The sequence below is a fragment of the Acrocarpospora phusangensis genome, assembly GCF_016862995.1.
Classification (GTDB): Bacteria; Actinomycetota; Actinomycetes; order Streptosporangiales; family Streptosporangiaceae; genus Acrocarpospora; species Acrocarpospora phusangensis.
On the sequence record NZ_BOOA01000068.1, the window covers coordinates 1 to 43,136 of the forward strand.

Here is a 43,136-nt window from a genome sequence, read left to right on the forward strand (position 1 = left end):
CCTCCGGATGTTCCGGTGGCCCGGAGACTGTCTCCTGCCTCCGGACGTCTGCTGGTCAGGTGGCTGTTTTGTCGGAGACGCCTGCGGAGTCGAAGGTGGCCACGTCGTGCATGACGCGGGCGGCGGCTACGACGAGGGGTTGGGCGAGCAGGCCTCCGGTGCCTTCGCCGAGTCGGAGTTCGAGGTCCACGAGGGGGCGCAGGCCGAGGAATTCGAGTGCGGCCGTGTGTCCTGGTTCGGCGGAGCGGTGGCCGGCGATGCAGTAGCCGATGGCTGGGGGCGCGAGGGCTGCGGCTACCAGGGCTGCCGCTCCTGCGATCACGCCGTCGAGGATGACCGGGACGCGGTGTGCGGCGGCTCCGAGCAGGAAGCCGGCGATGGCGGCGTGTTCGAATCCTCCGACGGCGGCCAGTATGCGCAGGGCCTCGTCTTGGCGGTTGCCGAGTCCGTCGTTTTTCTGCGAGGGCGTCGAGCGCCGGATCGTCTCTTCGCGGTCGGCGGGTTGGGTCTGGCGGTCGGCGGGGTTGGTCTGAGTGGGTGCTGTCAGCGGGACGGAGGAACCACTGTCGGCGGGCGACGTGCGTGGGGCTTCGCGGTCGGCGGGATCGGCCCCGGTCAGCGTGGTCGGGAGCGCGGAAGGGCTGACGGAGGGTGGGGTGAGGAGGGAGTGGATTGTTAGGGAATGGCGGATTATGGCGATTTTGTGGGTGAGGGTGGCGTCGTCGATTCCGGTTCCTCGGCCGGTGATCTCGGCGGGGTCGCGGCCGGTGAAGGCGCAGATCAGGGCGGCTGAGGCGGTGGTGTTGGCGATGCCCATGTCGCCGGTGACGAGGCAGCGGGCGCCGGAGGCGATGAGCGTGGTGGCGGTTTCGATGCCGGAGTCGAGGGCGGTGAGGGCCTGGGATTCCGTCATGGCGGGGCCCTGGGAGAGGTCGGCGGTGCCGTAGCCGGTTTTGTGGATGAGGAGGTTGGGGGCGGGGGGTAGGTCGGAGGCGACTCCGACGTCGATGACGGTGACGGTTATGCCGGCCTGGGCGGCGAAGGTGTTCGCTACTGCGCCGCCGGCGAGGAAGTTGGCCACCATCTGGGTGGTGACTTCTTGGGGCCAGGGGCTGACGCCCTGGGCGTGTACGCCGTGGTCGGCGGCGAAGATGGCGAGGAAGGCGGGGGACGGGAGCGGGGGTGGTGAGACGGCCGCGATTCCGGCGAGTTGTACGGCGACGTCTTCGAGGGCGCCGAGGGAGCCGCGTGGTTTCGTGAGACGGTCCTGGTGCGCCCTCGCTTCGGCCATCGCCGGCGCGTCCAGCGGGGTGATCGCGGCGATGGTCTCGTTCAGTCGGGTACGCGGCACGGGGAGCTCCTCAACGTGTCGGGGACGTGTTCATTGTGGCTTCTACGGCTTTGAGGAAGGCGTCTGAGGTTTCTCGGTCGCGTACGGCGATGCGGATCCAGTCGTTGCCCAAGCCGGGGAATGTGTCGCCGCGGCGAACGGCGAAACCCTTCTCGCGGAGAGGGAGACGGATGTCGGGGAGTCGTACGCAGACGAAGGACGCTCGGGGGTTGGGGACTACGTGGGCGCCTAGTGCTTGTAAGCCCCTGATCAGGTGGGTGCGGTCGAGGGTCAGTTGGTGGGCCCAGGTTTCGGTTTCTGTGAGGGCTTGGGGGGTCATGCAGGCTTGGGCGGCGGCTAGGGCGGGGGTGGAGACTGCCCAGAGGGGTTGGGCTTCTGCGAGGCGGGTGATCGTGGGGGCGTCGGCGAGTATGTAGCCGATTCGGAGGCCGGCCAGGCCCCAGGTTTTGGTGAGGCTGCGGATCACGATCAGGCCTGGTAGGGGGGTGGATGCGAGGGACTCGGGCTCGCCGGGGACGCAGTCGGCGAATGCTTCGTCGATGACCAGGGTGCGGCCTGGGCGGGCTAGGGCTTGGAGGGTTGTCGCTGGGTGTAGGACGGATGTTGGGTTTGTTGGGTTTCCGATCACTACTAGGTCGGCGGATTCGGGGATCAGGGTGGGGTCGAGGGTGAAATCGCCTGACAGGATGATTCGCTGTACCTGGTGTCCCGCGGCCAGTAGGGCTGCTTCTGGTTCGGTGAACTGGGGGTGGACGACTACGGCTTGGCGGGGTTTGAGGACTCGGGCCAGAAGGACGAATGCTTCTGCTGCGCCGGCGGTCAGCAGGACCTCGTCGGGGTTGCGGTCATGTCTCTTGGCGACCGCTGTTCTGGCTTGGTGTCCTGAGGGGTACGCGGCAAGATCGTCCACGGCGTTTCGGATCACCTCGGCGAGCCACATGGGTGGCATGCCCTGGCGGACGTTCACCGCGAGATCCACCAGTCCTGGTGCGACTTCCTGGTCTCCGTGATGCCGTAAATCAACCCACTCTGACATGATCGCGACAGTACGCGACGTATGTCTCATCCCAGCCGGGAGGGGTCGTTTGCTTGATTCCGGTGGATGTCCCACCCACCCACCCTTTTCACGCTGACGCGCAGCCGGATGTGTGATCATGCCCGGCCCAGCCGGACATGTGGCCATGCGCCAACACATCGCCATCGCCTCAGACGTGAGCCAAGCGTCCGGCCGCTCACGTGAGGCCACATTTACGCTTGCACGCAACCGGAATATGCGGCCATGTCCGCCAGCCGGGTGACCAGCGTCTTCAGCCGGCCGTCTTGTTGTCGGATACACCGCCCCCGGGTTTTCGGTCCCAGGCGGACGTATCCAATGGGACTACGCCTCCGGCCGTGCCAACTCAGTTGGGCGACAACGAGGCCCAGCTCAATCCGCCAAGCGGCTTCGTCACATGTCGCACGCACGCCGGTCCGCCAAGCGGCTTCATCACCTGCGCACGCCGATCCGGCAAACGGCCAGAAACGCCGACAACAATGACGAACAAAGAGGCAAAAGAGACAGAACCGCAGAGCTCAGCTTCCCAAGCCCCGATTCGGAGTCCCGTTGCCGTGGTTCACGGATCCGTCCGTGCAGGCCAGAGCTGGGAAGGCTCGCACAAGTGCACCTATGGGGCTAGTCTCCCGGCATGAAGCGATCTCCACTGATCACTCACATCTCTTGGGGCCGCATGGTTGTCGAGGGGGTGGGTGAAGGAAAGGACTTCAAGCTGTACCCGGGCGGTGGTCGAGCCTGGGACTGGAACGAGACGGGTACGCGTCACGATCCAGGCATCCAGCCCGCCGACGTTACCGAACTACTCGACCACGGCGCCGAGGTGGTCGTCCTCTCACGAGGGATGGACTTGGTCCTTCAGACGTGCCCGGAAACCCTGGACTTGCTGAAGCAGAAGGGCATCGAGGTCTTCGCGGAGGAGACGAAGGCCGCGGTTGAGCGTTACAACGCGTTAGCTGAGACGACCCCCGTGGGGGGCCTGTTCCACTCGACATGCTGACCCGCGCAAGCTACGTGCACTGATCACGACAGCACGAGTCATGTGGACGTGCCCGCTGCGTGCCCGTCAGGGTGGTGAATCGAGGATAGTCACGGTGACTCCGGAGCAAAGTTTCACCCGCTCTGAGCTGCTGCGGAGCATGTCAGCCAGTCGCGCGCCGAAATCTTCCAAAGCCGAAATCTTCCAAACTGGTTATGCACCGCTGCACCCGTTCGGCCCGACGATCGCCCTGCTGTGGTCGGGCACCGTCCATCGCTGGGGGCGATCGACGGTCCAGGGTTCGTGCCTCACCCTGGTTCACCGAGAAGCGTGGTCGCGGTAATGCTTCGAGGTCAGCGGCTGCGGCCGGGCCATTAGCCGGGGAGGAGACGGGGCAATCACGGTGACTCAAGGGCTGTGATTAAGGCCTCTACGCTGGAGAGAGGCACGTTGAGGGATGGCGAGCGGTGCAGTTCCCAAGCTGCGCCCAAGCACCCCCGTCATCACACCCGCGTCGGCTCCTCCGAAACAGATGACGCCCGACGCGACCGCGGAAGTCTCTGCACCGCCAGCGCCTGCTGCACCCGCTGCCGCGCGTTCCACTCCGCCGCCTCCGACAGAGCCTCCTCATACCGATCGATCACCACGTCAGCGAGGCCTTCACAATCCCCGATGACCTCGGCGCACCGAATATCGATCCCCTCATGATTCGCCCCATAAGCCAGCGCCTGTGCCCAAATCCGCTCCAGCACTCCCCCCGCGAACAGCAGATACGGCAGCACGATGACCCTCTTCGCCCCCAGCCTCCGGCACCGCTCCAACCCCCCAGGAACCCCCGGCCGGGTCCGCGACACATAAGCCGTCTCCACCGTCAGGTACTCAGCCGCATGCGTCTCCCAGAACAGCCGGGAAACCCGATGCACCTCAGCGTTCACCGACACAGACGTCGACCCGTGCCCGACCAGCACGATCGCGGTCTCAGCCGGAGTGATCCGCTCAGGCTCCTCATCCGTGAGCCGAAACGGCTCAGTGCGTACCAAATGGGGCATATCAGCCTGAGCATCAGCGAGACGCTCGGCGAGAAGCTCGAGGATGCGCGGGTCAGGCCCGAGGGGACGAGCCAGGTTGTACCCGAGCGTGGGGTGGCGCTCCTGCTCCAAAGCGAGAGTGCCGGGAATGTCGCCCAAGGCGATCCGGTCGTAAGTCAAGCTCAGGGGCAGCGCGATCAGGTGGTGGTGGCCGCGGGCCACGAGGGAGGTGATGGAGTCGCTCAGGGGTGGGCGGGCCCGGGTGATGAACCCTCCGGTCACGTCGGCGGCTGTGCCGTCCAGGCGGCACCGGAGCCGGTGTACGAAGCGGCCGAATTCGGCAACGCCTGTCTCATCGTGGGTGCCGTGCCCGATGAGTACCAGCGGCGGTTTCATGTCACCGATCTCCCTGCCTTGTCCGGATCGTGACAATAGCGGACGGTACTGGGCCATGGGGGATCCTTGACCTGTGTTTTAAGGTCGGAGTTCGTCCTGGAGCAGGCTGAAGAGGACGGCGTCGGTGCGTCCGCCCGGGATTGGGAGGCCTTGCCGGAGGATGCCTTCTTCGGTGAATCCGGCTCTGCGGGCGACGGCGCGGCTGCCGGTGTTGCCGGTGGCGATCAGTAACTGGACGCGGGTGTAGCCCTGGGCGAGCAGCCAGCTGGCGACGGTTCGGGTGGCTTCGACGGCGTAGCCCTGGCGGCGGGCCCACGGGGAGACCCAGTAGCCGATCTCGACGTCGCCGCGTTCGGGGTCGGCGCGGTGGACGCCGATGGCGCCGGCCAGGCGTCCGCCGTCGCGGGGTTCGAGGGCGAAGGTGAGGCCGTTGACGCGGTCGGAGTGGGAGAGCCTGGTGCACCAGTCGATGGCGCGTTCGAGGGTGTAGCCGGGCGCCCACGGCATCCAGCGGTTCATCTCGGCGTCGTCCTTGACGGCGGCGAGCAGGTCGAAGGCGTCGCGTTTGGCGAAGGGGCGGAGGATGAGGCGGGTGCTGTCGAGGCGTCCGCCGAAGCTGGGGCCGGTCTCGCCGCGGAGCAGGCCGAAGACGACGACGTCGTGCGGGCCGTCGTCTTCGAAGCCGGCGCCGCGGAGCACGCCTTCCCGGGTGAATCCGGCTTTCTCGGCGACACGGATGGACGCGGAGTTCTCGATCGTGGCCCGGAGTTCGATCCGGCGCAGGCGTGCGGGCCCGAGCGCCCAGTCGGCCAGTCCGCGTACGGCCTCCGGCGCGTAGCCGCGTCCCCGATGCCCGGGATGGATGCCGTACCCCACTTCGGTGATGCCTGTGCCCCAGTGGGTCTTGAACAGGCTGATCGCGCCGATGATGGCACCCGCGGCCTCGATGGCCAGGTGCAAACCCTGTCCGGATTTGCGCAGTTCGTGTACGCCGTGGGCGAGCCACTGCGCGATCCCCGCCACATACCCGGGAGCGCCGGGCGGGAGCGCGGTCGAATGGGTGCCCTCCTGGACGATCGCCCGTACTCGCGCGGCGTCGCCGGGCCCGAAATGCCGCAAGATCAGGCGTTCGGTTTGGATCGTGAGATGTTCATCGAACACGCCCATACGGTACGGCATGGCGTCAGATCGAGATGATCACCTCAAGAGTTCTGGGACCGTGCACGCCTTCGACGCGGTTGAGCTCGATGTCGCTGGTCGCGGACGGGCCGCTGATCCAGGTAAGCGGCCGGGCCGGGTCGAGTCTGGCGATCGCGTCGGGCACGCCGGGCACGATCTGGTCCTCCCGTACGACGCAGAGGTGGTAGTCGGGGACGAGGGTGAGGGCCCGGCGGCCCATGCCGCCGCCCGCGTCGAGCACGATCGTCCCGGTTTCGGCGATCGCGACGGCGCAGGTGGTCACCACGGCGTCCACGGTCGTCAGGTCCTCGACGGCCGACTCGGCCAGCCAGCCGGCGGGGAATCCGCCGGGGACGACGACCTTCTCGGCCGTCCGTCTGGTCAGGGCGTCGCGGATGGCGTCCGGTACGGCCGCCGCCTCGACGACGTGCACCACCGCGCGGTAGTCGCGGACCTTCTCGGCGAAATGCTCGACGATGCCTTCTCTGTCCGCCCCCGTGCCCTGATAGCCACGGGGGATCTCCACGTCGGGCGCGTTCGCGACGGCGGAACGGATCCGGGCGAGGATCACGTCGCGGGAGCTCATCGGGTGCCGCCTTCTGTCCGGTTCCACCAGGCGCGGAAGGAATCTTTGGGGATGTCGGGGAGGTCGCGGGTGTCGGTCCAGCCGGAGAGCGGGCCGGGCAGCCGTTTGGGGACGAGCCTGCGCATGCGTCCCCCGAAGCGCTGGGCGCGGGCGAGCCGTGCCGACCGGTTGAAGACCCAGCCGGCGGCGGCCATGCCCGCCCGTTCCGTACGGGGATGCCGGGCTTTGGCCCGCAGGTCGACGAGGACGGACGGGATGTCGATGGCGACCGGGCACACCTCGTAGCAGGCGCCGCAGAGGGACGACGCGAACGGGAGCGACCGGTCCAGTTCGGTGTCCATGCCCCGCAGCTGCGGCGTGAGGATCGCCCCGATCGGCCCGGGATACACGGATCCGTACGCGTGCCCGCCGGCTCGTTCGTACACCGGGCAGACGTTCAGGCAGGCCGAGCAGCGGATGCAGCGCAGCGCCTGCCGTCCGATCTCGTCCGCGAGCACGTCGGTTCGTCCGTTGTCGAGCAGGACGAGATGGAAATCCTGCCCTTCGACCGACCCTGTCCACATCGAGGTGTACGGATTCATCCGCTCACCCGTGGAACTGCGCGGCAGCAGTTGCAGGAAGACTTCGAGGTCTCGCCAGGTGGGCAGCAGTTTCTCGATGCCCACCACGCTGATCAGGGTCTCCGGGAGCGTGAGGCACATGCGCCCGTTGCCCTCGGATTCCAGCACGACCAGCGTGCCCGACTCGGCAATCATGAAATTCGCGCCGGAAATGGCGACTTTGGCGCGCAGGAATCGTTCCCTGAGATGCAACCGGGCCGCTTCGGCGAGCGCTCGGGGCTCGTCGGTGAGGTCGGGCGGCGCGTCGGGCATGTGCGCCAGGAAAATCTCCCTGATCTCCGCTCGATTGCGGTGAATGGCGGGGACCAGGATATGTGACGGCCAATCATCGCCAAGCTGGACGATCAGCTCGGCGAGGTCGGTCTCGTACGCCTTTATGCCTTCCGCCTCAAGCGCCTCGTTGAGCCCGATCTCCTGCGTGGCCATCGACTTGACCTTGACGACTTCACGCTCGCCGGTGGCTTTGACCAGGCCGGCGACGATCCGGTTGGCCTCCGCGGCGTCCTTGGCCCAGTGGACCGTCCCCCCGGCCGCCGACACCGCCGCTTCGAGTTGGAGGAGGTATTCGTCCAGGTGACGAAGGGTATGATCCTTGATCGCCTTACCGGCCTGCCGCAGTTCCGCCCAATCCGGCAGCTCCCCCACCACCGCGGCACGCTTGCCCCGGATGGTGTGCGTGGCCTTCCGGAGATTGAACCGCAACTGCGAATCCTGTACGGCTTTCGCGGCGTTCTTGGGAAACGACGGCATCCCCACGAATGTCTGGCTCATCGCGCGCCGCCTTCCGTGGCCGCGAGGATCTCGGCCAGATGCATGACCCGGACTCCCGACTTCTGCCGGCTGAGCGTTCCCCCGATATGCATCAGGCAGGAATTGTCCGCCGCACAGAGCACTTCAGCCCCCGTCTTCATGACATTTCCGACCTTGTCGGCGCACATGGCCGCGGAGATATCCCGATTCTTGACCGCGAAAGTCCCCCCGAAACCACAGCACTCCTCCGCCCCCGGCAGTGGCACCAATTCCAGCCCGCGTACCTGCTCCAGCAGCCGGCGCGGCCGGTCCCCCAGGTGGAGCCCTCGCAGCGAATGGCAGGTCGGGTGATAAGTCACCCGGTGCGGGAAATACGCCCCCACATCCGTGACCTCCAGCACGTCCACCAGGAACTCGGAAAGGTCGTAGACCTTCGGCACGACCTCGCCGACCGCCTCCCGCAGCCCCGGCTGCTTCGCCGCCGCACCCGCGGTGACCGCCAGCCGCGGATACTGCTCGCGGATCATCGCGGTGCACGATCCCGACGGCGTCACCACCGCGTCGTACTCGGCGAAGATCTCGGTGAAGTGGCTGGCGAGCCGTACGCCCTCGGCGGGGTAGCCCGTGTTGACGTGCATCTGCCCGCAGCACGTCTGGGCCTGCGGGAACTCCACATCCACCCCGAGCCGGCGCAGCAGCGTGACGACCGCCCGGCCGGTCCCCGGGAAGAGGGTGTCGTTGACACAGGTGATGAACAGCGCGACCCGCACAGGTACTCCCGCAGGTATGGTCAGACCAAATATGGTCAGACCATACACCTATCCCCCTGAGAGGCCCAGGGTGCCGAAACCCACCGGATCCCGAACCTTCGAACAGGTCCTCGCCGAGATCGAGCGGCGGATCACCGCGTCCGGTCTCACCGTGGGCGACCGCCTGCCGGGAGAGCGCCAACTGGCCGAGGAACTCCAGGTCAGCCGCTCCTCGGTGCGCGAGGCGTTCCGCGTCCTGGAGACGCTCGGGCTGGTGGAGGTCCAGGTCGGGCGGGGGCCCAACGCGGGCGCGATCCTCAGCTACGACCCCGGCGCCACGCTCACCGACCTGCTCCGGCTCAACCTCAGGCTGTCCAGCCTGACCATGCGCGAGGTCGTCGACACCCGGCTCATGATCGAGCAGTGGTCCGCGGCGCAGGCCGCCCGGATGCCGGCCGGGCACGACCCGGAGTCCAGCAGGGCCATGGCCGCCGCGCTCGCCGCCATGGACGGCGCCGCCACCCCGGAGGAGTTCGTCCGCCACGACATGGCCTTCCACATCGCGCTCACCGACCGGGCCGGCAACACGCTCAACTCCGCGATCATGCGCGCCCTCAGCATCACCCTCCGCCAGTACGCGACCGAGGCCGTGCACCGCCTCGGCCACACCGCCGACCTGCAGACCGACCACCGCCTCATCCACAGCGCGATCACCGCCGGCTCCGCCGCGGACGCCGCCACCGCGGTCGCGGAGCACCTCGCCCGCGCGTACCCGCCGATCGCGGACGGCCGGGAGGTCCTTCCTTCTTCCGCGTGAATATAGAACGTGTTCTACTACGGTCATGGCGAACGATCTGAGGCTGGGACTCAACCTGGGCTACTGGCAGCGGGACGCGACCGACGCGACCGAACTGGTCCAGACGGCGGAGCGGCTGGGGTACGACTCGGTGTGGACCGCGGAGGCGTACGGCAGCGACGCCTTCACCCCCCTGGCCTGGTACGGCGCCCGTACCAGCAGGATCAAGCTCGGGACCAGCGTGGTCCAGCTGTCGGCCCGCACCCCCGCGGCCACCGCGATGACCGCCATGACCCTGGACCACCTCACCGGCGGACGCCTCCTGCTCGGCGTCGGCGCGTCCGGCCCCCAGGTCGTCGAAGGCTGGTACGGCGTGCCCTTCCCCCGCCCGCTGGCCCGCACCCGCGAGTACGTCGAGATCATGCGCAAGATCTGGCGCCGGGCCGAACCGGTGACCAGCGAGGGTCCGCACTACCCGCTCCCCTACCCGGGCGGGACGAACCTCGGCAAACCCCTCAAGCTCATCACCCATCCGCTCCGCCCGGACATCCCCGTCTACCTCGGCGCGGAAGGCCCCAAGAACGTCGCCCTGGCCGCGGAGATCGCCCAGGGCTGGCTCCCCCTCTTCGTCTTCCCCGAGAAGATCGAATCGATGTACGGCCCGTCCCTGGCGAACGCCGGCCCCGGCTTCGACATCGCCGCCATGGTCCTCGTCGTGGTCACCGACGACCTGCGCGCCGCCCTCGACGGCGTGAAGCTGATGCTCACCCTCTACATCGGCGGCATGGGCGCCAAGTCCCGCAACTTCCACGCCGACATCATCGGACGCATGGGCTACGCCGAGGCCGCGGAGCGCGTCCAGTCCCTCTACCTGGCCGGCCGCCGCGACGAGGCCTTCCACGCCATCCCGGACGAACTGGCCGACGGCATCTCCCTGGTCGGCCCGCTGCCCAGGATCCGGGAGCGCCTGGAGCTGTGGCGCAAGAGCCCGGTCACCAACCTCCTCGTCATGGGCCCCCGGGACGAACCCACCCTGACCCACATCCGCGATCTCGTCCTCGGCTGACGAGGGCAACGCCGGACAGACCGTATATTCCTGGCGTGAAGGTGCTCATCGCCGACGATCAGGAGCTCGTCCGCGCCGGTTTCACCATGATCCTCGACGCCCAGCCGGACATCGAGGTGGTCGCCGCGGTGGCCGACGGCGCGGCCGCGGTGCAGGAAGCCCGGCGGCTGCGCCCGGACGTCTGCCTCCTGGACATCCGCATGCCCAAGCTGGACGGCCTGGAGGTCACCCGCCTGCTGGCCGGCCCCGGCGTGCCCGACCCGCTGCGCGTGGTCATCGTGACCACCTTCGACCTGGACGAATACGTCTACGGCGCGCTCCGCGCGGGCGCCTGCGGCTTCCTGCTGAAGGACAGCGGCCCGGCCCTGCTGGTGGAGGCCGTCCGCGCCGCCGCGGCCGGCGACGCGCTGGTCTCCCCGTCCGTGACCGTACGGCTGCTGGCCCACCTGTCCCGGCCGGTCGCCCCCAGGACGCCCGGCGACGCGCTGACCGAGCGCGAGCTGGACGTGGTGCGCCTGGTGGCCCGGGGACGCACCAACCAGGAGGTGGCGGCGGAGCTGTTCGTGTCGCTCTCCACGGTGAAGACGCATCTCAGCAGCATCCAGGTCAAGCTGGGCGCCCGGAACCGGGTGGAGATCGCGGCGTGGGCCTGGGAATCCGGCGTCATGACCTGACAGCCCGAAGGGCGAGTGGCCGAGCGGCCTGGTTAGCGGAGCCGCCCCCTGGATATCTATGAGGAAGGTTGCCTGGTCAAGCGGCTTTCCGTAGTCGGGCTCCGCGTGGAAGACAGGTGGGGCACGGGCTCGGTGACCGGTCATCGGGGGCGGACCCGCCGGGCCGGGGGGAGAATTCATGCGCTCGCTGCGAAGAGCCGCGACCGGGGTCTACGCCGCCCTCACCGCCCAGGTCGCCGCCCTCGGGGCCCTGGTCCTGTTCGAGGAGGTCCGCGGCCGGCGGCTGGCCCGGGAGATCGCCTCCTTCGACGGCGATCCGTACGCGCCGGGCGCCCGTGAGGTGGTGGGCGCGGTGACCGTGTTCGCCGTCCTCATGATGATCGTCGTGGTCACCACCCTGGTGGCCGCCGCCACCTACCTGGTCTGGCTCCGCCGGGCCCGCGCGTCCTCGTCGGCGACCTCCGTGCTGGCCGCCTGGCTGCTCCCCGGCGTGAACCTGATCGCCCCTCCGCTGCTGGCCGACTGGGCCTGGCAGGACGCCGAGCGCCGGGGCCGTACGCGCTGGCTGGCCCTGCTCACCACCTGGTGGATCAGCTGGCTGGTCGTGCTCTGGATCCTCCTGGTCCGCCTGCCCGGGGCCGAGGGACTGACCGGGCTCGGCCTCACCGAACTGGCGGCGATCGCCTTCGCCGCGCTGCTCTGCGCCGTCACCGTCCGCGAGATCACGATCAGCCACGGCAGAGGCCCGTCGTCCCCGGCCGTGACGCACTTCGGGACGCCGCTGCGGCAGCGGGGACGCGTCCGGGAGCAGAATCCCTGAACGCCGTCAGGGCGTGGGCCCCGAGCTGCCCATGCTCGCGTGCCACAGCACCCGCGGCGGCTCCTTGACCCCCGCCGCCGGGCCGATGTCCGCGTACGGCGAGATGCGGTACCCGTTCTCGTACGTGATCTGACGCCCGCCGACCCCGCCGGCCGAATCCGGACGTTCCGCCAGGACGTCGCGGACCGCCTGGATGCCCTGAGAGCGCCACAACCGGTCCAGGTCGCTCAGGTTCCAGCAGTGCACGGCCCGCATCGAGATCGCCCGCGCGCCGGTGCGCCGGACCACTCCCCGAGCGACCAGCAGCCACGACCCGAAGACCGTGGCCGCCGTGTGGCCCTGCACGGACTCGAAGAAGGTCAGGTCGACCGGCCCGGTGGAGTCGTCCAGGGTGGTGAAGATGACCCGCTGCCCGGACCGCACGGCGGGCGTCTGGGTGGCCACCTTCACCCCGGCGACCAGGATCTCCGCGCCGTTGCGCTGGCGCAGCAGATCCTTGGCCCGGACCACGCCGATCGCGTCGAGCAGCTCGTCGTGGAAACCGATCACGTGCCGGCTCACGTCCATGCCGAGCACGGCCAGCTCCGCCTCCACCGCCTCCGCCTCGGTCATCTCCGGCAGCTCCCCGGGCGTGACCTGCTCGGTGAAGCCCATCGGCAGCTGCACGGCCTGCGCGCTCACCCCCGACCTGGACGCCCGCTCCAGCGCCCCGACCTGCGCGATCAGGTCCCGCCTGGTCAGCCGGCCGGGCCGCCAGCGGGGTTCGCCCGGCCGCAGGCCGTGCACCGCGTCGAACCCGCCCACCTCGACGATGCGCTCGGCCACCGGCCGGGACGGCCGCGCCCGCGCCCAGAAGTCGGCCATCGACGTGTACGGCCGGCCCGCCACCATCCGATCCACCTCGGCCTCGCTGACCCCCTTGATCGCGGAGAACGGCACGCGCAGCCCGTACCCCCGGCCGAACTCCTCGACGCGGGCGGCGCTGGCCCGCGCGTCGTCCGGGCGCGAGGGGCCGAGGTCCTCCCGGCGCACGTTGAGGGTGAGCTTCTCGACCCGCCATTCCCGGTCGGAGTGGTTGACGTCCAGCGGCAGGATCTCGACGCCGCACTGGCGGGCCTCGTCGAGGATCACCCGGTTCGGGTACATGCCGGGCTCGTGCGTCAGCACGCCCGCGAAGAACGCGGCCGTGTGGTGGCGTTTGAGCCAGGCCGACTGGTAGGTGGGCACCGCGAACGCCGCCGCGTGCGCCTTGCAGAAGCCGAACGCGCCGAACGCGTCCAGGATCTGCCACACCTGCTCCACCGTCTCGGCGTCGAACTCGGGCCGCACCCGCAGCTCCCACCAGGACCGCACCCGGCGCCTGCCGTCGGGGCTGGCCAGGGTCCTGCGGATCTTCTCCGCCTCGGAGAGGCCGCACCCGGTCATCGCGTCCACGATCCGCAGCACCTGCTCGTGGAAGACGACCACCCCGTGCGTCTCCAGCAGCGCCTCCCGCAGGGCGGGATGCGGGTAGGAGGGGGCGCGGAAGCCGTGCCGGGACTCCAGGAACGGCGTGACCATGTCCGAGTTGACCGGTCCCGGGCGGAACAGCGAGATGTCCACGATCAGGTCGTGCATGGTCCGCGGCTCCAGCTTGGCGACAAGTTCCCGCTGCCCCGGCGACTCGATCTGGAAGCACCCGAGCGTACGGCTGGCGCGGATCATGTCGTAGGTGGCCTCGTCGTCCCGGGGAACCTCCTCCAGCGCGATCTCCTCCCCGTCCACCCGGCGCACCTCGCTCACCGCGTACGCCAGGGCGGACTGCATGCGCACGCCGAGCACGTCCAGCTTGAGCAGGCCCGCCTCCTCCACGTCGTCCTTGTCGAACTGGGACATCGGAAAGTCCTGGAAGCTGCGCTCGACCGGGGTGCGGTCGCCGAGGCCGGAGTTGCCGATCAGCACGCCGCACGGGTGCAGCGCGATGTGCCTGGGCAGCCCGTCCAGCCGTTCGGCCAGCCGGAACACCGTCTCCAGCGCGCGGTCGCCCAGGCCGCTGCCGCGCAGTTCCGGCAGGTCGTCCAGGGCGGCCCGGATCTGCCTGGCCCGGACGTGCGGGAACGCCTTGGCGATGGCGTCGATCTCGTGCGGCGGCAGGCCCATCGCGGCGCCCACGTCCCGGATGGCGCTGCGCGCCCGGTAGGTCTCCATCATGGAGACGCAGGCGACCCGGGCCGAGCCGTACCGCTCCAGGATGAGGCGGTAGCAGTCCAGGCGGCGGGCGGACTCCACGTCCACGTCGATGTCGGGCAGGCCGACGCGGCCCTCGGAGAGGAACCGCTCCATCAGCAGGCCGTGCTCCAGCGGGTTCACCTCGCCGATCCTGATCAGGTAGTTGACCAGGCTGCCCGCGCCCGAACCGCGGATGGCGCAGCGGATGCCGTTCCCGCGGATCATGTCGGTGATCCCCGCAACCGCCACGAAATATCCGGACAGGTTCTTCCCCTCGATGATCCGCAGTTCGTCCTCCAGGCGCTCCCTGGCCTCCCGCGACCGGTGCAGGCCGCGCTCCAGCAGCCCGTCCCGGCAGCGGTGGCGCAGGAACGGCACCGGATCCATGCCCACCTCCGGCAGGTGCAGGATCGGATGCCGCTCGTTCAGCAGCGGGACGACCTCGACCGGGTTGAGCGCGCAGGACTCGGCCACACGCCGCGTCTCGGCGAGCAGCCGCAGCATCCGGCCCTGGTCGCCGCCGCAGATCCGGGCCGCCACCCGGGCCATCTCCGCGCCGTCCTTGAGGTACGCGTGCGACGACGGCTCCACGTGCCGCCCGTGCAGGGGCACCAGCTTGCGGGCCGCGTCCAGGACGTTGCCGATCTGGTAGTCGGCGGGGTCGAGGTGGCGGACCGCGTTGCCCAGCACGGCGGGCACGCCCAGGTTGTCGGCCAGGGCGAGCAGTCGGGTGGCGGTGGTGGCGTCGCGGTACCCGTACCGGTCGACGAGTTCGACGGCCAGGTGCGGGACGAGGGAGCGCCAGGCGCTGAGCAGGGTCCTGGCCTCGCCGTCGCGGCGGGCGGCCATCGCCTTGCCCACGTCGGAGTCGGGGCCGAGCAGCACGGTCAGCCGTTCGGCCCCGGCCAGCAGCTCCGGCGTGACCGACGGCGCGCCGCGCTCCCCCGCGTGGGCGGCGGTGATCAGGCGGCACAGGTCGCCCCAGCCGTCCGAGCGGGCCAGCACCACGATCCTGGAGGTCCTGGTCTCCTCCTCCGCCGGCGCCAGGGCCAGGTCCACGCCGACGAGGGGGGTGATGCCGGCCGTGTGGCAGGCGCGGACGTGCTTGATCGCGCCGTACAGACCGTCTCTGTCGGTGAGGGCCAGCATGTCCATGCCGTGTTCGGCGGCGCGTTTGACCAGGGCGTCGGGGAACGCCGAGCCGTACCGCAGCGAATAGGCGGAGGCGACGTGGAGGTGGCAGAAGCTGGACTGGAACGGTCCCATCAATCCCACGCCCGGATCAGGAGCCAGGCCTCGCTGGCGGTGTCGAACCGCAGCTCGTAGGTGCCGATCTCGCGCCCGGTCGCGGCTTCGACGCGCCAGAACCGGCGCTCGCCCGGATCGGTCTCGGAGGTCTTCCACCATTCGCGGGCGACCACCCAGTGGTCGAGGATCTGGCGGACGGAATAAAGCCGGTCACGCCAGACGAATCGAGCGGGCTGCCCGTCCCTGACCCACACCTCGATCGGATCGCCATAGAGTCGGCTCACGGTCATTCTCCCTGTGGCTGGCAACTGCCACCCGGGGGAAGACGGGCGGTGCTATATCGAACATATGTTCTCCAGAGATCGAACGCAAGTTCGAGCGGGGGGTTGTCATGCGTGCCATCGTGGTTTCCGCTTACGGCGGATCGTCTGTGCTCGAATACACCGAGGCGCCCGATCCGGTGCCGGGGCCGGGTCAGATCCTGATCGACGTGGCGGCCTCCGGGGTCAACTTCCTGGACGTCTACCACCGGCAGGGCCGCTACCCGCTGCCGCTCCCGCTGGTGCCCGGCTCCGAGGGCGCGGGCACGGTGGCCCAGATCGGCCCCGGCGTCACCGAGGTGGTCGTGGGTGACCGGGTGGGCTGGGTGAACGTGCCCGGGTCGTACGCGGAGAAGGCCGTCATCCCGGCCGCCAAGGCGATCCCGCTGCCCCCGGGCGTCAGCCCCGAGCAGGCCGCCACCGTGCTGCTGCAAGGCCTGACCGCCCACTACCTGACAACCTCGACCTATCAGGTACGGCCCGGCGACACCGTCCTCGTGCACGCCGCCGCGGGCGGGATGGGCCTGCTCCTCACCCAGATGGCCAGACTCCACGGCGCCCGGGTGATCGGCACGGTCTCCACGCCCGAGAAGGAGCGCATGGCCAGGGAGGCCGGCGCGGACGAGGTGTTCGGGTACGACGACTTCGCGGCCAAGGTCCGCGGGCTCGTGCCGGAGGGCCTGCCGGTGGTCTACGACGGCGTCGGCGCGGCCACCTTCGACGGCTCGCTGGCCTGCGTACGCCCCCGCGGCCTGCTCGCCGTGTACGGCGCCGCCAGCGGCCCGGTCCCCCCGTTCGACCTGCAACGGCTCAACCAGGCCGGGTCGGTCTTCCTGACCAGGCCGTCGATGGCGCCGTACATCGCCACCCGGGAGGAGCTCCTGGGCCGGGCCACCGACGTGCTCGGCTGGGTCGCCGCCGGGCAGCTCAGCGTGCACGTGCACGCCCGGATGCCGCTGGCGGAGGCCGCCCGCGCCCACGACGACCTGGAAGGGCGCAGGACCGTGGGCAAGCTGCTCCTGATCACCTAGAAGAGCTGGGCCGGCCAGTCCAGGAGCCGCGCGCCGAGCACGGCCGTCTCCAGGGTGAACCGCTGGGTCGGGTCCTCCGGGGAGAACCCGGTCAGCCGGCGCACCCGCTCCAGGCGGTAGGTCACCGCCCGCGTGCTGATGCCCAGCCGTCGGGCGGCGGCCGACTGGTTGCCCTGGGCCGCGAAGACCTGCTCCAGCGTGTCCAGCAGCGGCTCGGGGCCGCCGCGGGCGTCCAGCAGCGGGCTGAGCACGCTGGCGACCAGGTCCTCGATGGCCGCCCTGTCGCGCAGCAGCACCGGGAAGACCAGCAGGTCGGCGGCCTTCAGCACGGGCGCGCGTAAGCCCAGCCGGTCGCCCAGGTCGATCGCGTTGCTGGCCTCCCGGTAAGAGGTGACCACCCCGCCGGGGCCCCGGTGGGCGCGGCCGACGCCGATCCGCCAGCCGGGGTCGAGCCGGGAGCGCACATGGTGGGTGAACTCGCCGGCCGCGGCCACCAGGGTGCCGGGCACCACGCAGACGAGCAGGCCGTCCCGGACCGCGACCAGGATGTTGTGGGAGCCGAACCGGGCGATCAGCTCCCGCTCGATCGTCCCGGCCACCGCGTCGGGCGAGCCGGCCACCGGCCGTGCCACGGCCACCACGTACGACTCGGCCAGCCGCAGCCCGAAATGCTCCGCCCGCTCGGCCAGGCGTTCGGCCCGGCCCTGGAGCAGGTCGTCGACGAACTCTCTGCGGGCGGTCTCCTCCGAGCGCAGGGCCAGGCGCTGGGCGGCCTCGTACCCCTCGATGAGCGCGGAGACGACGCGGCGCAGCGCGGGCAGCACGGCGGGGGCGGCCAGGTCCTCGGCCTCGCGCAGCGCGGCGTCCACCAGCGTCCGCAGCGGCACGCCCTGCTCGGCGGCTTCCGCCCCCGCCGCGCGGCACTCGTCCAGCCTCGCCCGGTCCGGTAACCGGCCGGGCGTCTCGCCGAGCAACCCGGCCATCGGATACCCCGTGTCAGACCCCGACATCGCGCCGGTCGAAAGCGAGCGCCGCCGTCAGCAGCAGCACCGCCGTCGCCCCCACCAGAACAAGGTAGTCCCCGACGGGAACGCCCTGGTAAATCGGCTTGCCGTCGAGATAGTAGTAGAACGGCGAAACCCACTTCAGCCACGATATGGCGGACACGCTCTGGCCGACCGTGACGACCGCGTAGCCCGTGACCACCCAGGTCGCGGTCACGGCCGAGGCGAGCCCTCTCCGCCCGGTGGCCGCGCCGATGGCCAGCGTCAGCGTGCCGAAGAAGAGAGCGAGCAGGAACACGCCGGTGTGCGCGGCCAGGATGCGCGCGGCCGACACCCCCATGCCGACACTCGTGGCGATCGCCAGGGCGACCCCGTAGGTCGCCGCCGCCGCGGCCAGCAGGCCGATCACGGCCGCCGTGAACCGCTGGAGCAGCACCCGGACGCGGTCGATCGGGAGGGTGACGGTCAGTTCCAGCAGGCCGGACTCCTCCGGCTGGGCGATCGCCCGGTTGCCGAGACCCCAGGCGCAGGCGATGAACAGCATCGGGACGAACAGCTGGTAAACCACCGACTGCAGGTAGCCGGCGCCGCTGGTGATGTCGGCGAGGCCGCCCATGAGGTCCCGGAGAGCGCCGGGGAACTTGGCGAGGGCGGCCGGGCCGTACACCTCGGGGCTCTTCTTGATGTTCCCGTAAATCCCCATATAGAGGGACAAGAAGGCGCTGATGCCGACAGTCCAGCCGATCAGCGTCCTGCGGTACTCACGCAGACTCTGCGTCATCAGCGCGGGCATGCCGCTCCTCTTCACCGCTGTAGTAGGTCAGGAAGATCTCTTCCAGGTCGGGTTCCGCGCTGACCAGGTGCACCACCGTGAACCGGGCGGCGGCCTTGATGAGCGCGTCGGGGCGGCCGTCGATCGTGCAGGTCACGCTCGCGCCGGCCACCCGCAGGTCGCGTACGCCGGGCAGCCCCTCGAACGCCTCCGCCGGCACCGGCGCGTCGAAGTGCAGCTCCACCCGGCGGACGGCCTTCTCGCGGAGCGCGGCCACCTCCTCGACCGCCACCAGCCGCCCCGACCTGACGATGCCCACCCGGTCCGAGACGTGCTCCACCTCGGCCAGCACGTGCGAGGACATCAGGACGGTACGGCCGTCGGCGCGCACCTCCCGCACCATCGCCAGGAACTCCTGCTGCACGAGCGGGTCCAGGCCGCTGGTCGGCTCGTCCAGGATCAGGAACTCGGGACGGTGCATGAACGCCTGGATCAGCCCGACCTTCTGCTTGTTGCCCTTGGAGAGCTTGCCCATCGGCACCGAGAGGTCCGCCTCCAGGCGTTCGGCCAGCTCGTCGATCCTGGCCTGGGCGACACCGCCGCGGGCGTCACCCAGGAAGCGCAGGTACTGTCCCGCGCGCTCGCGGCCCGCCAGCGCCAGCTCCCCCGGCAGGTAGCCGACCCTGGCCCGCACGGCCGCGTCCCCGGGGTCCGAACCGAGCACCGTCACCCGTCCCCGGGTGGGCCTGATGACGTCGAGGAGCAGTCGAATCGTCGTAGTCTTACCCGATCCGTTCGGGCCGAGGTAGCCGAACACCTCACCCGGCTGGATCGTGAGGTCCAGGTCTTCCAGACCTCGCCGCCGGCCGTAGAACTTGGTCAGTCCTTCGGCTTCCACCACCGCTGTCATGCCGTTCATCGTGGGCCGCCGGGGCTTCTCCCGGTAGGTCCCGAGTCCGACAGTTGGGTTCCGTTTGCTTTCGCACTTCCGGCAACATGCCTATGTTTGGAGATGGAGGATCAGTTGGATACCACTGCGTTCGTGCTGGGTGGGGGCGGGGTGCTCGGGGCTCACGAGGTGGGCATGCTGCGCGCCCTGGCGGAAGCCGGGATCACGCCGGACCTGGTGGTCGGCACCTCGGTCGGCGCGCTCAACGGCGTGCTGCTGGCCGCCTCCCCGTCCGACGCCGTCGACCGGCTCACCGAGCTGTGGGGATCCGACATCGTCCGTACGGCTTTCGCCGGCTCGTGGGTGACCCGGCTGTCCACGCTCGCCAAGACCGGCACCCACCTGCATTCGATCGAGGCGCTGCGAGGGCTGCTCGGGGCCGCCATCCCGGAGACGTTCGAGGAGCTGCGGGTTCCGTTCCAGTGCGTGGCCGCCTCCATCGAGGGCGCCTGCGCGCGCTGGTTCTCGGCCGGGCCGCTCGCCGACGCGGTGCTCGCGTCCTGCGCGGTGCCGGGGCTGCTGCCGCCCGTACGGATCGGCGACGAGCACTACCTGGACGGCGGGCTCGTGCACAGCATCCCCGTCGGCCGGGCCGTGCAACTCGGGGCGCGGCGTATCTTCGTGCTCCACGTGGGGCGTATCGAGCGGCCGCTGACTCCGCCCAGCAAGCCGTGGGAGGTCGGCCTGGTCGCCTTCGAGATCGCCCGCCGCCACCGTTTCAGCGAGGAGATGGCCTCGTTGCCCGCCGACGTCGAAGTACATGTCATGCCGGCGGGCTTCAACGGCAAACCCGGCCTGTCCGATCTCCGGTACCGGGACTCGTCCAAGATCGGCGACAACATCGCGCGGGCGTACTACGCGTCCTCCGCGTACCTGGCCGCCTCGACCACCCCCACGTCACCATGAACCCGCCGACCGCCACCCCAGCTCCAAGGACGCCGCTCTTGCCCACATCTTTCCCGGCCACGCCGCCCGCGACGGATCATCGTCCGGCCTCTCCGCCGGCGCGGGACCATCGCCTGACCGCGCCGCTCGCCCAGGATCGCCCTCCAGCCTCACCCCCCGCGCGGGACCATCGCCTGACCGCGCCGCTCGCGCAGGATCACCTCCTGGCCTCACCGCTCGCGCGGGAGGGCCAGCCGGTTTCGCCGCTTGTGCGGAACCGTTTCCCGGTGTCGTCGTTCGCCGGGTTCCCCCACGCTCGCCCCTCGGCCGTACCGCCCCCGGTGTGGCCGGAAGTTAGGAGCCGGTCATGGTGCCGCCTCGGATTATCCGGCGCCTGATCTTCGCGCCGCTGGTGATCGCGCTGACGCTGGCCGTCGTCGTGACCCTGCCGATCTGGCTGCTGGTGGCCTTCCTGGCCTCGCTCCGGCTGCCGCCCCCGCAACGGCGGGGCATGCGCCTGATGGCCTTCGCCGTCATCTGGCTGGCCCTGGAGTCGGCCGCCCTGATCGCCTGCCTCGGGCTCTGGATCGCGAGCGGCTTCGGCGGGCGCCTCCACGTCGAAGCCAGCCAGGAACGCCACTACACCCTGATCCGCTGGTTCCTGTCCCGGGTCTACGGCGCCGCCGTCCGCATCTTCCGGCTCTCGGTCGACATCGACGAACCCGAACTGACTCCCGAGGAGGCCTCCCGCCGCCTCACCCGCCCGGTGATCGTCCTGTCCCGCCACGCCGGCCCCGGCGACTCCTTCCTCCTCGTCTACCATCTCCTGGCCCGGTACGGCAGACGCCCCCGCATCGTCATGAAGGCCGCCCTGCAACTCGACCCGTCCCTGGACGTCGTCATCAACCGGCTCCCCAACGCCTTCGTCCCCCGTAAGGTCGCCGAAAGCGGCATCATCACCGAGATCCAGCGCCTGGCCTCCGGCATGAAGGACGTCGACGCCCTGGTCATCTTCCCCGAGGGCGGCAACTTCACCCCGACGCGCCGCCGCCGCGCCATCACGCGCCTGCGCGACAAGGGCCTGCGCGAGGAGGCCGCCCGCGCCGAATCCCTCGACCACCTGCTCCCGCCCCGCCCCAACGGCGCGATCGCCGCCATCGAGTCCTGCCCCACGGCCGACGTCATCTTCGTCGCCCACACCGGCCTCGACGACCTCATCACCATCGGCGACGTCTGGCGCAAACTCCCCTCCCGCGCCCAGATCCGCGCCAAATGGTGGCGCTACCCCGCCGACCAGGTCCCCCGCACCCGCGAATCCCAGATCACCTGGCTCTTCGACCAATGGACCCAGATCGACAACTGGATCACCGAAAACCGCCCCACCCGCCTGACCCCGGCGGAGTGACCGGGCCGGTACGGCCAGCTGCTAATTCGGGCGCGGTTAGCAGCCAATTAGCTGTTAGCCTCGGCGAAATTAGCAGCTGATCATGCAGCTCTTTGCGATGTTTACGCACGTCTTACCCCGCTTCTATTTCAATCGGCTTTGGCTGGATGGAAGGGGTGGACACGTGAGTGGTCCTGAGTTCGGGGCGCCGGAGGAATTAGGCAGGGAGCCGGTCCGGTGGTCCAGGAATCGCGTAGTGGTGGCCGGGATGGCGGCGGCGTTCGTGGTCGTCACCGGGGTGGGGGTGGCGGCGGCTGCCGCGTCGCCCTCGCCGACGGAGAGTGGGACGCCGACGCCGGGTGAGAGTGGGACGCCGTCGGCCGTACCGAGCCCTGAGGGGTCGGAGAAGCCGGACCGGGGGCTGAAGCGGGTCTTCCCGCTGCGAGGGATGTTCGGGGCGCTGCACGGGGAGTTCGTGGTGCCCAAGGAGGGCGGCGGGTACGAGACCGTCGCCACGCAGACCGGGAAGGTGACGGCGGTCGACCAGGGGTCGATCACGGTACGCAGCGAGGACGGGTTCTCACGGGCGTACACGGTCACCGACGAGACCCGGGTCAACGGGGGACGCGAGGGGATCGCGTCGGTGCAGGTCGACGACGAGGTCACCGTCATGGCGACCGTGGAGGCCGAGAAGGCCACGGCGACCATGGTGATCGATCTGACCCGGCCGGCGGGGAAGGGCTGGTTCCGGCATCCCGGCGGAGCGTTCAAGGGCGAACTCCGGGGCGACTTCGAGTGGGGCCCGGGACGCATGCCCGGAGAGGGCGGCTTCCACCGCCGCATCCCCATCAACCCCGACGACCTCAAACGCCTCCCACAGGACTCCGGCTCCCCCACGCCGGAATCCGCCACTCCGACGCCGACGATCTGACCGGTCTGGTCAGCTGTTGGCGAGGGTGGAGAGGCGGCGGAGGTATTCGGCTTCGTCGATCTCGCCGGCGGCGTACCTGCGGCGGAGGATCTCTCTCGGGTCCTCGGTGTGGGCGGGGAAGGCGTGGCGCGGATGGCGGGAGAGGACGACGACCATGACCACGCCGATGACGACGGCGAGCAGGAACAGGAGGGCGGCGGTCAGGAGCAGGGCGGTTGATGTCATCGTGCGCCTCCTGGATGGATCAGGGGAAGGTGCGCGGGCGGGCCGTTCTCGATGAGGGCGCGGAGTGCGCCGGTATCCACATGCTGTTCGATGAGGTCGCCCAGCGCGTCGAGCCGGGCGGTACGGAGAGCGGCGAAGGAGACGCCGGGGTCGGGCGTGAAGGGCCTTTCGGCCGTCGCGGCGACCTCGGCGAGGAACGCCTGCCGGAAGGCGTCGTTCTCCAGGGCGCCGTGCCAGGTGGTGCCCCACACCGACCCGGTACGGCAGCCGTCCAGGAAGGGCTGCGACGCGGCGGTGGCGTCCACGGTCACGACACCATGGTGGATCTCGTAGGCGGCTACACGGTGACCGTACGCCGTGCCGACGGGTCTGGCCAGCGTTTTTTCCGCCGCGAAGCGCACGGTGGCCGGGAGGAGCCCCAGGCCGTCGATCTCGCCCCGCCGGGATTCCACCGAATCGTGGATGGTCCGGGCGAGCATCTGGTAGCCGCCGCAGATGCCGAGCACCGGCCGTCCCGCGGCGGCTCTGGCCTGGACGGCCTGGGCGATACCCGTGGCCCGTACCCACTCGAGGTCGGACACCGTGGCGCGGGAGCCGGGCAGGATGACCAGGTCGGCGTCCTCCAGTTCGGCCGCCGACCGGACGAACCGCACGACCACGCCCGGTTCGCTCGCCAGGGCGTCGATGTCGGTGAAGTTGGAGATCCGGGGCAGGCGGACGACGGCGACGCGCAGGGAGTGCGGCCGGTAGGGCTGGGCGGGGCGGTTGTCGAGGGCCAGGGAGTCCTCGACGTCGAGCCAGAGGCCGTCCAGCCAGGGCAGCACGCCGTACGTCGGGCGGCCGGTCAGGCCGTCGAGCATGTCGAGGCCGGGGGCGAGGAGCTCGGGCGCGCCCCGGAACTTGTTGATCAGGAAGCCGGCGATGAGCGACTGGTCGGCGGCGTCGAGCAGGGCGACCGTGCCGTACAGGGAGGCGAACACGCCGCCGCGGTCGATGTCGCCGACGACCACGACCGGCAGCCGGGCGGCCTGGGCCAGGCCCATGTTGGCGATGTCGCCCGCGCGCAGGTTGATCTCCGCCGGGCTGCCCGCGCCTTCGCAGACGACCACGTCGTACTCGGCCCTGAGCCGGTTCAGCGACTCCACGGCGACGTCGCGCAGCCGGGCCTTGTACGCGCCGTACTCCATCGCGTCCACGTCCGCGATCGGGCGGCCCAGCACGACGACCTGGCTGCGGCGGTCGCTGCCCGGTTTGAGCAGGACCGGGTTCATGTCGGCGGTCGGCTCGATGCCGCAGGCAGCCGCCTGGGTCGCCTGCGCGCGGCCGATCTCCGCGCCGTCGGCGGTGACGAAGGAGTTGAGCGACATGTTCTGCGCCTTGAACGGCGCCACCCGCACACCCTGCCGCGCCAGCCACCGGCAGATGCCCGCGGTCACCACGCTCTTCCCGGCGTCGGAGGTCGTCCCGGCGACCAGCAGCGCCCCCTTCACCGCGCGCTCCTTCGCGTCAGTGCCACCCTGGCCAGTACGGCCAGCCCGGCGGCGGCCCAGGACACCGCCCTGGCGAGCCGTACCGACCGCCGGATGTCGGAGATCGCGGGACCGGGCCCCTCGCCGAGTTCGGGACGGTGCTCCAGACGGCCGCCGTAGTCGTTGACGCCCCCGAGCCGGACGCCGAGCGCACCGGCGAACGCGGCCTCGCAGCGGCCGGAGTTGGGGCTGGGGTGCCGGTGACCGTACCTGGCGGTCATGGCGATCGTCCGGCGCGGGGACCCGCCGACGACGGGGGCCAGCGCGGCCGTGAGCAGCGCGGTCAGGCGGGCGGGCAGATAGTTGGCGATGTCGTCCAGCCGGGCCGACGCCCAGCCGAAACGCTCGTAGCGCGGCGACCGGTGCCCGACCATGGCGTCCAGCGTGTTGATCGCCCGGTACGCGACGAGCCCCGGAACCCCCGCGACCGCCCCCCAGAAGAGCGGCGCCACGACCGCGTCGGAGGTGTTCTCGGCCACGGACTCGACGGTCGCCCGCGCGAGTTCCGGCGCGAGCAGCCGGGAAGGGTCACGCCCGCAGAGATGGGGTAATCGTTTCCTCGCGGCGGTGATGTCGTCTCGTTCGAGCGCGCCGGCCATGTGCGTCCCTTCCCTGGCCAGCGTGGTTCCGCCGAGGACCGCCCAGGTGGCGGCAGCCGTCACCGCCGCGCCAGCCATCGGCCGGTCCCGCCCCAGCCGGGCCGCGAGCACGCCGATCCCGGCCGTGACCCCGACGCAGACTCCGGTGAACAGCGCCCCGCGCAGCCGGGAGTCGCGATAGACGCGCTTCTCCAGGGCCGCCGCCCGGCTTCCGAACACCGCGACCGGATGCCCCTTGCGGGGATCGCCGGCCATGGCGTCCACGCCGACCCCGACTGCCATGCCCACCGCGACCGCCCCAGACCTGATCACCCGGGCATTCTCCCCCATCCCGGCGCAATCAGCCCAACGGGGTAGAGATCAGATCAAGTGGTCGTTCAGGGCGTCCTCGTGGGCGTCCAGCCACGCGCTGGCCCTCCGGATGCGCTGGCCCGCGCCGCCCGCCCAGAGCTGGGCCCAGGTCCCGCCGTGGGACTCGGCCTTCCCGCGCATCGCCTGGTACGAACGGTCGAAACGCAGCCGCGCGGTGGGGAGGAGACCACGGCGGTCGCGGGGCGTCAAGCCGTACGCGTCGGAGAACAGGCGCAGGCGCCTGCCGATGTCCAGGCCGCGCTGGCGAGGGTCCCGATCCAGCGGATCGGCGATGGGCGCCCAGTGGCGCAGCGTCGTGACCACGTCGAACAGCCGGGTCGTCGGACGCGCCAGATCAAAATCGATCAGCGCGTACGGGCGGCCGTCCCGGAAGATGACGTTCTCCGGGGTGACGTCGCAGTGGCCGATCAGTTCGGGCGCTTCGTCCGAGGCGGAACCGTATTCCCAGAGGGCACCCGCGGGCGGGACGAACGTGGCGGCCGCGTCGTGGTAGCGGCGCAGCAGGCGGGCCAGGCCGACCAGGGTCTCGTCGGTGACGGCGTAGCCGGGGAGCGGGCGCACGGCCGCCGTGCCGTCGATGTAGGTGAGGATCTCGCGGCCCGCGGCGTCGACGCCCAGCACGCGCGGAGCGCCGTCGAACCCGGCGGATTCCAGGTGGCGGAGAAGGGCGTGGACCGATGGCGTGGACGGTTTGCGCGGACGGCGTACCGTCCTGCCCACCCGGACGACCCCCTCGGTGACCTCGCCGCCGTGCAGGGGTATTTCAGACTCGGCCCGTCGCTTCGTCGAGACGACCATGCGACCTCAGCGTAGTGCCCTGCCCCTCCGCCTGAACGTGATTCGGGAAACCTCGGCGGACGGCGACGCCGAAACCCGGCACCGCCACCTCACCTCACACCGGACATCGCCGCCACCCTTCGCTCCGGGCTTCGCTCCGGGTGGGTGTGTTCGCGTTCCGGGGCGTGGTGCAAGCGGGCGCGTGGGTGGACGCCTTCCTGGGGACAGGATTCGCGGCGTCCGCGGGGGCGGTCAGCGTGGCGATGTCATAGACCGGGTTGGTGATGATCCTGATCATGGCCATACCGCTTTCACCCCTTCCGCCCCGCAGAGGGCTGCCGTGTTGATCATTACGTGACCTTTCCGGCCACGCGCGTACGATGTCTCGTGATGCGTCGACGGTCGCCGCGGTGGCCTGTTGACTCCTCGCCCCCGGCGTCGTGCTGCAACACCCGCCGGGGGCCTCGAACTACTGCTTCTGGAACTCCCGCCAGAGCTCCATCCCCTCGATCGTCTCCTCCCGGATCTCCCGCACCAGCGCCGAGACGTACTCCAGTTCGGTACGGCGAAGCGCGATCCGGTACTCCCCCTCGATCCAGAGCAACCGGGGCAGCTTGCGCTTGAACGCGTGCTCTCGCAACCCGTCGGCCGCCGCCAGTTCCTCCTCCAGCCGGGACACCCGCTCCTCAAGAAGCCGGACCGCCTCCTCGGGACGCAGGCACGGCAGCAACGACAACGCCGCCTCGAACTGCGTGAACTCCTTCCCGGGCACCGCGACCAGCTCACTCAGCCAGTCGAGCAACTCGACCGCACCGGACTCGGCGATCGCGTACACGGTCCGCTCCGGCCGGGTCCCATCCCGCTGAACCTCCTTGGCCACGATCAGCCCCCGCCGCTCCAGCGACTGCACGACCGAGTAGAGCGACCCGTAGTTCAGCTTGATGCTGTCCTCTTTGCGCCGTTCACGAAGGGTGGTCGCCATCTCGTACGGATGCATCGGCCGCTCGTACAACAGGGCGAGCACCGCCAGCGCGAGCGGATTGCTGCGTTGCCGTGACGACATGGACGACCTCCTTACTCGATTCCGAGTATTTTCGAGATACATCGCGAGTGTCAAGAGGCGGGCGCGGAATCCACCGATTCGTCAGGATGTGTACGTCATCGAGGAGATGTCGGTGTACACCCCCGGAAGACGGCATGATGTCAGTTGTCAGACAGATCGCCGGCAAGCCGACGGGCATCCCCCTGGAGCCACCATGTCGCAGTACCCGCAGGGCCCGCAGCAGTATGGGCCGCCCGGCTACTACTACCCCCCGCAAGGTCCCCCGCCCCGCAAGAGCAGCACTCCGCTGATCCTGCTGAGCATCGGCATCTTCATCGTGGTGGTGGCCGTAAGCGTCGGCGTCCTGGTGGCCATCAACCGCTCCACGGTGGCGACACCGGAGACATCCGCGACACCACGCGACAAGTCAGCTTCGGAAACCCGCGGCACCGACGAGAAGACCGCCGCACCCGAAGAGACCGAAACCCCCGCCGGCGGCACCCGGCGCCTCGGCCGGACCATCGAACTCCACGGCATCGTCGCCGAAACCGTCGTCCAGGTGACCGCCCGCCGCATCATCGTCGGCGCCCGCCCCGCGAACCAGTACATCGTGCCGAAGGCCGGCTCCCAGTACATCGCGGTCGAACTCGTCCTCAAGAACGTCGGCCAGAAACTCTACAACGACGCCCCCACCACAAGCGGCAAGCTCATTGATGTGGATGGTCAGCAGTACAACGCAGCCTTCGCCGAGGTGCTCGACGGTGTGGCACTCACCGGGCTAGTCACCGTCTCCGTCGGCGACACCCGCAAGGGCGTACTGGTCTACGAGGTTCCCAAGGGCACGAAACTGGCCAAGTTCCAGTTCGTCCTGGACAGCGGTTACGGCAAGGACCAGGGCGAATGGATGATCGACACCTGAGCCGTAGGAACGTTTGACCTCCGGTCGCCCACCTGCATCAGGTCGAACTGATCGCCTCCCTCCGGGACCTATTCACTCGCCATCGTGCGCCTGGGCCGGTGTGGAAACCCCGACAGTGCCTGCCTCCGCAGCATCCGCAGGACCCCGGTCGCGGCCAGCCGCGGACGCGCCCGCATCGCCATCACCGCTGACGTCTACGCCGACGTTCGGCTCCGCCTCCAGCGCGACGCCATCGAACCCATGCCAGAGGCTCTCGGTAACGGCACTGAACGTAGTCGCCAGAAAACGATCACAAGAGCTGTGGCCGCCAAGAACCGCTGGCTCCCATGCGAGGCGGTACAAGAGAATGCCGAATTTAGCTATCGAGAGGCGCTGGCCATGGATCGAGACCAGGATCAGAATGCAGGCAGATCAGCGGCCGATGTGCCCGGACTGCAAGCTCCAGCCCTTCCTCAAAGGACTTACCGAGCTCCCATATCCATCCCATTCCAGTTGCTACTATCCTGCCCTCCGATTCAAGAAATACACTGGAATAGCTGAGCCATTCCCCAATGGGAAAGTAGCTACCACCGAGAATGCCCTCGACCTCTTCAGCAAGCCCACGATGACCCGATCCCGCTGCTATCGGATCAAAACTTAAAGGCTCATCATTGCTAAAATTTGGCCCACTAGAATTAATCGGCTCAACCACCATCCCCCCCAAGGAAGACAGTACCTCTTCAGCAAGAGGACTGAGACGATAACCCTCTTCACACAGTTGCGCAATCCAAATATCGATCGCAACTTGCCGCCCTGGCAACCACCCTGATGCGCTAATTGCAGCCAGCACATCAGGGTGCATTGAATCGAATTTTATCATCGACGCCTTTCGTCACTAGTCGATGCCGAGGTTTTTCAACAGCCGGTGGCAGCGACCGCATGGCTTACCCGGCAGTCCATGGTCTCCCGCATTCGGCGACATTGCATTCCGTGATTGGAGCGTGCGCATGGTCCCGCCCCTGATCGCTCCGGGGCCTTCAGATTCTTGCGCCTGGATCAGGCAGTGTACCTCAGCACAGCCGCCATGATGACCTGCATCCTCGATTGCATCCGATAGCGGCCCATCGGACTGTTGCCCGTGGCGATTATGACCGTAGTATTTTCGCCCCGAAGGGGACGTGTATTCGGAAACGAACTTTACCCCTGGTTTATTTCGAGCGCCGTCAGCATAATCCAGTAGTGGATCGCAGCCGGGATTGGTGTTATGAACCAGAATTGCCTGGTTCCCAGCCAGCACATGGTAAGTGTGTGAGCCTTCCACAGTGAGGTTGTGAACCCGTTGCCTCGTCGTCCGCTTGCTGATTGCGGAAACCTGTACTTTGACACCCGCGGACGTCTCAAGCCAGGCGCCGGGCACTAGTTGGCCTGCGGGAAGCCACGTACGAAGGTCTGGGATCCAGAACGGGTGACCGTCGGTGGCCGTGATCACTCTGGTGGCGCCACCGCGGGCTCCGTCAATGTCCACGGTGATGTCAACCAGGTGCTTCACTCCGTCACCGATGATCAGCGTGGTCACGGTCTTGGCCGCAGTCTCGTTCGTGACCGGATCAGAGGCGAGGACCAGATCTCCGACTTCGACGTCCTTGATGGGCTTCCGGGTGCCATCGGCCATGAGGATGGAGGTGCCGGGGACAAAACTGTTCGACGGTTGACAGCTATTCATGCCGGGGGAATCAACTGGTAGTTCCGGAGCGAGGTCGTTCAGGTACTCATCAATGATCCGGTCCGTGTTGTCTTCGATGAAGTCCTCGATTTGATCGCGGACGCAATTGTTGATACTCCGGCAACCTGCCGACGTAGAGCCACTAGCGACAGTTCCGGTACTGGTGCTGCGAGGCTCGATGGTGACTTCGACGACTGGACCCTTGTAGTTCTGCCGAGGGTTGTTCTCCTTAGCCGCCTTGGCCGCCGCTTTCGCGGCCTTGGCGTCCTTTGTAGCCTTATCTGCCGCCTTTTTGGCCTTGTCGGCCGCTTCCTTGGCTTTTTTAGCTTTTATTTTTGCTGCCTTGGCCGCCTTAGCCTGGGCTGCTTTGGCTTTCGCCGCCTTAGCGGCCTTAGCGGCCTGGGCCGCGCGCTTCTGCGCTTCCTGGGCCTTCTTTCGAGCTTTCGCAGCTTCTTGTCGTGCTTTTTTGGCAGCCTTTTCTGCTTCTTTTTGCGCCTTCTTAGCTTGCTTCGCGGTCGCGGCCTTTTGCGCGTCCTTCCGTGCCTTCAGAGCCTTCTTCGCGGCAGCCAATGCCTTTTTCGCAGCCTGAGTGGCCTTGTAGACGGCATTGTGGACCTTGTACGCGAGGGTGCCCTTGGCGTGGCCCCCGGTCTTCGCGAGCCGATCGGCGGCGGCCTTCTGGGACGCCTTGTATTGCTCGTAGGTCTGATAGGGCATCCTCCCCGGCCCATACGGGTTCCAGCCGAAGCGACCCGCTCCGCGGGAGGAATACCCAAGCTGCCCCCCGGCTCCGGGTAGATCGTATCCGCCACCTGTGGGGTCGGGCGGGGGATAGATCGGATAGTTTCCACCGGGGTCGGTGTGATCCAGGGGCGAACCGTTCGCGTATCCGTACCGGTTCAGCTGAATCGATGGTGACGCAGCCAGAGTGACGGTGTCGCGGGAGTTGAAGGATCCCGTGCCCGGGACGTACCACCGGGCGTGCATGTTGACCTTGCCCGTGTCCGGGTCGGTCCACTCGCTCTGGTAGCCGAGGGACCGCTGGGGTCCTGTCTGAGCCGAGACCTCTCCGAAGGGACTGAAGGCGGAGGAGCCGAGCAAGGCGGTTCCGTCGAAAGTGCCGATCACATCCGTGTGCCAGTCGGTCAGCACGCCCAGCCCGGGGCCGCCATTTTCCTGAAGACCCAGGACGTTTCCAGCAGGGTCGCGGCCGTATTTCGCGATGACCGTTCCCGATCCGTTCTGGACGCTGGCGACGTCGTTCTCCAGACCGGAGTAGAAGAACTTGGTCTCCGCGCCTCCCTTGACTCGGGACACCAGGCGGCCGAGCGCGTCGTAGTCGTAGGTGGCATCACCATCGCTGACCATCCGGTCAAACGCGTCGAACACGTGCTGGCGAGTCGATCCCGCCCTTGTCTCGGTCTCCATCGTGCCGCGAGGGCTGAATGTGTAGGTGGCGTCATCGTCCGAGATCAGCCGGTTTCGTTCGTCGTAGGTGAAGGTCTTGGCGCCGGCCTGGATACGATTGCCGGAGGCGTCCCACACGTACGTGGTGGTGTTACCGCCAGGGTCCTGCCAGGACGTCAACCGTCCTGATCGGTCGTAGCCGTAGACGTTCGCACCGGAACCCACGAGACCCTCAGTGGTCTTAGCCGTGAGGTTGTCGTCGGCGTCCCAGCCGTAGGTAATCTTCGCGAGCTGGCTGCCTCCGCTGTTCTTCAGTGTGTGCGTGAGCAGCCGGTCCAAGTCGTCGTACGTGAAGGTCTGGCTGCCTACCGGATTGACGGAGTTGAGCGAGGTCAGGTTGTCGTTCTTGTCATAGCCGTAGGTGAAGGTCCGGCCGGACACCGGTTCCGCGGCCGTCGCCAAGCGGTTGTTGTTATCCCAAGTGAAGTTCGCCGTGCCCGAGGTGTCCACGCGTTGCAGCGGGTTACCGAGGCCGTCGTAGCTGAAGGAGGCCAGAGGGCTGCCAGATTTGGTCGCGGTGAGCAGCATGTCTCGGTCGTTGTACGTGAGCGCGTAGTCGCCGATAGAAGTTAGTCGCCCCGCCGGGTCGTATCCGTAGCTGCGGTCAGCGGTGACGGCCTCCGCCCCGGTGCCGCTCTCCTTGGTCAGACGCTCCAGGTGGTCGTACGTGCTGTCGATCCGAACCCCGCCCGGCTGAAGGTTGGCGATTTCGTTTCCGGCCGCGTCGTAGACATTGGTCCAGGTACGGTCGGCGGCGGCAGGATAGGCCGTGGTGGCGGGTTCGATCTGGGACTCAGCCAGACCGAGGCTGTTGTACGTGGTCAACATGCTATTGCCGCGCCCGTCGGTGCTGCGGGTTTGATTTCCCGCAGCGTCGTAGCCGAACGTCGTGGTGATCGAAGTGCTCGCGTCAACCGGTTCGATCAGCTTGGTGAGCATGCCGGACGCGTCGTACTCCCGCTGGACGAGGTGGCCTTCCGGGCTGGTGACGCTGACGGCATTGTCCGCGAGATCGTAGCCGATGGCGCTTGTCCGTAGCGTCGCCCCGCTGTCATCGAGGTCCTTCGATTCGATTCGGCGTCCGGCCAGGTCGTACATCAAGACGGTGGAGTTGCCGAGCGGGCTGGTGACCTTGACGGTCCGCCCGGCCAGGTCGTGGTCGAAGGTGACCGTGTTGGTCATCGGGTCGGTCTCCGCAGTTGTTTCGCCCGCCGCGTTGACCACGTAGCTGGTGATCCGGTTCCCTGGCTCGACTTGTTTGACGAGATTGTCGGCGTCGTCGTACTCGAAGGTGGTGAGGAAGGACGCGGTGCTGGGTTTACGCTCGATCACCGTTGAAGTGATCTGGCGACCGAGATCGTCATAGGTCGCCTGGACCCGGGCACCGGTCGGATCCACCCCGGCCAGTTGCTCGCCAGCCAAGTCGTATTCAGCTATCCATTTGCCACCGGTCTGCCCGGATGGGGCTGGGTCGGTGACTCTGACCAGGTTGTCGAGTTGGTCGTACTCAGCTGTAGTCACGTTGCCCAGAGGGCTGGTGTGCTGATTGACACGTCCGGCGGCGTCGTATCCGAACCGTTCCTGGGGAGTCAGGGTGCTGCCACTGGGCTGAACGTAGCTGGGATGGGTGATGCTGATGGTGCGCCCGGCCTTGTCGTAGCCGGTGACGACGGTCCGATCCTCAGCGTCTGTGCTGTGTGTCAGCTCACCGGCAGCGTTGTATCCATATTTATTGGTCGGACGGCCCGGGCCAGTGGTGCCATTTCTCTCAATCTGGACTTGCGGCAATTTCGTTTCAATCAAGCGGCCGACTAGGTCGTAACGATAGTTGGTGGTGTAGTCCGCAGAGTCGACACCAGGGGCATTGCCGCGCGGGTCGGTCACGGCGGTGACCAGACCGCGATCGTCCACGAGGTGGGTGGTGACCAGATCGTCCGCGCCGTTCTCGACTGTCTCTCGGACCAGGACGTCGTCGTCGTTGTAGGCGTACTCGACCGTCTCGGTACGGGTGTCGCCCGTCCTGGAGAGCGACTGGCGGAGGACATTGCCGTTGGCGTCATACACAAAGGTGGATTTGCGTGCCAGGCCGGTCGGATCGAGGGTTTCGGAGGTGAGCCGGTTCGCCGCGTCGCGGACAAAGTCCATCCGGGTCTTGCCGCCACCGGTGACCGCGGAGATCAGATTGCCGGCCGCGTCATAGGTTCGCGACTCCAGGACGACGTCCCTGGCCGTGTTCGAGCCATTGAGCTTCACGTCGTCGCCGATGACCTGGGATAACTTGTCATCCGTGAAGTAGGTGTAGCTGGTCTTGCGCCCCATCACGTCGACCTTGCCAGCCAGGCGTCCACCGGGATCGTAGGAGTAGGAGAGGAGGACCTTGTCGGTGGCTGGGGTCGGGGCGACCGGACTGCCCGTCCAGGCTTTGATGGTGGCCGTTGCCCGTTCCCCACGCGCCGTATACGTCTGTTCGTATCGTGTCCCCGACTCGTCGATCAGACTGGTCTGTGCCCCAGTCTGGTCCCAGCCGTAGGTGACCGTTCCACCCTCGGGTCCAAGGACCGTCTGCACCCGGCCGAAGTTGTCGTAGGTGTAGGTGACCTTCCGATCCGGATCGCCGCCGCTGAGGTCGGAGGCGGTTTCGGTCAGGGTATTGCCGTCCACGTCATAGGTGTAGGTGAAGCGGCTGGTGTGCGTCACACCGGTGACTTCGTTCTCGACCGCTGGAGTGGTGTGCGTCAGCACCCGGGACAGTCCGTCGTAAGTGACCGAACTAGTGATTCCGCTCGGTTGGGCATCAGAGATCTCGGTCTGTGAGGTGGCGCGGCCGATTGCGTCCCGCCCGTACTCAGTAATCAGGCCGGTTGCGGAGGTGGTACGGACGAGGTCACCCGTCGCCGAGTACTCATGGCTAATCGTCTTGTTGCGGGGATCGACGAAGGTCTCGATCAAGCCAGCCGGGACGGTTCCGCCGCCATCCGCGACTTCAGTGCCATCGGTGTAAGTCGTGATCCAGAAGCGGCCAGACGGGAAATCCGGTGTGCCGGGAGACGTGTGCTTGGACTCCTCGCCAAAGGCGGTGTACTCCCAGGTAGTTGCGTACGTGTTGTCCGTCGCTGAGGTGGATCGGGCGTCCCGGAACGAGATGGGCTGGTCGTTTCGGGGATCGAACTTGTTGGCAGCATTGAGGAAGTAGGAGCTGTAGGAGGTCTGGCAGTTCCCGGCGGTACGGCAGGTCTTCTCGGTCAGGACGTTGCCGCGCGCATCGTGCGTCAGCTCGGTGGTGTTGCCATTGCGGTCGATCGTCTTGGCCAGGTAACCGCCGGTGTCGTAGGTGTGGGAGGTGATCTTGTTCAGCTGGTCGGTCTCGCTGACCAGGCGGTAGCCGCGGCGAGCGTCGTGGACGTATTTGAGCGTTCCGCTTCTGGGGTCGGTCACCGTCACCGTGGACAAGCCGGTCACCTTGTCATAGATGGGCACACCGAGCGTCCAAGTGCCGCCCTCGTCATCGGTGTGAGTCTTGACGCGATCAGTGGCCGCGTCATAGATGTTCTCCGCCCAAACCCGGCCCGACGGCAGAGTGACCTTGGTCAGTTTGTTGGGGAGCGCCGCGCCGCCCGCGAAGTGCCGCTGGACCTCGGCGGCCGTGAGCGGGCGCTCATAAACTGCGACCTCGTCCAGAGTGCCCTTGAATGGGAAGGTGGCTGTGGTGGAGGTGGGTGCGGACGGCCAAAAGCTCGCCCAGGCGCCCATCACACCATTGCCCACCGACGCGAAGGATGGCCACTGATCGAACTGGGCACCAGGCTGGGTGCCCACAGGCTGGCCATCCAGGTAGAGGGTCTCGCTGGTGCCGTTCACGGTCAGCACCGCATGGTGCCACTGCCCGTTGTTGACGGCGGCGGCAGAGGTGATGGGCAGGATCGGCGAGGGTCCACCCGTTTCCGGCCTCTCCAGGTACTGGGCGCGTAGTTTGCCGTCGTTGCCGACGTAGATCACTGGCTGGCGAGGCACGTTCGAGGTGGCTGTGCTGGCCGCCGAAAGCAGCACACCATTCTGTGTGGTCTTGAACCAGACTTCGAACGAAAGGAACGTGGACAACCGAGCCAAGGTATTGGCGGGCAGCCGCACATGACCTGCGGTCATCGAGACGGCCGTGTCGAGGGTGCCGGCCAGCGCGCCGGCTTGAGCCAGGGTGGCGCTGGTATAGGTTGCCGGATTCCCCGCCCAACCGAGGTCGCCGGCCACGGTGCCGGAGGTCTCGTTCAATCGCCAGTAACTAACGGGGTCGGAGTCCAGCACGCGAGTCCGGTACTGCGAACCGGTGCCGTAGGCGTAGTTGACGCACTCGCTGGTAGGCGGGCAGACCCTGGTGAGATTGTCTCCCGTGTAGGTGTACGCCCAGGTGAGCGGTGCTCCGTTAACCGCGTCGGTGGAGATCGTCGCCACGCGGTTGCCGTTCCAGGTCAGCGTTAGCTTCCGTCCTCCGACGCCGGTCACGGTCGAAAGCTTGCCGTCGCCTCCATAGGTGAGGGTCTGGGTACGCCCGCGATTGTCGGTGATCCTCAGCAGGCGTCCCGACGAGTCGAAGTGATAAGAGGTGGCGTCCTTGTCCATCAGCCGCCAGCCGCCGCCGCTCACCGTGGCGAGCGTGGCGTACATTCCCGCCGGGGGCTCGTAGCTGCCGTCACCCTTCGCGCCGAACCTCAACTGCCGCCCGTCGGGGTAGGTCACCAGTAGCGTCGCACCGGAGTCCTCCACCGCGATCTTCATGTCCCAGCGTGCCGTCCAGCCCGACCCGAAAATGCCGTCGGTACGCGGGTCGAGGCTGTTGTACCACCGCGCCACCGACATGGTGGGACCCGCAGTCGCCACCGTCGCATCGGTGAACTGAGCCGTGTAGTTGCCGGCGAGTTGGTGGAACTCCTGACCGTTCACGCCAGGGGTGGCGAGTTGCGAGGTGATCTTCGTATCCCGCACGGCCGTGGTGAACGTGCGGACCGGGCTCACGAACGACTCGGTGGTAACCCGGTTGATCATGAACACCTGCCAGTAGTACTGCTTGTCCCACTGGAGACGCCCGGACGGAACTTTCCAAGAATTCGCGCTCTGCTGGCCCGACTCCCAGCAGTTGGTCGCCGAGGTGGGCGGCCCGTCACACACCAGGAACCAGTAGTCGACACCGCCGGATGGATTCGTCGCGAAAGCGATCATCAACGGCGTAAGCGTACCGACGGCAGCAAAATCGGCAGGTGCCCCGTCGACGAACGTAGGCGGGGCCAGCAACGACGCCTCAGCCGCCGCGGTGACCTGAGGAGCGGCCAGGTGCGGGAACTTCGCTTCCCACCAGTGGCGGGGCGGCTTAAGGGTCTTCTTGACGCGATCACGGATTCGGCTTACGGGGACCGGATCGATCCCTTTCATGCTGCCAGGAGAACGGTTCTCAAGGGGCAACGCGCCTTCAGGGCGCTTCTCTGTACGGACGACAACCGGTCCGGCCGGTCCAACCTGTGACGAGGTCACGGCGACATCCACCAAGTGCGGAAAACCCTCCGCCGTACCGGACGATTGGACTGGCAACACTAATCGGATAGGTGACGGCGCTGGATCCGCGGCCGCAGGATGGCTGACCACCTGGATAAGGCCGGGGAAAACGGCAACCAGGACCACCAGTACCGTTCGGGTCAACAGCCTGCGTACAGGCAGGACAGCAGGGTACCCGGGCATGCGTCACTCCAAATTGAACACATAGAAAGTGAACAGTTACCGTGGCTTGGCCGACCCAGCGTGCGGCTTGTTCCAAACCATGAAATGGCCCCATCGGTTCCGTGCCATGGGACGTCGGTCAGAAGTGATACGGGATGATCATCCCACTGATGTGCATATCAAGCCGGGCTGGAATATGCCCTTGCTGCGCGTGATGTATAGGCTACGCTGACAGTTCCATGTACCGATTTGCCACCCGATTAACCGCCTTGCGGTGCTATACCAGCAGTTAAGTTGATCTCTGACCGTCTGTCAACGATCTACAAGGACTTCCATGCAAGTCCGCCAGGCGGACGTCGATGGTCTAACGCGTCGTGCCGCCATCGCAGCGGATCGTGTTCCGTCCCGGACCTACCACGGCATTTGCCCGCGAACGTGTGACCCGCAAGCAATGGTGGGCCTTGGGCCACTTCGGCGGGTGCGGCGGGCCGTGGTAGACGTTCAGGAGTACTCAGATTCGATCGCCTGGGGACAGCCGCGCCTGCTCCGCCGGCGGTCCGGTTTCCGCGATATCGGCGTAGTGGCGCGCCATCACCGGCGTCTTCCAGCCCCCGACCCGCATCAACTCGAGCGGATCTCCGCCTTCTCGCAGATAGCCGCTCGCCATCGTGTGCCGGAACCGATGCGGGAACACGCCCGGAATGCCCGCCTCCTCACCGCGCCGATGCAGCATCTGCTGGATGCCGGTCGCGGTCAGCCGCCGATCTCCCCCGTGCGCGGTCACACCCCGCTCCGGCAGCCACAGCCACGGCGACGACGCGTGCTTCAGTCGCGTACGCGCCCGCAGATACCGGTCGACCGCCGCCGCCGACTTTCGCCCCAGCGGCGCCAGATAGACCTCCCCGTCCCCCAGGACGATCCGCAGCACATGCCGCCCCAGCCACACGTCGTTCGCCTCCGGATCGGACGCGCTGTACCGCAGCCCCGCCAGCGCCGACACCCGCATGCCGTTGTCCATCAGAATCCGCATGATCGCGGTATCCCGCCGGTCGATCCACGAATCCCCCGCGCACACCGCCAGCAGCCTGGCCAACTCCTGCTCGGTCAGCGGCCGTACCGGCTTCCTGTCCACTTTCGGCGCCTCGACCGCGGCTACCGGCGAATCCCCCGCCCGTTCCCCCTCCGCGACCAGCCACCCGAAGAACACCCGCAGGTTCCTGAAGTGCTTGTGCGCGTTCCCCGCCGACGACACCTCCGCCGTTCGGGCGAGAAACCCCCGGATCTCCTCGGCCCTGACCCCGTCCACCTCCGCCCGCATCCCCCCGTCGATCAGGAACGCCGAAAGCCCCCGTACGCTGTCCAGGTAGCTGCGGATCGTTCCCGGCGACTTGTGCCCTGCCCGCAACGACAGCTCCCACGAGGGAAGCAGATCGAGCAGCGTCGGGGACACGGTCACCTGTCTTCGGGGGCGGACCATCGCTCCTCCAAAAATCCGACGCTGTTCCGGCACAGCCCAGCTATGCTAGCTTCGCACAAGACCGCCAAATAAGCTGGTCAACGCAGCAGCGGAAGCGCCCATAGCTCAGCCGGATAGAGCATCGGACTTCTAATCCGACGGTCGGGGGTTCGAATCCCTCTGGGCGCGCACGCACTACCACGCCGGTCTCCCTTCTCACCTGGGGTTACGCTCGCTCTCTCCCGGCTGGGAGGGTGCCATTGGGGGCACCCGAGCGCCAGCGGTGGCGGAATATACGCGGAATGATCCGCCGCGAGGCGGGTGTGAGGGCCAACGCTGACCCTTTCCGCCTTGGACAGACGCTTGTCGGCCACAGCGAGGCAGCCGACTGACTGCCGCTACGGCTACCGCCCCAACACCGCCGACCGTGGCGCGCGGCGGCTGAACGCGACCGGGATTCCCGCGCGACTGCCGGCGCGGCGGGGATCAGCAGGGGAGCTGGGCATATACAACTTCTATACCGAATGGCCGATAATCGGCTGCGTGGAGTTTCGGCTGCTCGGACCCATCGAAGTGATCGCCGAAAGCGGGCCGGTCCCGCTGGGCGGGACCAAACCCCGGACGTTGCTCGCGGCGCTGCTGCTGGAGAACGGCCACGTCGTGCCGACCGCCCGGCTCATCGACGTGATCTGGCCCGACGACCCGCCCGACACCGCCAAGGCGGCCATCCAGACCTACGTCAAAACCCTCAGACAGGCCCTCGCCCGGCACGGCGCCGCCGACGTCATCCTCACCCGCGCCCCCGGCTACCTGGCCCAGGTCCCGGAGGACGCCCTCGACGCGGCCCGCTGCCACGACCTGGTCACCCGCGCCCGCGCGGCGGCCACCCCGCAGGAGGCCGCCGACCTGCTCGACGCCGCCCTCGCGCTGTGGCGGGGGCCGGCCCTGGCGGGACTGGAGGCCACCCGGCTCGCGGGGGAGGCCATCCGGTTGGAGGAGCTGCGGCTGACCGCCACCGAGGAGCGGATGGCCGCCGGGCTCGCCCTCGGCCACCACGGCCGCCTGGCCTCCGAGCTGGCCGCCCTCGTCGGCCGCCACCCCGCCAACGAACGCCTGCGCGGCCAGTACATGACCGCCCTCTACCGCCTCGGCCGCCAGTCGGACGCCCTGGCCACCTTCCGCGAGGGCCGCCAGGTGCTCGTGGACGAACTCGGCCTCGACCCCGGACCCGAGCTCGCCGCGCTCTACCACGCGATCCTGCGCGGCGACCCGCTGCTCCAAGGCCCGCCGTCCGACCACGGGCCCAGAATGACCGCGCCCGCGCAGCTCCCGCCGCCGCCCGCCGACTTCACCGGGCGGCTCGCCGAGACCACCGCGCTCACCGGGGCGCTGGTGACCGGCACCGTGCAGGTGGTCGCCGGGCGCGGCGGCAGCGGCAAGTCGGCGCTGGCCGCCCACGTCGCCCACCGGATCGCGGCGGCGTTCCCCGACGGCCAGCTCCACGCCGAGCTGCGCGGGATGAGCGAGACGCCCGCCGACCCCGGCGAGGTGCTCGGGCTGTTCCTCAAGGCTCTGGGCGCCGACCCGGTCCCCGCGGACCCGACCGAACGGGCCGAGCTCTACCGGCGGCTGCTCACCGGGCGCCGGGTGCTGGTGCTGCTCGACGACGCCGCCGACGAACGGCAGGTCCGGCCGCTGCTGCCGGGCGGCGACTGCGGAGTGCTGATCACCTCGCGGAACCGGCTCGGCGGGCTCAGCGGCGTGAGCCGTACCGACCTGGACGTCCTGGACGCCGACGAGGCGCTGGAGCTGCTCGAACGCATCGTCGGGGCCGAGCGCGTCACGGCCGAGGAGCCGGTGGCGCGCGAGATCGCCGAACTGTGCGGGCGGCTCCCGCTGGCGCTGCGCATCGCCGGGGCCCGGCTGGCCACCCGGCAGCGCTGGCCGCTGCGGCTGCTCGCGGGCCGCCTCGCCGACGAACGCCGTCGCCTTGACGAGCTGGCCATCGCCGACCTGGAGGTCCGCGCCGGGTTCGAGCTGAGCTACCGCGCCCTGGACCCGGGCGCGCGGCGCGCCCTGCGCCGCCTCGGTCACCTGGGCGCGACCGAGTTCGCGGCCTGGATCGTCGCGTGGCTGACCGGCGAGCCCGCCGCCGAGGCCGAGGACACCGTCGAACGGCTCGTCGACGCCCAGCTCGTCGACTTCGCCCGGGTCGACGACCTTGGCACCCCGCGCTACCGCGTGCACGACCTGGTCCGTATCTACGGCCGCGAACGCGCCGAGGCCGAGGAGCCCGCGGAGGACCTCGCGGCGGCCGTCGGCCGGGTGCTCGGCGGCTGGCTGGCGCTCGCCGACCAGGTGACCGCCGACGCCCCGTCCGACGAGATCGGCCCGGCTCCCGTGACGACGGGCGCGGAGATCTCGCCCGGCCTGGCCGCGCAGGTGCTCGCCGCACCCCACGACTGGTTCGACTTCGAGCAGCCCGCCCTCGTCGTCGGCCTCGAACGTGCGGCGGCGCTCGGCCTGCACGAACTCGTCTGCCGATTCGCCTCCGCGCGCCTGGGCCCGTCGTTCCTGGGCGTCAACCGCTTCGCTTCCCGCGAGCGCATCACCCAGGCCGCCTTGGCCGCCGCCCGGCGCGCGGGCGACCCCCACGGCGTGGCGACCATGCTGGCCGAGCTCGGCCGCCTCCGGTATGACCAGGACCGCTTCGCCGAGGGCCGGCAGGTGCTCGACGAGGCGCTCAGCGCCTTCCGCGACCTCGGCGACACCCGCGGGCAGGCGGTCGCGCTGGCCGCGCTCGGCGTGATCTGCCGTGAGACCGGCCGCCTCGCCGAGGCGCTGCACTTCCTCGACGGCGCGACCGCCCTGCTGGGCGACGACCCCGCCGTCCACTATCCGCAACGAGTGGCCGCCTCGGTCCGGCTGGAGCGCGGCGACTTCCCCGAGGCGTGGGCCGGGCTGGAGAGCTGCCTGCGCGGCTACCGCGCCGCCGGCAGCCGCCGGGGCGAGGGCCTGACCTTACGCACGATGAGCCTCTACCACCGCGCCACGGGCGCATATGACCAGGCCATCGAGGCGGCCGAGGCCGCGCGTGACATCTTCACGCGGCTCGGCGACCCGCTCATGGAGGCGTACTCGATCCGGGCCCGCGCCAAGGCCGAGATCCGGCTCGGCCGGATCGACGTCGCGCTGCCCGCCCTGGAGGAAGGGCTGTCGCTCTGCCAGGCCATGGGCGACCGGTGGGGGCTCGGCGTCACCCTGCGCACCCTCGGCGAACTGCACCTCGCGAGCGGCCAGCTCGACGACGCCGACGCCTGCCTGACCGCCTCGCTCCAGCTCTGGGACGAGCTCGACGTGCTGCTGTGGCGGGCCCGCACCGAACGCGACCTCGCCCGGCTCCACGAGGCCAGGGGCGACCACGAGGCCGCCGAACTCGCCCTCGACCGGGCGCTGAAGATCTTCCGCGACCAGGGAGCCCGCGAGTACGGCGAGCTGAAGAGGGGCTGAAAGAAGCGCTGAAACGGGCCCTCCGCGGAGTTTCACCGATCTTTCAGAGCGCCCGCAGAACCTTTCAGGTGTCAGCAGAAAACACCTGGAAGGACAGCAGAAATGCTCTCTCGCCTTATCTCCGGTTCCCTCGGCGTCCTCTTCGCGACCACGGTGGGCCTCGTCGGCCTGACGACCGTGGCCACGCCCGCCTCGGCCGACTCCGCACCCGGCGGCGAGATCACCCGGTCGGAGGTGCTCTCCCGGGCCCAGAACTGGGTCACCCGCCAGGTCAAGTACAACCTGACCCGCGCCTCCGGCACCCTCTACACCGACGTCGAGGGCGACAACCGGTACGGCCCCGACTGCTCCGGCCTGGTCTCCATGGCCTGGCACATCACAGCCAACTCCGGCAAGGGCGGCAACAGCACCGACGACTTCGAGGTCTGGAGCCAGACCGAGTTCCTGCCGAGCCTGCACGACCTCAAGCCCGGCGACGCCATCCTCAAGAACGGCCACATCGAGCTGTTCGCCCGCTGGAAGAACCCCGCCAACCACACGCAGGGCGCCTGGACCTACTCGCTCAACGGCACCGGCAACCCCGACTCCAACGGCTGGCAGGAGGATTGGGCCAAGGGCCCCATCGCCAACTGGCGCGGCCAGGTGGGCGACGAGAGCTGGTCGAGCATGCAGAACTACCGGCCCATCAGGTACAAGAAGATCGTCGACGATCCGGTCGAGGCCCCCCGCCCGCTGGTCGACTCCCAGGGCACCCGGCTCACCGACTTCGACGGGGACGGCAAACCCGACATCCTCGGGCTGGGCGCGAGCGGCGACGACCTGTGGCTGATCCCGAACACCAGCTCCTCGGGCAGCCCGTCACGCGGCCAGAGCATCCCGCTCTCCGCCGGCTGGCGGACCATCACGAAGTACTGGCTGGCCGACTACGACGGCGACGGCAGGACCGACATCCTCGGCACGCAGAACCCCGACAAGCTCTTCGTCTGGCGCAACATCAGCACTCCCGGCAACCCCTCGATCGCGCCCCTGGTCAGCCTGGGCACCGCGTGGAACACCCT

32 protein-coding genes and 1 tRNA gene are annotated in these 43,136 nt (G+C 68.6%); 13 read left to right on the top strand and 20 right to left on the bottom strand.

Annotation, left to right across the window (positions count from 1 at the left end; translation table 11 throughout):
- Positions 1 to 55 precede the first annotated feature (55 nt).
- Entirely contained in the window at positions 56 to 1,351 is a 1,296-nt protein-coding gene (locus Aph01nite_RS31075) for a nicotinate-nucleotide--dimethylbenzimidazole phosphoribosyltransferase (protein WP_239162115.1), read from the bottom strand.
- A gap of 10 nt (positions 1,352 to 1,361) precedes the next feature.
- Complete coding sequence (cobC, locus tag Aph01nite_RS31080; protein WP_204044597.1) at positions 1,362 to 2,387, bottom strand: Rv2231c family histidinol phosphate aminotransferase CobC; 1,026 nt, start codon at positions 2,385 to 2,387, stop codon at positions 1,362 to 1,364.
- 649 nt (positions 2,388 to 3,036) lie between these two features.
- On the opposite strand from cobC, the gene Aph01nite_RS31085 reads away from it, so the two are divergent.
- Complete coding sequence (locus tag Aph01nite_RS31085; RefSeq protein WP_204044598.1) at positions 3,037 to 3,402, top strand: Mth938-like domain-containing protein; 366 nt, start codon at positions 3,037 to 3,039, stop codon at positions 3,400 to 3,402.
- Between the two features lie 482 nt (positions 3,403 to 3,884).
- On the opposite strand, the gene Aph01nite_RS31090 is transcribed toward Aph01nite_RS31085, so the two are convergent.
- The 5 genes from Aph01nite_RS31090 to Aph01nite_RS31110 all read right to left on the bottom strand — a co-directional run bounded on the left by Aph01nite_RS31090 (position 3,885) and on the right by Aph01nite_RS31110 (position 8,710).
- A complete protein-coding gene (locus Aph01nite_RS31090) occupies positions 3,885 to 4,805 on the bottom strand; it encodes a sirohydrochlorin chelatase (protein ID WP_204044599.1) in 921 nt (306 codons plus the stop codon).
- 78 nt (positions 4,806 to 4,883) lie between these two features.
- The gene (locus Aph01nite_RS31095; protein ID WP_204044600.1) at positions 4,884 to 5,966 is read right to left on the bottom strand and encodes a GNAT family N-acetyltransferase; all 1,083 of its coding nucleotides are present in this window, start codon (positions 5,964 to 5,966) and stop codon (positions 4,884 to 4,886) included.
- Positions 5,967 to 5,988: 22 nt separating this feature from the next.
- Positions 5,989 to 6,570 carry a LutC/YkgG family protein gene (locus Aph01nite_RS31100; RefSeq protein WP_204044601.1) on the bottom strand — a complete coding sequence of 194 codons (582 nt, stop codon included), beginning with the start codon at positions 6,568 to 6,570 and terminating at the stop codon, positions 5,989 to 5,991.
- Complete coding sequence (locus Aph01nite_RS31105) at positions 6,567 to 7,961, bottom strand: lactate utilization protein B (protein WP_204044602.1); 1,395 nt, start codon at positions 7,959 to 7,961, stop codon at positions 6,567 to 6,569. Before Aph01nite_RS31105 ends, Aph01nite_RS31100 begins: the two co-directional genes overlap by 4 nt.
- The gene (locus tag Aph01nite_RS31110; protein WP_204044603.1) at positions 7,958 to 8,710 is read right to left on the bottom strand and encodes a (Fe-S)-binding protein; all 753 of its coding nucleotides are present in this window, start codon (positions 8,708 to 8,710) and stop codon (positions 7,958 to 7,960) included. The genes Aph01nite_RS31105 and Aph01nite_RS31110 overlap by 4 nt, the downstream gene beginning before the upstream one ends.
- Before the next feature lie 70 nt (positions 8,711 to 8,780).
- Here Aph01nite_RS31110 and Aph01nite_RS31115 point away from each other — a divergent pair, with 70 nt between their 5' ends.
- The 4 genes from Aph01nite_RS31115 to Aph01nite_RS31130 all read left to right on the top strand — a co-directional run bounded on the left by Aph01nite_RS31115 (position 8,781) and on the right by Aph01nite_RS31130 (position 12,045).
- Complete coding sequence (locus tag Aph01nite_RS31115) at positions 8,781 to 9,506, top strand: FadR/GntR family transcriptional regulator (protein ID WP_239162116.1); 726 nt, start codon at positions 8,781 to 8,783, stop codon at positions 9,504 to 9,506.
- A gap of 25 nt (positions 9,507 to 9,531) precedes the next feature.
- The gene (locus tag Aph01nite_RS31120; RefSeq protein ID WP_204044605.1) at positions 9,532 to 10,551 is read left to right on the top strand and encodes an LLM class F420-dependent oxidoreductase; all 1,020 of its coding nucleotides are present in this window, start codon (positions 9,532 to 9,534) and stop codon (positions 10,549 to 10,551) included.
- Between the two features lie 41 nt (positions 10,552 to 10,592).
- Positions 10,593 to 11,225 carry a response regulator gene (locus tag Aph01nite_RS31125; protein WP_204044627.1) on the top strand — a complete coding sequence of 211 codons (633 nt, stop codon included), beginning with the start codon at positions 10,593 to 10,595 and terminating at the stop codon, positions 11,223 to 11,225.
- Positions 11,226 to 11,403: 178 nt separating this feature from the next.
- Positions 11,404 to 12,045 (top strand): hypothetical protein, encoded by a 642-nt coding sequence (locus tag Aph01nite_RS31130; RefSeq protein ID WP_204044606.1) that lies wholly within the window; start codon positions 11,404 to 11,406, stop codon positions 12,043 to 12,045.
- A 6-nt stretch (positions 12,046 to 12,051) separates the two neighbouring features.
- Here Aph01nite_RS31130 and Aph01nite_RS31135 read toward each other — a convergent pair whose 3' ends face one another.
- Entirely contained in the window at positions 12,052 to 15,519 is a 3,468-nt protein-coding gene (locus Aph01nite_RS31135) for a DNA polymerase III subunit alpha (protein ID WP_204044628.1), read from the bottom strand.
- On the bottom strand, positions 15,519 to 15,785 hold the full coding sequence (locus Aph01nite_RS31140) for a DUF6504 family protein (protein ID WP_204044607.1): 267 nt from the start codon (positions 15,783 to 15,785) through the stop codon (positions 15,519 to 15,521). The genes Aph01nite_RS31135 and Aph01nite_RS31140 overlap by 1 nt, the downstream gene beginning before the upstream one ends.
- Positions 15,786 to 15,892: 107 nt before the next feature.
- Here Aph01nite_RS31140 and Aph01nite_RS31145 point away from each other — a divergent pair, with 107 nt between their 5' ends.
- On the top strand, positions 15,893 to 16,852 hold the full coding sequence (locus Aph01nite_RS31145; protein WP_204044608.1) for a quinone oxidoreductase family protein: 960 nt from the start codon (positions 15,893 to 15,895) through the stop codon (positions 16,850 to 16,852).
- Here the strand turns inward: Aph01nite_RS31145 and Aph01nite_RS31150 are convergent.
- Genes Aph01nite_RS31150 through Aph01nite_RS31160 form a run of 3 tightly spaced genes read right to left on the bottom strand, consistent with a single transcriptional unit; the run spans position 16,849 to position 19,538 of the window.
- Complete coding sequence (locus tag Aph01nite_RS31150; protein WP_204044609.1) at positions 16,849 to 17,835, bottom strand: PucR family transcriptional regulator; 987 nt, start codon at positions 17,833 to 17,835, stop codon at positions 16,849 to 16,851. The two genes, Aph01nite_RS31145 and Aph01nite_RS31150, sit on opposite strands and share 4 nt — an antisense overlap.
- Positions 17,836 to 17,848: 13 nt before the next feature.
- A complete protein-coding gene (locus Aph01nite_RS31155; RefSeq protein WP_204044610.1) occupies positions 17,849 to 18,649 on the bottom strand; it encodes an ABC transporter permease subunit in 801 nt (266 codons plus the stop codon).
- Entirely contained in the window at positions 18,618 to 19,538 is a 921-nt protein-coding gene (locus tag Aph01nite_RS31160) for an ABC transporter ATP-binding protein (protein ID WP_204044611.1), read from the bottom strand. Before Aph01nite_RS31160 ends, Aph01nite_RS31155 begins: the two co-directional genes overlap by 32 nt.
- 114 nt (positions 19,539 to 19,652) lie before the next feature.
- Between Aph01nite_RS31160 and Aph01nite_RS31165 the strand changes: the two genes are divergently transcribed.
- The 3 genes from Aph01nite_RS31165 to Aph01nite_RS31175 all read left to right on the top strand — a co-directional run bounded on the left by Aph01nite_RS31165 (position 19,653) and on the right by Aph01nite_RS31175 (position 22,777).
- Positions 19,653 to 20,483, top strand: a complete 831-nt coding sequence (locus tag Aph01nite_RS31165; RefSeq protein WP_239162117.1) for a patatin-like phospholipase family protein — start codon at positions 19,653 to 19,655, stop codon at positions 20,481 to 20,483.
- Positions 20,484 to 20,829: 346 nt separating this feature from the next.
- A complete protein-coding gene (locus Aph01nite_RS31170; protein WP_204044613.1) occupies positions 20,830 to 21,867 on the top strand; it encodes a 1-acyl-sn-glycerol-3-phosphate acyltransferase in 1,038 nt (345 codons plus the stop codon).
- 163 nt (positions 21,868 to 22,030) lie between these two features.
- Entirely contained in the window at positions 22,031 to 22,777 is a 747-nt protein-coding gene (locus tag Aph01nite_RS31175) for a hypothetical protein (RefSeq protein WP_204044614.1), read from the top strand.
- Positions 22,778 to 22,786: 9 nt separating this feature from the next.
- Here Aph01nite_RS31175 and Aph01nite_RS31180 read toward each other — a convergent pair whose 3' ends face one another.
- The 5 genes from Aph01nite_RS31180 to Aph01nite_RS31200 all read right to left on the bottom strand — a co-directional run bounded on the left by Aph01nite_RS31180 (position 22,787) and on the right by Aph01nite_RS31200 (position 27,342).
- Positions 22,787 to 23,002, bottom strand: coding sequence for an SHOCT domain-containing protein (locus tag Aph01nite_RS31180; RefSeq protein WP_204044615.1), 216 nt, complete (start codon positions 23,000 to 23,002; stop codon positions 22,787 to 22,789).
- Complete coding sequence (locus Aph01nite_RS31185; RefSeq protein WP_204044616.1) at positions 22,999 to 24,492, bottom strand: cobyric acid synthase; 1,494 nt, start codon at positions 24,490 to 24,492, stop codon at positions 22,999 to 23,001. Before Aph01nite_RS31185 ends, Aph01nite_RS31180 begins: the two co-directional genes overlap by 4 nt.
- Positions 24,489 to 25,460, bottom strand: coding sequence for a cobalamin biosynthesis protein (locus Aph01nite_RS31190; RefSeq protein WP_204044617.1), 972 nt, complete (start codon positions 25,458 to 25,460; stop codon positions 24,489 to 24,491). Before Aph01nite_RS31190 ends, Aph01nite_RS31185 begins: the two co-directional genes overlap by 4 nt.
- A gap of 30 nt (positions 25,461 to 25,490) precedes the next feature.
- Positions 25,491 to 26,300 carry a phosphotransferase enzyme family protein gene (locus Aph01nite_RS31195; RefSeq protein ID WP_204044618.1) on the bottom strand — a complete coding sequence of 270 codons (810 nt, stop codon included), beginning with the start codon at positions 26,298 to 26,300 and terminating at the stop codon, positions 25,491 to 25,493.
- A gap of 448 nt (positions 26,301 to 26,748) precedes the next feature.
- On the bottom strand, positions 26,749 to 27,342 hold the full coding sequence (locus tag Aph01nite_RS31200; protein WP_204044619.1) for a PadR family transcriptional regulator: 594 nt from the start codon (positions 27,340 to 27,342) through the stop codon (positions 26,749 to 26,751).
- Between the two features lie 193 nt (positions 27,343 to 27,535).
- On the opposite strand from Aph01nite_RS31200, the gene Aph01nite_RS31205 reads away from it, so the two are divergent.
- Positions 27,536 to 28,240 carry a DUF4352 domain-containing protein gene (locus Aph01nite_RS31205; protein ID WP_204044620.1) on the top strand — a complete coding sequence of 235 codons (705 nt, stop codon included), beginning with the start codon at positions 27,536 to 27,538 and terminating at the stop codon, positions 28,238 to 28,240.
- 355 nt (positions 28,241 to 28,595) lie between these two features.
- Here Aph01nite_RS31205 and Aph01nite_RS31210 read toward each other — a convergent pair whose 3' ends face one another.
- From Aph01nite_RS31210 to Aph01nite_RS31220, 3 genes are all read right to left on the bottom strand, one after another.
- Positions 28,596 to 29,081, bottom strand: coding sequence for an SUKH-3 domain-containing protein (locus Aph01nite_RS31210; RefSeq protein WP_204044621.1), 486 nt, complete (start codon positions 29,079 to 29,081; stop codon positions 28,596 to 28,598).
- A gap of 33 nt (positions 29,082 to 29,114) precedes the next feature.
- Positions 29,115 to 36,830 carry a LamG-like jellyroll fold domain-containing protein gene (locus Aph01nite_RS31215; protein ID WP_204044622.1) on the bottom strand — a complete coding sequence of 2,572 codons (7,716 nt, stop codon included), beginning with the start codon at positions 36,828 to 36,830 and terminating at the stop codon, positions 29,115 to 29,117.
- A 793-nt stretch (positions 36,831 to 37,623) separates the two neighbouring features.
- On the bottom strand, positions 37,624 to 38,589 hold the full coding sequence (locus Aph01nite_RS31220; protein WP_204044623.1) for a tyrosine-type recombinase/integrase: 966 nt from the start codon (positions 38,587 to 38,589) through the stop codon (positions 37,624 to 37,626).
- Positions 38,590 to 38,683: 94 nt separating this feature from the next.
- Here Aph01nite_RS31220 and Aph01nite_RS31225 point away from each other — a divergent pair.
- The 3 genes from Aph01nite_RS31225 to Aph01nite_RS31235 all read left to right on the top strand — a co-directional run.
- Positions 38,684 to 38,757 (top strand) — tRNA-Arg (locus Aph01nite_RS31225).
- A gap of 354 nt (positions 38,758 to 39,111) precedes the next feature.
- Complete coding sequence (locus Aph01nite_RS31230) at positions 39,112 to 42,078, top strand: AfsR/SARP family transcriptional regulator (protein ID WP_204044624.1); 2,967 nt, start codon at positions 39,112 to 39,114, stop codon at positions 42,076 to 42,078.
- A gap of 102 nt (positions 42,079 to 42,180) precedes the next feature.
- Positions 42,181 to 43,136, top strand: a 956-nt coding sequence (locus Aph01nite_RS31235) for an FG-GAP repeat domain-containing protein (RefSeq protein ID WP_204044625.1), incomplete at its 3' end; no start/stop codon positions are given.

Bases quoted from the DNA above. Each gene is read 5' to 3' on its own strand.
- Aph01nite_RS31200 (WP_204044619.1), bottom strand. From the start codon at position 27,342: ATGTCGTCACGGCAACGCAGCAATCCGCTCGCGCTGGCGGTGCTCGCC.
- Aph01nite_RS31195 (WP_204044618.1), bottom strand. From the start codon at position 26,300: ATGGTCGTCTCGACGAAGCGACGGGCCGAGTCTGAAATACCCCTGCAC.
- Aph01nite_RS31090 (WP_204044599.1), bottom strand. From the start codon at position 4,805: ATGAAACCGCCGCTGGTACTCATCGGGCACGGCACCCACGATGAGACA.
- cobC (WP_204044597.1), bottom strand. From the start codon at position 2,387: ATGTCAGAGTGGGTTGATTTACGGCATCACGGAGACCAGGAAGTCGCA.
- Aph01nite_RS31170 (WP_204044613.1), top strand. From the start codon at position 20,830: ATGGTGCCGCCTCGGATTATCCGGCGCCTGATCTTCGCGCCGCTGGTG.
- Aph01nite_RS31180 (WP_204044615.1), bottom strand. From the start codon at position 23,002: ATGACATCAACCGCCCTGCTCCTGACCGCCGCCCTCCTGTTCCTGCTC.
- Aph01nite_RS31160 (WP_204044611.1), bottom strand. From the start codon at position 19,538: ATGACAGCGGTGGTGGAAGCCGAAGGACTGACCAAGTTCTACGGCCGG.
- Aph01nite_RS31190 (WP_204044617.1), bottom strand. From the start codon at position 25,460: ATGGGGGAGAATGCCCGGGTGATCAGGTCTGGGGCGGTCGCGGTGGGC.
- Aph01nite_RS31120 (WP_204044605.1), top strand. From the start codon at position 9,532: ATGGCGAACGATCTGAGGCTGGGACTCAACCTGGGCTACTGGCAGCGG.
- Aph01nite_RS31220 (WP_204044623.1), bottom strand. From the start codon at position 38,589: ATGGTCCGCCCCCGAAGACAGGTGACCGTGTCCCCGACGCTGCTCGAT.
- Aph01nite_RS31085 (WP_204044598.1), top strand. From the start codon at position 3,037: ATGAAGCGATCTCCACTGATCACTCACATCTCTTGGGGCCGCATGGTT.
- Aph01nite_RS31145 (WP_204044608.1), top strand. From the start codon at position 15,893: ATGCGTGCCATCGTGGTTTCCGCTTACGGCGGATCGTCTGTGCTCGAA.
- Aph01nite_RS31215 (WP_204044622.1), bottom strand. From the start codon at position 36,830: ATGAAAGGGATCGATCCGGTCCCCGTAAGCCGAATCCGTGATCGCGTC.
- Aph01nite_RS31135 (WP_204044628.1), bottom strand. From the start codon at position 15,519: ATGGGACCGTTCCAGTCCAGCTTCTGCCACCTCCACGTCGCCTCCGCC.
- Aph01nite_RS31100 (WP_204044601.1), bottom strand. From the start codon at position 6,570: ATGAGCTCCCGCGACGTGATCCTCGCCCGGATCCGTTCCGCCGTCGCG.
- Aph01nite_RS31130 (WP_204044606.1), top strand. From the start codon at position 11,404: ATGCGCTCGCTGCGAAGAGCCGCGACCGGGGTCTACGCCGCCCTCACC.
- Aph01nite_RS31205 (WP_204044620.1), top strand. From the start codon at position 27,536: ATGTCGCAGTACCCGCAGGGCCCGCAGCAGTATGGGCCGCCCGGCTAC.
- Aph01nite_RS31210 (WP_204044621.1), bottom strand. From the start codon at position 29,081: ATGCACCCTGATGTGCTGGCTGCAATTAGCGCATCAGGGTGGTTGCCA.
- Aph01nite_RS31150 (WP_204044609.1), bottom strand. From the start codon at position 17,835: ATGGCCGGGTTGCTCGGCGAGACGCCCGGCCGGTTACCGGACCGGGCG.
- Aph01nite_RS31105 (WP_204044602.1), bottom strand. From the start codon at position 7,961: ATGAGCCAGACATTCGTGGGGATGCCGTCGTTTCCCAAGAACGCCGCG.
- Aph01nite_RS31155 (WP_204044610.1), bottom strand. From the start codon at position 18,649: ATGCCCGCGCTGATGACGCAGAGTCTGCGTGAGTACCGCAGGACGCTG.